Annotated in this window: 51 protein-coding genes, 1 tRNA gene and 2 pseudogenes (1 of these 54 cut by a window edge); 22 read left to right on the top strand and 32 right to left on the bottom strand. The window is 64.8% G+C overall.

Annotated features, from left to right (window positions below; translation table 11 throughout):
- Positions 1–275: 275 nt before the first annotated feature.
- From C463_RS02480 to C463_RS02495, 4 genes are all read right to left on the bottom strand, one after another.
- The gene (locus C463_RS02480) at positions 276–1415 is read right to left on the bottom strand and encodes an aminopeptidase (protein WP_008440800.1); all 1140 of its coding nucleotides are present in this window, start codon (positions 1413–1415) and stop codon (positions 276–278) included.
- Positions 1416–1879: 464 nt separating this feature from the next.
- The gene (gene pepF / locus C463_RS02485; RefSeq protein ID WP_008440802.1) at positions 1880–3679 is read right to left on the bottom strand and encodes an oligoendopeptidase F; all 1800 of its coding nucleotides are present in this window, start codon (positions 3677–3679) and stop codon (positions 1880–1882) included.
- A gap of 73 nt (positions 3680–3752) precedes the next feature.
- On the bottom strand, positions 3753–4277 hold the full coding sequence (gene rimI, locus C463_RS02490) for a ribosomal protein S18-alanine N-acetyltransferase (RefSeq protein WP_008440804.1): 525 nt from the start codon (positions 4275–4277) through the stop codon (positions 3753–3755).
- Between the two features lie 100 nt (positions 4278–4377).
- Positions 4378–6039, bottom strand: a complete 1662-nt coding sequence (locus C463_RS02495; RefSeq protein WP_008440806.1) for a PAS domain-containing protein — start codon at positions 6037–6039, stop codon at positions 4378–4380.
- A 305-nt stretch (positions 6040–6344) separates the two neighbouring features.
- Here C463_RS02495 and C463_RS02500 point away from each other — a divergent pair.
- The 3 genes from C463_RS02500 (at position 6345) to C463_RS02510 (ending at position 8871) form a co-directional block, all read left to right on the top strand.
- Positions 6345–6417: transfer RNA gene (locus C463_RS02500), tRNA-Arg, on the top strand.
- Between the two features lie 322 nt (positions 6418–6739).
- The gene (locus C463_RS02505; RefSeq protein ID WP_008440808.1) at positions 6740–7762 is read left to right on the top strand and encodes a hypothetical protein; all 1023 of its coding nucleotides are present in this window, start codon (positions 6740–6742) and stop codon (positions 7760–7762) included.
- Positions 7763–7833: 71 nt separating this feature from the next.
- The gene (locus tag C463_RS02510; protein ID WP_008440809.1) at positions 7834–8871 is read left to right on the top strand and encodes a restriction endonuclease; all 1038 of its coding nucleotides are present in this window, start codon (positions 7834–7836) and stop codon (positions 8869–8871) included.
- Positions 8872–8886: 15 nt separating this feature from the next.
- Here C463_RS02510 and C463_RS02515 read toward each other — a convergent pair whose 3' ends face one another.
- Together C463_RS02515 and C463_RS02520 are read right to left on the bottom strand one after the other, a co-directional pair.
- On the bottom strand, positions 8887–9756 hold the full coding sequence (locus C463_RS02515; protein WP_008440811.1) for a DNA adenine methylase: 870 nt from the start codon (positions 9754–9756) through the stop codon (positions 8887–8889).
- Between the two features lie 97 nt (positions 9757–9853).
- Positions 9854–11122, bottom strand: coding sequence for a Cdc6/Cdc18 family protein (locus C463_RS02520; protein WP_008440812.1), 1269 nt, complete (start codon positions 11120–11122; stop codon positions 9854–9856).
- Between the two features lie 366 nt (positions 11123–11488).
- Between C463_RS02520 and C463_RS02525 the strand changes: the two genes are divergently transcribed.
- The gene (locus C463_RS02525; protein ID WP_008440813.1) at positions 11489–12442 is read left to right on the top strand and encodes a DUF4268 domain-containing protein; all 954 of its coding nucleotides are present in this window, start codon (positions 11489–11491) and stop codon (positions 12440–12442) included.
- A gap of 319 nt (positions 12443–12761) precedes the next feature.
- Here the strand turns inward: C463_RS02525 and C463_RS02530 are convergent, their stop codons facing one another.
- Positions 12762–13772: a tyrosine-type recombinase/integrase gene (locus C463_RS02530; RefSeq protein ID WP_008440814.1), complete on the bottom strand. Its 1011-nt coding sequence runs from the start codon at positions 13770–13772 to the stop codon at positions 12762–12764.
- 321 nt (positions 13773–14093) lie between these two features.
- Here C463_RS02530 and C463_RS19535 point away from each other — a divergent pair.
- Both C463_RS19535 and tnpC read left to right on the top strand, forming a co-directional pair.
- A pseudogene (locus C463_RS19535) lies at positions 14094–14258 on the top strand (non-histone chromosomal MC1 family protein); the annotation flags it as partial.
- A 35-nt stretch (positions 14259–14293) separates the two neighbouring features.
- Positions 14294–15505, top strand: a complete 1212-nt coding sequence (gene tnpC / locus C463_RS19365) for an IS66 family transposase (protein WP_239638838.1) — start codon at positions 14294–14296, stop codon at positions 15503–15505.
- A gap of 189 nt (positions 15506–15694) precedes the next feature.
- Here the strand turns inward: tnpC and C463_RS02540 are convergent, their stop codons facing one another.
- Positions 15695–16033, bottom strand: a complete 339-nt coding sequence (locus C463_RS02540) for a hypothetical protein (protein ID WP_193365852.1) — start codon at positions 16031–16033, stop codon at positions 15695–15697.
- Between the two features lie 93 nt (positions 16034–16126).
- On the opposite strand from C463_RS02540, the gene C463_RS02545 reads away from it, so the two are divergent.
- From C463_RS02545 to C463_RS17380, 3 genes are all read left to right on the top strand, one after another.
- On the top strand, positions 16127–16441 hold the full coding sequence (locus tag C463_RS02545; RefSeq protein WP_008440824.1) for a hypothetical protein: 315 nt from the start codon (positions 16127–16129) through the stop codon (positions 16439–16441).
- Between the two features lie 421 nt (positions 16442–16862).
- Positions 16863–17813: a MarR family transcriptional regulator gene (locus tag C463_RS02550; RefSeq protein ID WP_239638839.1), complete on the top strand. Its 951-nt coding sequence runs from the start codon at positions 16863–16865 to the stop codon at positions 17811–17813.
- A 163-nt stretch (positions 17814–17976) separates the two neighbouring features.
- Positions 17977–18768, top strand: a complete 792-nt coding sequence (locus C463_RS17380; protein ID WP_321163646.1) for a hypothetical protein — start codon at positions 17977–17979, stop codon at positions 18766–18768.
- A 78-nt stretch (positions 18769–18846) separates the two neighbouring features.
- Here the strand turns inward: C463_RS17380 and C463_RS02560 are convergent, their stop codons facing one another.
- Complete coding sequence (locus tag C463_RS02560; RefSeq protein ID WP_008440827.1) at positions 18847–19857, bottom strand: tyrosine-type recombinase/integrase; 1011 nt, start codon at positions 19855–19857, stop codon at positions 18847–18849.
- 243 nt (positions 19858–20100) lie between these two features.
- Between C463_RS02560 and C463_RS02565 the strand changes: the two genes are divergently transcribed.
- Complete coding sequence (locus tag C463_RS02565; RefSeq protein WP_049905440.1) at positions 20101–20919, top strand: SWIM zinc finger family protein; 819 nt, start codon at positions 20101–20103, stop codon at positions 20917–20919.
- 28 nt (positions 20920–20947) lie between these two features.
- Here the strand turns inward: C463_RS02565 and C463_RS02570 are convergent.
- Together C463_RS02570 and C463_RS02575 are read right to left on the bottom strand one after the other, a co-directional pair.
- A pseudogene (locus C463_RS02570) lies at positions 20948–22344 on the bottom strand (ATP-binding protein).
- Between the two features lie 279 nt (positions 22345–22623).
- Positions 22624–23127, bottom strand: a complete 504-nt coding sequence (locus C463_RS02575) for a winged helix-turn-helix transcriptional regulator (RefSeq protein WP_008440829.1) — start codon at positions 23125–23127, stop codon at positions 22624–22626.
- A 278-nt stretch (positions 23128–23405) separates the two neighbouring features.
- Between C463_RS02575 and C463_RS02580 the strand changes: the two genes are divergently transcribed.
- A complete protein-coding gene (locus C463_RS02580) occupies positions 23406–23759 on the top strand; it encodes a DUF7471 family protein (protein WP_008440830.1) in 354 nt (117 codons plus the stop codon).
- Between the two features lie 47 nt (positions 23760–23806).
- On the opposite strand, the gene C463_RS02585 is transcribed toward C463_RS02580, so the two are convergent.
- Genes C463_RS02585 through C463_RS02595 form a run of 3 tightly spaced genes read right to left on the bottom strand, consistent with a single transcriptional unit; the run spans position 23807 to position 27524 of the window.
- Positions 23807–24670, bottom strand: a complete 864-nt coding sequence (locus C463_RS02585; RefSeq protein WP_008440832.1) for an ABC transporter permease subunit — start codon at positions 24668–24670, stop codon at positions 23807–23809.
- Positions 24667–25470, bottom strand: a complete 804-nt coding sequence (locus C463_RS02590; RefSeq protein ID WP_008440835.1) for an ABC transporter ATP-binding protein — start codon at positions 25468–25470, stop codon at positions 24667–24669. Before C463_RS02590 ends, C463_RS02585 begins: the two co-directional genes overlap by 4 nt.
- Entirely contained in the window at positions 25467–27524 is a 2058-nt protein-coding gene (locus tag C463_RS02595) for a NosD domain-containing protein (protein ID WP_049905441.1), read from the bottom strand. Before C463_RS02595 ends, C463_RS02590 begins: the two co-directional genes overlap by 4 nt.
- 166 nt (positions 27525–27690) lie before the next feature.
- Here C463_RS02595 and C463_RS02600 point away from each other — a divergent pair, with 166 nt between their 5' ends.
- A complete protein-coding gene (locus tag C463_RS02600; RefSeq protein WP_008440837.1) occupies positions 27691–28491 on the top strand; it encodes a sulfite exporter TauE/SafE family protein in 801 nt (266 codons plus the stop codon).
- 93 nt (positions 28492–28584) lie between these two features.
- On the opposite strand, the gene C463_RS02605 is transcribed toward C463_RS02600, so the two are convergent.
- Entirely contained in the window at positions 28585–29271 is a 687-nt protein-coding gene (locus tag C463_RS02605) for an SCO family protein (RefSeq protein WP_049905443.1), read from the bottom strand.
- 135 nt (positions 29272–29406) lie between these two features.
- Between C463_RS02605 and C463_RS02610 the strand changes: the two genes are divergently transcribed.
- The 4 genes from C463_RS02610 to C463_RS20270 all read left to right on the top strand — a co-directional run bounded on the left by C463_RS02610 (position 29407) and on the right by C463_RS20270 (position 33843).
- Entirely contained in the window at positions 29407–30036 is a 630-nt protein-coding gene (locus tag C463_RS02610; RefSeq protein WP_049905445.1) for a nitrous oxide reductase accessory protein NosL, read from the top strand.
- A 91-nt stretch (positions 30037–30127) separates the two neighbouring features.
- Complete coding sequence (locus tag C463_RS17385; protein WP_239638840.1) at positions 30128–30688, top strand: HNH endonuclease family protein; 561 nt, start codon at positions 30128–30130, stop codon at positions 30686–30688.
- 281 nt (positions 30689–30969) lie between these two features.
- Complete coding sequence (locus C463_RS02620; RefSeq protein WP_049905450.1) at positions 30970–33669, top strand: hypothetical protein; 2700 nt, start codon at positions 30970–30972, stop codon at positions 33667–33669.
- A 21-nt stretch (positions 33670–33690) separates the two neighbouring features.
- The gene (locus C463_RS20270) at positions 33691–33843 is read left to right on the top strand and encodes a DUF7386 family protein (RefSeq protein WP_449271957.1); all 153 of its coding nucleotides are present in this window, start codon (positions 33691–33693) and stop codon (positions 33841–33843) included.
- A 21-nt stretch (positions 33844–33864) separates the two neighbouring features.
- Here the strand turns inward: C463_RS20270 and C463_RS02625 are convergent, their stop codons facing one another.
- Entirely contained in the window at positions 33865–34290 is a 426-nt protein-coding gene (locus C463_RS02625) for a type IV pilin (protein WP_008440842.1), read from the bottom strand.
- Positions 34291–34493: 203 nt separating this feature from the next.
- Here C463_RS02625 and C463_RS02630 point away from each other — a divergent pair, with 203 nt between their 5' ends.
- Together C463_RS02630 and C463_RS02635 are read left to right on the top strand one after the other, a co-directional pair.
- Entirely contained in the window at positions 34494–35270 is a 777-nt protein-coding gene (locus C463_RS02630) for a hypothetical protein (protein WP_008440845.1), read from the top strand.
- 74 nt (positions 35271–35344) lie between these two features.
- Positions 35345–36349: a Gfo/Idh/MocA family protein gene (locus C463_RS02635; protein WP_008440847.1), complete on the top strand. Its 1005-nt coding sequence runs from the start codon at positions 35345–35347 to the stop codon at positions 36347–36349.
- A 60-nt stretch (positions 36350–36409) separates the two neighbouring features.
- On the opposite strand, the gene kdgK1 is transcribed toward C463_RS02635, so the two are convergent.
- Together kdgK1 and C463_RS02645 are read right to left on the bottom strand one after the other, a co-directional pair.
- Positions 36410–37366 carry a bifunctional 2-dehydro-3-deoxygluconokinase/2-dehydro-3-deoxygalactonokinase gene (gene kdgK1 / locus C463_RS02640; RefSeq protein ID WP_008440848.1) on the bottom strand — a complete coding sequence of 319 codons (957 nt, stop codon included), beginning with the start codon at positions 37364–37366 and terminating at the stop codon, positions 36410–36412.
- 89 nt (positions 37367–37455) lie between these two features.
- A complete protein-coding gene (locus tag C463_RS02645) occupies positions 37456–39498 on the bottom strand; it encodes a glycoside hydrolase family 36 protein (RefSeq protein ID WP_008440849.1) in 2043 nt (680 codons plus the stop codon).
- Positions 39499–39627: 129 nt separating this feature from the next.
- On the opposite strand from C463_RS02645, the gene bga reads away from it, so the two are divergent.
- On the top strand, positions 39628–41733 hold the full coding sequence (gene bga / locus C463_RS02650; RefSeq protein ID WP_008440850.1) for a beta-galactosidase Bga: 2106 nt from the start codon (positions 39628–39630) through the stop codon (positions 41731–41733).
- A gap of 65 nt (positions 41734–41798) precedes the next feature.
- Here the strand turns inward: bga and C463_RS02655 are convergent, their stop codons facing one another.
- From C463_RS02655 to C463_RS02680, 6 genes are read right to left on the bottom strand one after another with little or no spacing between them, the layout of a single operon-like run.
- A complete protein-coding gene (locus tag C463_RS02655) occupies positions 41799–42653 on the bottom strand; it encodes an SDR family NAD(P)-dependent oxidoreductase (protein ID WP_008440851.1) in 855 nt (284 codons plus the stop codon).
- Between the two features lie 40 nt (positions 42654–42693).
- Positions 42694–43842, bottom strand: coding sequence for a galactonate dehydratase (gene dgoD, locus C463_RS02660; RefSeq protein ID WP_008440852.1), 1149 nt, complete (start codon positions 43840–43842; stop codon positions 42694–42696).
- Positions 43843–43848: 6 nt separating this feature from the next.
- Positions 43849–44970 (bottom strand): ABC transporter ATP-binding protein, encoded by a 1122-nt coding sequence (locus tag C463_RS02665; RefSeq protein ID WP_008440853.1) that lies wholly within the window; start codon positions 44968–44970, stop codon positions 43849–43851.
- 3 nt (positions 44971–44973) lie between these two features.
- Positions 44974–45810, bottom strand: coding sequence for a carbohydrate ABC transporter permease (locus C463_RS02670; RefSeq protein ID WP_008440854.1), 837 nt, complete (start codon positions 45808–45810; stop codon positions 44974–44976).
- The gene (locus C463_RS02675; RefSeq protein ID WP_008440855.1) at positions 45810–46880 is read right to left on the bottom strand and encodes a carbohydrate ABC transporter permease; all 1071 of its coding nucleotides are present in this window, start codon (positions 46878–46880) and stop codon (positions 45810–45812) included. The genes C463_RS02670 and C463_RS02675 overlap by 1 nt, the downstream gene beginning before the upstream one ends.
- A gap of 18 nt (positions 46881–46898) precedes the next feature.
- A complete protein-coding gene (locus tag C463_RS02680; protein ID WP_137695434.1) occupies positions 46899–48305 on the bottom strand; it encodes a sugar ABC transporter substrate-binding protein in 1407 nt (468 codons plus the stop codon).
- 277 nt (positions 48306–48582) lie between these two features.
- Between C463_RS02680 and C463_RS02685 the strand changes: the two genes are divergently transcribed.
- Together C463_RS02685 and C463_RS02690 are read left to right on the top strand one after the other, a co-directional pair.
- Positions 48583–49329: an IclR family transcriptional regulator gene (locus C463_RS02685; protein ID WP_008440863.1), complete on the top strand. Its 747-nt coding sequence runs from the start codon at positions 48583–48585 to the stop codon at positions 49327–49329.
- A gap of 57 nt (positions 49330–49386) precedes the next feature.
- Complete coding sequence (locus C463_RS02690; RefSeq protein ID WP_008440864.1) at positions 49387–50025, top strand: bifunctional 4-hydroxy-2-oxoglutarate aldolase/2-dehydro-3-deoxy-phosphogluconate aldolase; 639 nt, start codon at positions 49387–49389, stop codon at positions 50023–50025.
- A 67-nt stretch (positions 50026–50092) separates the two neighbouring features.
- On the opposite strand, the gene C463_RS18940 is transcribed toward C463_RS02690, so the two are convergent.
- The 3 genes from C463_RS18940 to pheS all read right to left on the bottom strand — a co-directional run bounded on the left by C463_RS18940 (position 50093) and on the right by pheS (position 53639).
- Complete coding sequence (locus tag C463_RS18940) at positions 50093–50248, bottom strand: hypothetical protein (protein WP_158294462.1); 156 nt, start codon at positions 50246–50248, stop codon at positions 50093–50095.
- A gap of 125 nt (positions 50249–50373) precedes the next feature.
- A complete protein-coding gene (pheT, locus tag C463_RS02695; protein WP_008440865.1) occupies positions 50374–52110 on the bottom strand; it encodes a phenylalanine--tRNA ligase subunit beta in 1737 nt (578 codons plus the stop codon).
- The gene (gene pheS, locus C463_RS02700) at positions 52110–53639 is read right to left on the bottom strand and encodes a phenylalanine--tRNA ligase subunit alpha (protein ID WP_008440866.1); all 1530 of its coding nucleotides are present in this window, start codon (positions 53637–53639) and stop codon (positions 52110–52112) included. The genes pheT and pheS overlap by 1 nt, the downstream gene beginning before the upstream one ends.
- A gap of 152 nt (positions 53640–53791) precedes the next feature.
- Here pheS and C463_RS02705 point away from each other — a divergent pair, with 152 nt between their 5' ends.
- Positions 53792–54091 carry a HalOD1 output domain-containing protein gene (locus C463_RS02705; RefSeq protein WP_008440867.1) on the top strand — a complete coding sequence of 100 codons (300 nt, stop codon included), beginning with the start codon at positions 53792–53794 and terminating at the stop codon, positions 54089–54091.
- A 33-nt stretch (positions 54092–54124) separates the two neighbouring features.
- Here the strand turns inward: C463_RS02705 and C463_RS02710 are convergent, their stop codons facing one another.
- From C463_RS02710 to C463_RS02730, 5 genes are all read right to left on the bottom strand, one after another.
- Positions 54125–54817 (bottom strand): peptidase, encoded by a 693-nt coding sequence (locus C463_RS02710; protein ID WP_008440868.1) that lies wholly within the window; start codon positions 54815–54817, stop codon positions 54125–54127.
- A gap of 78 nt (positions 54818–54895) precedes the next feature.
- Positions 54896–55546 (bottom strand): nucleotide-binding protein, encoded by a 651-nt coding sequence (locus tag C463_RS02715; RefSeq protein ID WP_008440869.1) that lies wholly within the window; start codon positions 55544–55546, stop codon positions 54896–54898.
- Positions 55543–56337 carry a DUF7857 domain-containing protein gene (locus C463_RS02720; RefSeq protein WP_008440870.1) on the bottom strand — a complete coding sequence of 265 codons (795 nt, stop codon included), beginning with the start codon at positions 56335–56337 and terminating at the stop codon, positions 55543–55545. The genes C463_RS02715 and C463_RS02720 overlap by 4 nt, the downstream gene beginning before the upstream one ends.
- Before the next feature lie 60 nt (positions 56338–56397).
- Complete coding sequence (locus tag C463_RS02725; RefSeq protein ID WP_008440871.1) at positions 56398–57204, bottom strand: DUF7856 family protein; 807 nt, start codon at positions 57202–57204, stop codon at positions 56398–56400.
- On the bottom strand, positions 57201–57445 hold the 3' portion of the coding sequence (locus tag C463_RS02730; protein ID WP_008440873.1) for a DUF7855 family protein. Its footprint extends 94 nt past the window's final position; the window shows 245 of its 339 coding nt (coding positions 95–339); the start codon falls outside the window, past its right edge; it ends in the stop codon at positions 57201–57203. The genes C463_RS02725 and C463_RS02730 overlap by 4 nt, the downstream gene beginning before the upstream one ends.

Consider the following 57445-nt stretch of genomic DNA (forward strand, 5'->3'; position numbering starts at 1 on the left):
CCTCTTGACTCAGAAAAAATCTCCATCGGCTTGACCTCCATTGTGATATCCGACCCTTACAAGAGATTATATATCTGCCGGTCGTACCTTGTCGTTCTAATCAGAGAATATGTGCTTCACCTATACTGACCGATCACTCCTTCCAGTAGATCGGACTCAGTTTGTACCCCATTCGCGCTCTGTATTCAGCAACATACTGAGAACATATCACCAGTTGAGGATCTCAACAGAGCCGACGGTCTCTCGTTCTCTCGTCGAGCTATCGTCCTCCCGACCTACTCTTCGAACCCGTCCTCCCACCGGAACGTCCCGTTCCGCTGGACGACCTCGCCGTCGACTTCCATCCGCGAGTCGGCGCTCACGTCGGTGATCATGTCGACGTGGACCGCGCTGTCGTTGCCGGACTCGCCCTCGGGCAGGCAGGCGTCGTAGGCACGGCCGACCGCGAGGTGGACGGTGTCGCCCATCTTCTCGTCGAAGAGGATCGAGTCAGTGAACCGGTCGATGCCGCGGTTCATCCCGATGCCGAGTTCCCCCAGCCGCCGGGCGCCCTCGTCGGTGTCGAGGATGTCCGCGAGCGCGTCCTCGCCCGCCTCGGCCGAGAAGTCGACGACCTCGCCGCCCTCGAAGATCAGGTGAACGTTCCGGACGCGCGTCGCGTCGATGGTCATCGGCACGTCGAAGAAGGCCTCGCCCTCCGTGTCGTACGGCGCGGTGAACACCTCGCCCGACGGGAGGTTGTGGGAGTCGTACGCGACGGAGGCCGCGGAGTTCACCGCGGTGCGGCCGGCGATCGACATCGTCACGTCGGTGTCGGGCGCGCCGTCGCGCTCGGTGACGATCCGGACCGCTTTGCCGTCGTCGAGGACGCCTTTCATCCGTGCCATCTCCTCGGCGAGCGCCTCCCAGTCGCGGAGGACCGCGTCGTAGACGAACTCCTGATACTCCTCGTAGGCCATCCCGGCCTGCTGGGCGAGGCTCCGCGTCGGGTGGACCGTCGACACCCAGTCGGTGTCCATCCGCGCCTCGCGGACGCCCTGCCGCGCCTTCGCGTGCGCCTGCCGCGTCGGGCGGTCGACGTCGGCGCTCGCGGTGGTGTTGCGCCCGCCGCCGATCCGGAGGTAGGCGTCGGCGGCCTCGAACATCGCGCGGTCGACCGCGGGGTCGGCGTCGAAGTCGTCCGCGTCGACGTCGCCGTCGACCTCGGCCTCGACGCCTTTTAAATAGGCGCGGGAGAGTTCCGCGGAGCCGTACAGCGTCGTCACGTTCGCGCCCCGCTCACCGAGCGCCTCGGCGACCGCGACCCCCAGTTCGTGGGCGTCTTCCGCGACGCTGACGACCACGTCGTCGCCGGCCTCGACCCGCGCGCTCCAGTCGACGAGCACCTCGGCGTGTTCGCGTACGCGTTCGTCCATTACGCGATGTGTGGCGGGGGAGCGATAAATCGGTGCCGGGACGCTTACTAGCAATCCATCGTCGAGGGCACGACAACCCTCGCCGACGCATCGGCTGCTTGTTTCGTCGACCCTGCGAATACCATCATCAAAGCCCCAGTCGCTCGGCCGTACGTGATTGTTCCCGCCGCTACCTGCTTCAAAGCCCCAGTCGCGAGGGCGGCGCACGCTCGCTGCGCGCCTCGGTCGCTCGCACTGCTCGCTCCCTGCGGTGCTTGCGTCGCCTGCGCCGCCCTCGCGACTGCCCCTTTGAGTCCCACCCGACCGCAGCCTCACACCTCCCCAGCCTCGTCGGTGGTTCTCCGCTTCGCTCCGAACCACCGACTCCCTCGCGCGTGCGACTCGCAGCCTGCCGGCTGCTCGCCGGCACGCGCCACCGCGGTTCCGCTTCTAAAAGAGCGTCCGACAGATCGCAGTCGAGCGATCTACTCCAAGTCGAGCAGCGCCGCGATCTCGTCGAGGTAGTCGTCGTAGACGCCGACCGCGGACTCGATCGGGTCGGGCGAGGCCATGTCGATGCCGGCGAGTTCGACGACGTCGAGCGGGTACTCCGAGCCGCCCGCCTTCAGCATCTCGCGGTAGTCGGCGGCGGCCTCGTCGCCCTCGTCGAGGACGCGCTCGACGATGGCGGCCGCGGCGGAGATGCCGGTCGCGTACTGGTACACGTAGAAGTCGTAGTAGAAGTGCGGGATGCGCTGCCACTCGCGCTCGATGCCGCCCGTGAGCTCGGCGGGCGCGTAGTAGTCGCCCTTCAGGTCGCCGTAGATCTCGTCGAACGCGTCGGGGGTGAGCGCGTCGCCGGCCTCCACGCGCTCGTGGATCGCCTGTTCGAACGTCGCGAACATCGTCTGGCGGAAGAGGGTGGAACGGAAGCGTTCGAGGTACTCGTCGAGGACGTGGGTGCGGAGCTCGTCGTCCTCGACGGTGTCGAGCAGGTGGTGGGTGAGCAGGGTCTCGTTGACCGTCGAGGCGATCTCCGCGACGAAGATCTCGTAGCTCGCGTCGTGCCACGGCTGCGCGTCGCCCGCCAGCTCCGAGTGCATCGAGTGGCCGAGCTCGTGGGCCAGCGTGAACATCGAGGCGATGTCGTCCTGGTAGTTCATCATGATGTACGGTTGGGTGTCGTACGTGCCCGAGGAGAACGCGCCCGAGCGCTTCCCGCGGTTCTCGTACACGTCGACCCAGCGCGAGTCGAGCCCCTCGGCCAGCCGCTCCTGATACGCGTCGCCCAGCGGCGCGACCGCCTCGATCACCCACTCGCGGGCCTGCTCGTACTCCACGTCGGGGCCCTGGTCGCCCGTCAGCGACATGTAGAGGTCGTGGCTCTGTAGCTGGTCGACGCCGAGCGCTTCCTCCTTCAGCTCGGCGTGGCGGTGGAGCACGTCGAGGTTGTCGTCGACCGTGTCGACGAGCGTGTCGTACACCTCGACGGGGACGTTCGAGCCGTCGAGCGCGGCGGCGCGCGCGGAGTCGTAGTCCCGGATCTCGGCGCTCGTGACGTGCTCGCGGACGGCCTTCTCCAGCGACGTGCCGACCGTGTTGCGCACGTCGGCCCACTCGTCGTAGAAGGTCTCGTGGACGCGCTCGCGGAACTCGCGGTCCGGGTTCGTCTGGAGCTTCGTGAAGTTCGCCTGCGTGATCTCGACCTCCTCGCCGTCGGGGTCCTCGACGACGCCGTAGCTCATGTCGGCGTTCGTCAGCATCGAGTAGATCTCGCTCGGCGCGTCGGTGACCTCGGAGAGGTCCGCGAGCACCTCCTCGACCTCGCTCGACCGCGTGTGCGGCTTCTTCCGCAACACGTCGTCGAGGTAGTGCTCGTACTCGGCGAGGGCGGGCTCGTCGTCGACGAAGTCGGCGACGTCCCCCTCGGTCAGCGTCTGTAGCTCCGGTTCGAGGTAGGAGATCGCGCTCGACGCCTCGGAGCCCAGCGACGACGCCTTCGCGGACATCGCTTGGTACTCTTGGTTCCGCGTGTCCTCGGCGCTGCGGAGTCGGGCGTACGTCATCACCTGCTGGAGCTCGCGGAAGATCTCCTCGCGCAGTTCGAGCAGTTCGAGGAGGGTGGCGGCGTCCTCGGTCGCGCGCCCCTCGTAGGCGGTCAGCTCGTCGATCCGGTCGGAAACCGTTTCGTAGGCCGACTCCCACGCCCCGTCGTCGGCGTAGATGCCGTCGAGGTCCCACTTGTACTCGGTGTCGATCTCGGACCGCTCGGGAACCGAACTCATACGGTTTCGGTCGGCCTCCCCGACACTAAGCCTTGGCAAACCCCGCGCGGCGAGCCGATAGGCGTGCGGTGCGTTACCTCGACTTACCGTCGTCGTCGCCGCTCGACCCCGTTCCGCCGCCGGCCCCGTTCCCGTCGGCCCACGCCGCGAGGTCGACGACGAGCACGAGCGCGTCCTCGCCGTCGCGGTAGTAGCCGCCGACCCGCCGGATCGGTTCGAACCCCTCGTCGGCGTACAGCGACCGCGCGGGGTCGTTCCCCTCGCGCACCTCCAGTCGGACGACGGCCACGCCGGTCGCGCGCAGTCGGGCCAGCGCCGAGCGGAGCAGGGTCCGGCCGATCCCCTCGCCGCGGGCGTCGGGGTGGACGGCCAGGTCCTTGACGTGGCCGATGTCGCGGCCGTGGTTCGGCGTCCGGTCGGCGACGACGAACCCGACGACCGCGCCCGCGCGTTCGGCGACGAGGAACGCCGGCTCGTCCAGCAGGCGCTCGAAGGCGTCGTACGGCCACGGGTCCGAGAAGCAGGCGCGCTCGATCCGGACCACCGCGAGGAGGTCGGCGCGGTCGGCCCGTCGGATCGTGACGTCGGCGACGCTCACGGGTCGGCTTGCGGGCCACGGGGAATAAACGCGCCGGGTCGGCGGGTCGACAGCGGCCGCACCGGGTCGGTGGGGCGACGACGCCGACGAACCGCCTCCCTCACCCGTCTATCCAAGGCTCGTCGGGGTCGGCGGCGGACGGGCCGGGGGCGCACACCTCGAAGCAGGCGCCCTCGGGCGGCCGGAGCCGCCGCCCGTCGGCGAGGCTGATGGGACCGTCCGCGGGCCCTCGCAGCTCCACCCGCCACCCGTGTGACTCGACGACCCCGCGGACGATGTCGAGCCCGTACCCCGTTCCGTCCGCTCGGGTGGTGAACCCCGACTCGAACACCGACTCCCGGTCGTCGGGGTCTATCCCCGTCCCGTCGTCCGCGACGAGGAACCCCTCGTCCGTGGCGGTGACGAGGACGGTGAGGTCGTCGGCCGCGTCGCAGGGCTCTTCGCTGTCCGTTTCGGAGGCGGCCGGCGTCGCGTGTTCCGTCGCGTTGCGAAACAGGTTCGCGAGGGCCTGTCGCATCCGTCCCCGGTCGCCGTACACCTGTGCGTCGCCGGTGACGACCAGCTCCGCGTCGGCGTCACCCTCGGCGGCGGTCTCCCAGGCGTCGCGGGCGACGCTCGCGAGCGCGAACTCCGCGGGCTCGTCCATCCCGGTCCCCTGTCGCGCGAGGGTGAGCAGCTCCGAGACGAGCTGGTCGATCCGGTCGACCGCGCGCTCGCCGCGTTCGAGTGGATCCGTCTCCTCGCGCAGCCGCGCCATCTCGATGGAGCCGCGGATCACGGACAGCGGGTTCCGCAGGTCGTGCGAGACGATGCTCGCGAAGCGGTCGAGCCGCTCGTTGCGGTCGGTGAGCCGCCGCTCACGGGCCTTCCGCGCGCTGACGTCGCGGGAGTTGATGAGCAGTTCGCCGACGGGGCTCTCGGCCGGCAGCGACCGCGTGTGCGACTCCAGCCAGACCCAGTCGCCGTCGGCGGTGCGGTAGCGATACTCCAGCGTGGGCGTCGCGTCGGGCTCGTTGAGCGCGCGGTAGAACCGCTCGGTCATGCGTTCGCGGTCGTCCGGATGGACGTACCCGAGCGGCGAGCGCCCGACTGTCGACCCCTGTTCGTAGCCGAGCACCTCCGCGACGGAGGGGCTCTCGTAGACGACGAGGCCGTCGCCGCCGACGACGGTGACGAGGTCGCTGCCGTACTCGAGGAAGGCGCGGTAGCGCTCCGGGAAGGTGCGGTCGACGTCGGCCCGTCGGACCGTGACGATCCGGCCGCCGAACTGCGGGGCGAGCTCCTCGTCGACGACGGACTCGACCCACGCGTACCCCCCGCTCGCGCGGCGGATGCGGTGGGTGACCGTCCGGCTCGTCGCGACCGCGGACAGCGCGTCGGCAACCGGTTCGCTGTCGCTCGGGTGGACGCGGTCGAGGAGGTCGCTCTCGACGAGCGCGTCGCGCGCCACGCCGACGACGTCGGGCGCCGACGGCCCGGCGAACAGCACCTCGCCGTCCACGGAGACGGCGAGCAGGAAGCGGTCGGGTTCGACCGGGCGCGACCACCCCTCCACGGGCGTCGCGTCGAGGTCGCCGGACGCTCGGCCGGCGTCGATGGCCGGAGTCGGGGACCGACCGGCGTCGGCGTGCCCCTCCGATCGAGGCGCGCGCTCCGCGTCGGCGGTCGCGGGGTCGGCCGCGGCTCGGCCGTCGGTCTCGGGAGGGTCGCCCTCGTCGACGCTGCCGCCCGGCGTCGACGTGTCGGATGGCCGGTGGGTCACCGTCGGCTCTACCGACCGTACGGACGCGGGATGATAAAACCGCGCCCCGGCGGAATCACACGTGATAATTCAGGGCGGACGACGGACGGATCCGGGCCCGGCGCGGCCGGCGGGGCCCCGTTTCCATCGCAGTTCGCGAAAAGTCGTCCCGCGAGAGGTTGTCCCCGCGGGCCCGCACCGACGGCGGGACCGACGACTTCGGGGTCGACGCCGACGCCTTCGAGTGGCAGGCCGACCCGCGGTCGCCATCTGACGACGATCCGAGTCAGAAGCGTTAAGCGGTCGCCGCGGATATCCGGTCGTGAGGGCGCGTAGCTCAGCGGACAGAGCACTTGGTTCCGGACCAAGATGCCGCGGGTTCAAATCCCGTCGCGCCCGTCACGTTTTCTGACGGGGCAAATTGACAGGACGGCGGCCGGGTGTATATAAGTCGAACCCCCAGTGACGGTCTTGAGTTCGTCACGCAGCGTGACGGGGGTCGTCGCCTTCGTGCGATTCGTGAAATACATGTGATGGAGCCGTGATAAAGTCCTTTGGGTGGTTGGTGGTTTCGTCGTGCTAGGCCAGTGTAGCTCGAGGTTTCACGATTAATCAGCCGCTCTCGTCGGGGGCCGGAATCGCGACGCTCTTTCGCCCTCTCTTTCTTTGATTTGATAATTAATACTGAAAATATATCTATCCGGTGTCTGATACTCAACTAATGTATCGGTTCTCCCCGGACGAAATCGATCACGAGCGATCCCACCACCAAGCGGTCATTCAGGGAGCCGACGACCTGGACGTCAAGCGCATCGGGAACCTCGGTGAGCTCGCGTTCGAGCAATTCTGTCGCGAGTATCTCCCCGTCGAGATGTGGGAGTGGGAAAACGAAGAGGCGATCCGGCGGTGTAACCCCGAGAGCTTCTCCGGACACGACTTCGAGGTGTTCGGCTACACGGTCGACGTGAAATCCTCACGAGACGTCTCTGCCTTTCTTCCCGAGTCGCTGGTCGAACGGGACCCCGACGACGACATCGTGGTGATGGTCTGGCACCGGGACAACGAGGACAGTCTGATGCTACTCGGGTGGGAGCGCCTCGAGACCCTGAAGTCGAAGGTCGAAACGGAGGCGGCCTTCTCCGGCGACTCCCCGGAGAAACTCGACCATCTCGCGGCTCGACCGATGAACGAGCTGCTTGATCTTGGGCCAAACACCGCCCACATGAATCAGAAGCCGGAGAATCCGTTCTCACCGGGGGATCGAGTGGTGAAAGCCGGCGACTCAGAGCCGTCGGTTGGGATCGTTGTCGAGGTACTGCCCCCGGAGCAGAACACCGGAGCGTTCGGGCACGAAATGGACGGGGAAGCGGTGCGGGTCGCGTTCCCGAGTTCGCTCGATGAAGGACCGGGTACGTGGCGCGACTATCACCCCGCGATCCTCGCGTCGTACTGTGACGACCAAGACATCAAGCTCTGGACGTACAAACACGAGAATCTCGCCTTCGCGGAGAATCCATATGTGATGGGTGACAAGGTAATCAAACCCAGCCACAACGATCCGAACGTAGCCGTCGTGGTCGAAGGCTCCGAAGAGCGCAGCGATAACAACGTGACAGTCGCATTCTTGGGTGACTTCGGGGCAGAGGACATCTCGCCAGGAAAGCTTGCGAAGCATTGTGAGGAGAATGGGGTCAAGTGCTACACGTACGAGTATTCGGAGCTAGATCTCTCAACACAAGACTGATCCAACCACTGTAACGTACTGGTTGCTCTGGCGAGAGGATTTTTATCCAGCCGTGAAAACTTCGATCTTGAATGAAAGTATCGACGGCAAAAGAGGAACTGCTTGATAGGGGGTTACAGATCGATCACGAGCAGTTTGAACAGCTCTGTAAAATGGTGATCGAGCGGGCAGAGCCAACTCGTGAACTCGAGCTAACACCGTTCCGCGGCGATGGTGGTATCGATATTCATGCAGTCATCGATCGAGAACTGTTCCACGCACGGCTCGGCGTACAAGCAAAGCAATACACTACCGGTAACACCGTCGGCGCCCGTACCCTCCGCGGATTTAAAGGTGCACTCTCAGAACAACAGTATCATATCGGAACGGTGATCACAACATCATCGTTCACGTCCGGAGCAGAGACAAGCGCAAACCAAGATTTCATCCGGCTGATCGACGGTGACCGGCTCACGGACATCATGATCGAGAGCAGTATCGGCGTCGTTACAGACGACGAATCATACGAACTGGATCCCACGTTCTGGAGTGCGTTCAAGAAGCCGGAGCGAACCGACTCAATCCCGCCGCTAGAGGTCCCACAAGCGGACAATTTTGACGTAATACGCACTGTCATCCGAGCGGTTGGAACGGGTTCTGATATCAAACCCGATATCGCAGAATACGTTCGGAGACAGACGGATACAGACACGTTCGATCCGCGGCAAGCGGATTATTACGGTATTGCCGCGTGGCTTCTTCAGTTTCTTCACAAAGACCAGGAGATCGAAATCGACAACCATACGATCCGTCATTGGGGACTCACTCGGCTCGGTGAGGAATACCTCACGTACCTCGATCGTGGCAATCGAGAATCCGCGGATAACCTCCTCACACAGCAGATCCGTGATGTCGAGATCATCTCCCGTGTATACACTCAACTAGAAGAAGACGGTACTCTCTCCCGACGTGATATTACGGAGATCCTCGCAGCCGAAACAGATCTCTCGGATTCAACCACTCGTCGACGTGCCCGAACCGTTGGACAGTGGCTTGTCCGCCTCCCTGAAATCACGACGAGCGGTCGAGGATCCGAGCAACAATACGTTCTAGCCTCAACGCCACGTTGAGCGATCTTCGACAGTTCATTCAGTAAAGTCGGAGAGAGTCTTTCGCCGCTGCTCATCTGCCGGAACGTTCGTAATGAGCACTTCCGAGACCTCCCCCCGACTACCGGCATCGCTATTTATCGCGCGAGTGGCGTCTACGTATCTGATCGAGAACACATCGTGGCCTTCGTATAATTCCGTGACCGGGGGCGAATTAGAGAGAATCACGGAAACATCCATTTCCGTGAGTTCTATCACGACATTACGAAGTCGGCGTTGGTCCTCTCGGTCAAATCCACCCGCCTGATATGAATTGAAATCCGCGGTTTTCGACACCGGTTCGTACGGGGGATCAAAGTACACAAGGTCGCCACTAGAAGCCTCATCGACGACGTAGCTGAAATCCGTATTGAACACTGCCGTGTCTTGGAGAACGCGCGATGTCTTTCGAATTCGCTGCTCTTGTATCCAATCTGGATTCGAATATCGTCCGAAAGAGACATTGAATTCGCCATTACTGTTCTCCCGATACAATCCGTTGAAACATGTCCGATTTAAATATAAAAGTAAGCTCGCCTCGCGGACTCGCTCGTCCTGTGTTGGAGTCGACTGTGTAAGGAGAGTATTGAACTCCGAGCGAGCGTTATAGTAGTATTCTTCCGTATGCTCGTGTGTCTTGTTCTCGGCAATAAGGTCGTCCGGTTGGTCTCGAACGATCTCATAAAAAGTAGTTAACTGCGTGTTCAGATCGTTGATCGTTCCATTATCAGGATCCTGATCAAAAAAGACAGCACCACCTCCCACGAACGGTTCGTGATACGCCTCATATGTGGTCGGAAACAGCGCCGTGATTTCTGAGAGAAGCTGGCGCTTCCCACCCGCCCATTTTAAGATCGGCTCCACCATTCAATATAGATCTCCCCGGTATTAGCAAAAAGCTGTCTCGTTAGAGTAGCAGTCTATCTCGGTACTTGATCAACCTTGTTGAGATGGCGCTTGGGAGTTAGTTACCCGCAACACCACCCTGTTCTCGGAGAATCTTTGCAACATCCCCCAGACGCTCCGATTCCTTCGGGAGGTTCTCGAGCGCCGTGTCAAGCTCAACCGCCAGCGAATACTGATTCTCGTCGCCACGACCCCGTCCCTGTCGCTTGTTGAGCACGTTCGTATCGGCGAGATCGTTGAGTCGGTCACGGAATCGCCGATTCGAGAGGGCGTTCACGTCCGCGTACTCACAGAAGGTCTTGTACTGGGTGTAGATCGGCGTCGTCGTCACGGGCGTGTCGCCGTGTATCCCGTGGTACGTAACCGCCATGAGCGCGAGCATTCGTTGATTCGGGAGCGTCTGGATCCCCGACTCGATGGCCTTCGTCTCAAGGAAGTCCCGTGCCTCGCGCACGTGCTCCTCTGTAACGGTTGCCTCACCCCTATCGTCGGCGAACCGGGTCGCACGGAACAGCAGACGGATCGCCTCGCGAGCGTCTCCCGTATCTTGCGCACCTAACGCCGCGGCAAGCGGGATCGTGTCGTCGCTCAGGATCTCGCTTCGGAGATGCTGATAGTCCTCGATATCGTCCTCGAAATGCGTGTCTCGAAGGGCACCGACGGCACGCCGTGCGAGAATGTTACGGAGCTGATCGGCGTCGTACGGCTCGAAGCGGACTTCGTCTTCCCCGAGGCTCGACCGGACGTCGGCGTCAAGGTTCTCGCGGAATTGGAGGTCGTTCGTGATACCGATTAGCGAGAGACGGACTCCGTCCGGATTCGACCGCGGGAGTTCGTAGAGGATGTAGTCGTCGTCGCCGATGGCATCGATCTCGTCGAGGACGACGATGACCGTCCCGCCGACCTGCTCTAGATTCTCGATCACCATGTTGAGGAGCGTCTTCCGCTGGTGTCCGCTCGGGAGTTCCTCACCGGGGCCGAACCGTTTCTCACGGAGTCGCTTTACGAGATGTGTCAGGACGTGGTAGGACCCGTCCATGCCCTTACAGCGAATGTGTACCACGGTGAGGTCCATCTCGGAATCGTCGGCATACTCCTGGAGCTGGTCGGTCTTGAGGCGGATTCCGACGGTCTTCCCCTGCCCGGATTGACCGTATACGATCAGGTTGAGCGGCGTCGAGCCCATCGTCGCCGGACGGAGGGCGGAGTGGATCTGATCGAGTTCGACCTCGCGCTCCGGCAGCGACTCGGGCTGATACGTCTGCTCGTTAGGGTTGAGGACGTCCATATCCTCGAAGATCGTGTCCTCGTCGCCGAACGCCTTCATACGCCCTCGTTTTCAGCTATCACATATAAAACCCCCGTGTCCTACATGTCTTCCTGTCTGAGATACGGGTGTGCGTCCTGAAATTCACAACCAACTCTCTCCCGACTCTATTGTACTTTGGGTGGCAGCGGGGGACGGAGGGGGGGGCGTCCGGCAAACTGCTGAGACGCTCGGCTATCCCTCCAGTGTCCTCACAACGAGCCACGATCCCAGAACCGCTCCGTACACGATACGACACTCGTATTCGTCGGCTTAGGACCGCGCGACCCTGGGAGGGGGGTGCGTCCGGCAACGGACCGCAGCGAACGACGCATCGGGAACAATCGACGCACAACATTTTATCAAAACTCCCGGAGACGAACGTCTATGACCCGAAACGTCTCGCGAATCCGCGAGCACGACCTCCGCTCGGTATGGGAAAACGAGGAGCGAGACTTCACGCAGTGGTTGACGGAGAACATCGACCTGCTCGCGTCGGAGTTGGGGATAGAGATCGAGGACGCACGAGCGGAGGAAGCTGTCGGCGACTTTTCGGCCGATATCGTCGCACGGGAGATGAACACGGGCGAGACCGTGGTCATCGAGAACCAATACAACCGGACGGACCACGACCACTTAGGGAAACTCCTGACGTACTCGTCCGGAAAGAACGCCGGGTTCACGATGTGGCTCGCCGAGGAGTTCCGGCCGGAGCACCGGAGCGTCCTCGAATGGCTGAACGAAACCGGGCCGAAAGGCGCGAAGTTCTTCGCGATCAGACCCCGCATCGTGAGTATCGGGGGATCCGAGGAGCGCGGTTTCGAGTTCGAAATTGTCGTTGAGCCAAACGAATGGGAACGGGAGGTTAGCAACGAGTCGCTTTCCGACTTAGAACAGAGCTACCGTCAGTTCTTCACTGCGATGGTCGAGGCGTACTCGCAGCGACGTCCGAACTGGTACAAGCTCAAACCCGGTCCTCGGAGCTATCTGACGTTCAGCGCTGGTATTTCTGGAGTTCGATTCGGATGGGCGTTCCATCAGGGACCGGAGTTCTCCGTCGAACTGTACATCTCCACGTCAGATAAGGAACGCAGCGAGGAGATATTCGAGGCGCTGAAACGGGAACAGGCCGATATTGAGTCGAGCTTGGGCGTCGAGTTAGCGTGGGAACGGTTGCCCGAGAAACAAGCCTCTCGGATCAAGCAGCCAGAAGATCTTGACGGAACGATCACTGAGCTGACTGCCGACCAACGAGACTACCTGATCGACTGGGGAGTAGATGCGATGGACGACTTTCAGGAGGAGTTCGAGCCACGTCTTTCCGCTCTCGGCTCCGACTGATCGCTGATCCTACTGGTGTAACGAACTCGCTGTGTAGGTCCCTCCCATCCTAAACGGTTTGTCGGACGCACCCCCCTCCCCCGGGTTCTATCTTGAATCACACTGCTCTGTTGAATCCGCAGAAGGCGTCGGTATCGGGTCACTCTGTACTCGGGTCAGGTGCGCTGCCAAGAGAATTCAGAGATGTACTCTTGGTAGAGGGGGAGAAGATCGAGATAGCTGGGNCGATCCACCTCCTTGACGACAAAAAGTGAGATTATCGTGACTTCAGAGATCGCGAACCCCGTGCCGTCATCGGATTCAACAGAGCAGAATGTCCCTATATATCGTCGAGGTATCCCCTCCGTTGTTCCATCTTCTCTTTCTGCGAGCGCTGGTCGTAGTGCTGGTCGATGATGTCGGGCGTCACGTTCGCCCGGTCGCCAACCACCGTTTCGGGAACGTCACTCTGTAGGTAGTACGTGATTGCGCCACGACGGAACGGATGCGGACTAACACTAGACGGGCACTTCGATGCGCCGCCCGTCTCTAGGGCTTCACAATCGGCAGTATCACGATCGTGCGGACACCCTTCGCCGTACTCACACGGACGAGTCATCTGGTAGCAGTACGTTCGGAGGGTAGACTTCGCAACCCGCCCGTTTCTTGTCGTGAGAAGGGGGTTTCGACCGTAGTCGTCCGTAACTTCAGGCCGTTGTTCACGGATCCAGTCGTCGAGAACGAGACAGACCTCGCCTGAGACGGCGATGATTCGCTCGCCTTCTTGTTTGTTCTTGAGTGGCGTGTCAGTACGAGGTCGATGCCGGAGCCGGAGTGACTGCTCCTCTGGATCGTAGTCCTCAACGTCGAGCGCTCGTACAGAGCCCATCCGAAGCATCGTGTGCCACAGGAGCGTCGCAGTCACGTGGTTGATTGAGGCGTACTCATATCGCTCGAGGTACGCGAGCATCGCTTCGGCGTCGTCAGTTTCGAGCATCACATCGCGACTATTCTCTTGGGATGTGATATCCGGCGAGAGGACTTTCTTATGGAGATTCTGCTCAACAGCGTCGATTGACTCTAGCCACTTCACGAAGACGCGTAGCGTGTCCATCTGGGTCTTCTCGCTCACCTTCGTGAGGTCGCCGACGTTGCGCCGCCAGAGTCGGAACTCCTGAAGTCTTCGCCCGGTCAGCTCGTTCAGGTTCTCTATCTCGCGCTCCTCACACCATCTGAGCAGGAAACTCAGACGAGACTTGTGAGAGACGACAGTCGCGTCCGCAACCGAGGTCTCTTTCTCCGCGATATACAGCTTGAGCGCCGTTTCGGGGTCGATTGGTTCGAGTTCCATGGTTCGATCGGTCTCGAACCACACGAGGGCGCGGCCTTCGACACCCGTTCAGCGAATTACCAACTTTCTCATGCTGCGACCGCTATCCCGTCGCGCCTGTATGGTTCTAATCGCATGACTGCGTCGGGGTAAACACTATAATACTGCGAGGCGCGTGCTTTCGTTCGATAGGTGATCGTCCTGTGGTCCATCGGTGGGGTTCGCGTACATCCAAACTGGTGTAGGTTGAGAAAATCAATCGCCGATTGAAATCTCTAAACGAGTTTGGACACGACCTGTGTTTGATTATTTAGTGTATCATTAGTTAACGAGAATCAACTTATGACTGGCAACAAACGGAAATTTGCCCTCAGAGTGGATGCCGAACAAGCCAGTATTTTTAGAGCAAACACTCCGAGACAGGCCGCATTAAAAGCTGCTCGGCGACTTGACCCATCAGAGACTGAGGAGGAGGCTATGACAAGCTCGGAGCGAATACGTCTTCGAGAACATGGGACTATCAAGATCCATGTGTATGAGGCGTGGACTTGGCAGGAGAAAAAACTCAACATGACCCTGAGTGGCTCGGAAATCATGTCACGAGAGCTAATGTGGAAAAAATATGCGTCGAGACAGTTACAAAAGCAGAAGAAGAATTTGATTATGACCGTATATCTCTTCTACTTTCTGACCAGCCAATCAAGATAACACAAAGTAAGTGCGATAATTGTGGTAGTTCATTAGAAGACGGATTCAAGATAGCTGTCGGTGTCAAAGATGTACCTGACCCTCCGATCGTTCGACACAGCCGCTACTACTACGAATGTGAGAACTGCGATGAAGAAGTGATTGCTGAAAAGAAAGGTCTTCCTTCAAAAGGGCGATACGGTGCTAATCTTCTTGCCCAAGCTGTTCTCTTCCGGTACGAGTACCGGATTCCGTATCGAAAGATTTCAAATTTATTTGAACAGTTGTACGGCTGTAGCATCAGCGGAGCAGGCGTCCTACGCCTCTGTGAACGGATGGCAACTACCGCTCGTTCCGAATATGAGGATATACAAAAACAGATACAGGCTGCTGATGTGCTCTTTGCTGATGAGACCCCTCACTTAGTCGATGGGTCGAAAAGTTGGTTGTGGGTATTCACAACCGGTAATAGAACTTTCTATGCATTCAGAGACAGTCGTGGGAGCGAAGTTTTGGAAGAAGTTCTTGGGGACGCTTTCAGTGGCGTGATCGTCTGTGACGGTCACCGCTCATATCCTGCATATCACTCGTGGTTGCAAAGATGCTGGACTCACCTACTGCGTGGGACTGATGATCTGTCTGATGATGACACAGAGGCATGGTCAATATATAATCGTCTCTTTGAGATTTTCGAGGGCCTGAAGTCTTTTTTACGAACAGATCCCACACCAGTTCAGCGTATTGTCGTTCAAACTAATGCACGTGAAGAACTGGAAAGACTAGCGAGGACTGAAGTTCAATCAGGGGACGCCGATGACGTTCTGACGATGCTTGAGAATGGTATCGGACACTGGCTGACGTTCGTTGTTCACCCGGATGTCGAACCCACGAATAATAGAGCGGAGGCTATATTGCGTGAACCAATAGCGATGCGAAGGATAATCCGAACACTCCAAAATCAAAAGGGAATGAGATTACACGAGACTTTCTTTACTCTTTTGAAAACTTGGAAACATCAAGGTAATAACCCCTACACGGAACTCCAACGACTAGCTCGTAATGTGTGACTGGTTAGATATTCAATTAATTTAGTCGTCCTCTTCCGAATTCGGATTTGTCTTTTTGAAGAAGATATTGGGATCAGGTCTCTATAGAATTGGTTCAGTAGCGGTGTCGATAGAATACTTCGTTACCATTTGTAATAGACAGATCAGCAGATTTCTGGTAGTATTCGGCGCGTTCGTCGCGGGCAGTCGCTATTCGCCGACGCTGTTGAGCGCGCTGTTCAGCTTGAAGAGCTCGCGGACGACATCGCTGTCCGCGACCCGGTACCGACGTGGTGACGTGTCCGGAACTTCCTCGATGAGTTCAACCTCAAGAAGGAGGTCGGTGTAGTTTCCGACGGTCTGGCGCGTTACGCCGGTATGTTCCGCGAGCTCGGTCTTGTTGAACTCGCGGTTCGGTGGGAGATCGAGCAACGCGTCTACAAGAATCGGGATCGCATCGTGCTGCGTGAGGTACAGCCACCCGCTCGGGGGCTCCTTCCGGAGCTCCTTCTTTGCCCCGCGGTCGTCCGCGTGTTCCATACTGCTCATACAGAGAAACATCATCTGAGTGTGTATAAGTGTTTCCGCTACTGTTAACGGTCATTAACAGAATTTATATACAAGTGGATTCATCCCGGCGATATGGAGAAGCCGTCGGTGAAGTGTGCCCTCTTGGCTACGATGATAGCGAAGCACAAGTGGGGAACACCGATCAGCGAGGATGCTCTTCTCAACCTCTCAGCGATTGACGGCGACTACCCGTCTGCGCGTGATGTCTACGCAGACCTTCGACGTGAACCTTACATCACCCACCGCGGAAACCGCGGGATCGAACTCAACAAGAGTCGCTTCAACGAACTCGCGGATGTCCTCTACCACGAGTGCGGCTGGGAAGCCTGGGAGATCGATAGTCGCCTGAAACACTACGAGGGTATCGACGAGCACGATTGGAAGTGAGCTCCCGATCCTGAACGATTAGTTCTCACCGTGGCGGGGAGTTCCGTTACGATATCTCTGTCAAGAACACCCGTTTTGGGACAGGTGATTTCGGCCGCCTCACGCCTGAAAGGTCGAGTCGTTCGACGGTCGAAGTAGCGCCCGTCGCGCCCGTAGTGTTCTAATCGCATGACTGCGCCGGGGTGGTGATTGCTTTCAGAGGGAAGTCGTTACGTCCTTGAACGAAAGCGAGATCAACGTACTGACTTTTCCGGTCCACAACGGAACCATACATAGAGATGTCATCGACTGGAACTCTACCAAAACAGAACTAGAATAGGCCCGAGGCCAATCGGATATAGTGGTTATAATATCTGAAATTCTACCTTTCGTCTCAAATAACGAAACTGATTTATAAAATGATTGCGTTATTTGAGACAGCATGATGTCAAAAAGTCATTTTCAGGTACTCTCTCATCTTATAGACGGGGGTGATCCGGAACTGAGTGTCAGTACGCTCGCTGACCAACTCGGCTGGAGCACTAGTCACACCTCACGTATCATCACCGAATTAGAGGCCTACGGTTGCGTCAAAACCAACCAAAGCGGTCGAGAAAAGCTGGTTTCCCTAACGGACATCGAGCCGATAGAGCAACTTGAGGGACTCCTCACAGAACATCGTCATATGGACCTACCAGCCCTCATAGCCGGCTCTGGATTGGAAATTCTCTACTATCTCGATCGGGGGCGGACTGCGACCGAATTAGCCGAGCGAAGTGGGGTGAGTCGGGCAACAGTCTACCGCAGGTTAGACGATCTTCAGCTTGTTGGTGTCATCGGGAAATCGAGGTCTCGGTATCGCCTCAACGAGCCATTTACCGTATTGGTCTCAATCGCACGAGGATTGTTTCATCAGAAACATCGCCGTGAAGCAGGAGAACACGCGGCTGGACTCAATTTTCTCTGGGAAACGCACAACGAGTATCTCTTCGCGTGCGACAGCGACATCAGCGCTGAAGAGTTTTATCAGACCGGACCGGCGCTGTTCGGTGAGTTCGGCGTTCCTCTGCTCACTCGTGACCGTCGACACTACTTCCAAACCGATCGAGTCACCGATATCGACCCTGTTGAGTTAGTTTGCCATACACTCTTGATCGATGACGACTCTCGGTACCGAACGTACTGTCTGTTACTGATACAGAAACAGGATCTCGATCGAACGGCATTACGAGAGCGCGCTCAACACTATCAGCCTGAGGCGGCGATCGATCTATCTGGTATCGTCGACGATCTCATTGAATACTTGGAGACAAACGGAGAAACGACGTCTGAACCCCTCCCCAAATGGGAAGAGTTCAAACAAACAGCGCAGGAGTATGAGGTCACTCTATGAGTTCTCGTGAGCGATTTGGCCGTGACTATATCGAGGCCGAACTTCGGAAGATTGCGGATCAGCTTCAAACGGAGGTCGAGGCGTATCTTATCGGTGGTGGGGCGATGGCACTTCNTCTCGTGAGCGATTTGGCCGTGACTATATCGAGGCCGAACTTCGGAAGATTGCGGATCAGCTTCAAACGGAGGTCGAGGCGTATCTTATCGGTGGTGGGGCGATGGCACTTCACCAGCCGTCTCTCAAGGACACGACCAAGGACATCGATCTCGTTGTTGTGGATGAGACGGCTCTCAGCCGCCTGATGGGCGTGCTTGACGAGCTCGGCTACGAGGAAGTTACCGATCTCGGTGATGAGTACGACCAGTTGGGCGCACGCCACTGCGTACGGAACGATGCGGGGTGCCAGTTCGATGTTTTCTACCGCCAGATAGCCAATAAGCTGTTCTTCAGCGACGGGATGCAGGTACGGAGCCAACGGTTTCTCTCTTCAGAATATTTCTCGATCGGCCTCGTCTCGTTTGAGGATATCTTCCTTTTCAAAGCCGTCGCAGAGCGCCCGGATGACATCGGTGACATGGCTACGCTCGTCCAAACAGGTCTCGACTTCGATGTCATCGAAAACGAACTCGAACGTCAGGTAGAGCTCTTGGGTGGGGAGTTCTTCGTTACGGTTGTCTCTGCGTCCTTGGAGCGACTCGACGAGACCGAAGGTATCCAAACGCCACTCGATACTGTTGTTCGCGAGTACTATCAGCGATATATGGAAGGATACGAGCTCCGAGTACAACTGGACGAGGAAGAGCCAAAATCCGTGGGCGAACTAGCCGCTGAGTTGAGCGTTTCAGACGAAGATATCGGACGTCGATACGAGTATCTTAATCAGTACGGATTCGCTGAGCGGACTTCTGATGGAATTCGGGATACTGGCAAGCACGATGAATTCACGCGATCGTAATGGTTCGACTCCGTTTGTCAAACCCTCGTAGGTCGGATCGCCATGTCGAAATTATATGATAATAATCGACACCAGAAATCAGATATTGTCGAGATATCTCCGACGTTGCTCCATCTTTTCGTGCTGACTTCGCCGATCGTAGTGTTCGTCGAGAACCCCTCCTGTCACGTTTGCGCGGTCACTGACAACCTCTTTCGGAACATCGCTGTTTAAGTGGTGAGTGATCCCACCACGTCGAAGCGCATGCGGGCTCACGCTTGAGGGACAGTCGAATGCGGCAGTATACTTCATCGCGTCACAGTCGTCTGGGTCGCGGTCGTGTGGACATTCTCCAGTGGAAACGCAAGGCCTTGTGTATCTGTAACAGTCTCCCCTGAGCGTCGATCGGTGTGCTCGCCCGTCTGATGTGGAAATAAGTGGCTGTCTGCCGACCTCATCATCTACATCCGGCCGTCGGTTTGCGATCCAATCATCGAGCAGCTGGCACACCTCGTTCGATAACGCGATCAGTCGTTCCCCACCTGTTCCATTCTTGATCGTCGTCTCGGCCTCTGGTCGGTGAACGACAGCGATGTACTGTCCATCTGGATCGTAGTCGTCGACGTCAAGCGAGTGGACCGCACCGGTCCGCATCATCGTGTGCCACATCAGTGTAACCACAACGTGAGGCCGTGAGACGTACTCGTACTTCGAGAGATAGCCCAGAACTTCCTCGGCACGTTCGGAGTCAAGCATCACGTCGCGGACGTTCTGCCCGTCTCGCAACACGGGCGACCGCACCTTCGTGTGGAGGTCGTCGACGACGGCGTCAACGCTCTCCAGCCATTTCACGAAGACGCGGAGAGTGTCCATCTGTGTCTTCTCGGTAGCGGGTGCGAGATCACCGTCACGGCGTCGCCACAGGCGGTACTCGTGAAGTGTCCGTCCGCTCAACTTATTTAGGTTGTCTATGTCTTCTTCGTCACACCAGCGAACGAAGTGACCGAGGCGAGAGCTGTGCGAGTACAGCGTTGCCTTGGCCACCTCGGCTTCGCGGTCAGCGAGATACAGTTCTACGGCTGTTTCCGGGTCGATTGGTTCGAGGCTCATCGCTCTTTGTGACGCAAAACGCAGTCACGACCCCGATCTGATGTCCCTGATTTCGGGCAGTACAGCCCCGAAAAGACGATTCGTTCCCAACGTGAACGCGCGCCCGTCGCGCCCGTAGTCTTCTAATCGCATGACTGCGGCGGGGTGGTGGCTTCTTTCAGAAGGAGAGCGTTACGATTTTGAACGAAAGCGAGATTCATGTGTCGAATTTTTCCGGACAGCGACGGAACACTGGTCACACTCATGGACGTGACGGAGGGAACAGTTCGAGAGATATGTACTGACGCGGTCTTCGAACGCGGCGAGAGATACCTTTCTGAGGATCGCATCCTCGATATTCATCGCATAGACACTACTGTGGCTGCCGTCGTGAGTGGCAGTCGTCAGTACGACGTGCGTGTTGACCTCTCAGCCGGGGGGTTCGATCCGTGGTGTAACTGCCCGTACGACGGACCGGAGGCGTGTAAGCACATCGTCGCCGTGTTGCTTCGGTGTATCGACGACTGTCCTCCGGACGAGGGCGATGAACTCGACGCCGCACTCGAGGCGGCCGACGCCGACGACCTCCGAGAGTTCCTCCGTGAGACGCTGGTGACCGACGCTTCCGCCCGTGAACGCTTCTTCGCCCGTTTCGGTGAGTCGTCGACGCGGTCGGTCGCCGACCTGCGCGCTGCGATCGACCGGCAGTTCGAGGAGACGAATCCCGACTACTTCGTCGTCTTCGAACCGATCGACTTCTCGGAATGGTTCGACCTCGCGAGCGAGTATCGCGATCAGGGGCGGTACGCGTCGGCAGCGGTAGTGTATCGTGCCCTCGTCGAATCGCTCGACGAGAATATGGAGCGCGTTGATGGGGCGTACGATCACTTCTCGCAGGGGTTCACGCGAGCACTCGACGGGTACGTCGACTGCGTGGCGGCAGGGGATGTCGACGCTGACGGGATCGCCGACGCCGTCGCGTTCCTCGAAGACCGGGCTGTATCCGGAACGTCGTTTCTCGCCGAGCACTTCGAGCGCGCAGCGACGGAGTTGGAGGAAACGCTCACTGAGCGCCGAGAGTAATTCTCTACTATCTCGCGTTTCCCACGGTTCAGTCGCTCATTTTTTTAAGTGCGGCGACGGCGTCGTCGATCGTATAAATGCGTACATCGTCACGCTCGACGGCGGCTTCGTGGACGCTATCCGTAAATCCGCTCCGGGAGAACAGCGCGTATTCGACGGTCCGCGTGCCGCCGCCCGACGGCTGCCAGCGGAGTTCCTCGACGTGCGTCTCCAGTGACGCCAGCGCGCCGTAGTCGAGAGGCGATTCCTGATACTTACACTCGCCGACGACGAGCGTCTCCTCGTCGGTGAGCCCGACGACGTCGATCTCGTGGTCCTGATACCACCACTGTCCGACGTCGACGATCGGTGTCTCATCGTACAGCGTCCACAGGGCCTCACAACACAGCTGCTCGAAGGCCGGGGGGACGAAGTCGGCCATTTCCGGTTCGACGAGTCGTTCGTAGGCCTCCTCACCGAACTGGTCATAGCGATCCGAGGTCCCGTACAGGAACCGGAACCAGAACCGGAAGAGCGGGTCACGAAGCCGATACTGGCTTCGCTTAGATCGTTCGGGCTCCTCAGTCACCGGCAGGTGTCGTTCGATGAGCCGAAGTCGGGAGAGCCGGTCCAGATACGTCGATAGTTGGTTGTAATCGATACCCGTCACGCCGGCGATACCGTTGCGGCCGGTTGCCCCGCCGGCGATCGCTTCGAGGATCGAGAAGTAGCGCGTCGGCTCCGTCAGCTCCATGCGGAGGACGTGCTCCGGTTCGTTGCGGAGCGAGCCGTGACGAGTCAGCACCGTTTGCTGGATGTTCTCACCGAGCGATCGGCGTCGAGTTCCTCGAGGTAATAGGGAACGCCTCCGAACCCACTCCACGCACGCACGGCCTCGTCCGCCGTCGCATCGTCCGGGAGAAACACCGTCGCGGCGTCGAACGAGAGTTCACAGATGTCGAGCGTGAGGGAGGTTCGCCCGTATAGCGGGCTGTCTCTGAGCAGCGTCGCTTCCTCCATCACGCTGATCGACGACCCGACGAGAACGAACGTCGTCTCCGACTCATCGAACTCGTGATCGAACAGCGCCTGTAACACGGACGGGAGGCTCTCGTCCTGCTCGATCAGGTACGGAAACTCGTCAAGGACGACGATCGCATTCTGGTCGGCCAGATACCCGAACAGCCGCTCCCAATCGGGACGAATGTCTTCGATACCGGGAAACGTGTCAGCCGCAGCCTCGACGAACTGTTCCAGTTGGAGTTCCCGCGTCTTCTGTCGTGCCTGGTAGAAGACTGTGTTCTCTCGTCCCTCAAGTGCCTTCTTGACGAGTCTCGTCTTTCCCAGTCGTCGCCGCCCGTATACGACGGCGAGATCCGCGTTCTCCGAGTCGAAACGGCCGTGAAGCCGCTCTAACTCTTCCGAGCGGTTCACGAAGTCTGTCATGGCGCTGAATTAGTGTGTGTTGAATAAAATATTCTGAATAATCATATTCTGGAATATCATCTCCAGAGCTATCATCTATCGAGGCTTCAACCAAAGCAAAATTAGAATAGATCCGGGTCGTGGTAACTTAGGCATGATTCCACCGGACCGCGTGGGCCTGTAATTATCTCTGTTCAGTTTTCGGATTCAACAGAGCGCTTCCGTTGAACGTCTTTGCTGGCCCTGTTGAACGCCTTAGAGACGGATAGGGGGTTGCGGATTCGACACGCTACAACGATCTCAGTCCAAGACGCTGTCGACCGTTCGGATGAACCGATCGACGAGTCGGTCTGGAAGCGACGGGGATGCCGTCTCGAGCAGTTCGGCTGTACGGTCTGGACGGCTCAGATCGAGCGTCATCGGTCGGTCGGTGGATTTCTCGACAATCCCATTCTCGACGAGTGTCGAGACGTGCCACGAGACGGTGCTTCGCGCGAGGTCGAGGTCGTCCGCGAGCGTCTTCGGCCGTTTCGGGCCATCGGCGTGGAGCCGCACGAGAATACCGCGGGCGGTCTCGCGTCTGAGGAACGCGAGCGCCCGCCGTTCCCACGGGTCGAACGATCGATCGAAGTAATGTGCGCGCCCGCCAATCCGCTCGACGGCGAGTTCGTCGTCGCGAACAAGACGACGTAGGTGGTATTGGACCTGTCCGGTCGCGATATCGAGGTCGCGACCGACTTGATTGAAGTGGACACCAGGGGTGTCGCGAACGTGTTGTCGGATTCGTGTCCGGGTGTCCGCCATCTGTACTAATTCAGCGTAACCTGTTCTGAGGTAAAACGTGTCCGTATAGTATCNGTCGCGAACGTGTTGTCGGATTCGTGTCCGGGTGTCCGCCATCTGTACTAATTCAGCGTAACCTGTTCTGAGGTAAAACGTGTCCGTATAGTATCGCTGCTTGGGAACGGACGAAACCACGGTTCCGCATCGGTTGGGAATCCTCTGTCAGGCGCCGCGGATTCCCACCTACGAGATTCCGCCGAAGGGAGTGATTTCTTATTCGTTCCCGACGAACGACGGTTGTGACGCAGCCAATCGGCCCTCTACAGTCCGCGGTTGACGGGTGGTCCGTAGAGGGGTCACTGTTGCTGCTTGCGGTCGCGCTTGTCGCTGGTCTCGGAACGGGAGTTCTCTTTGTCATCAGCGTCGTCGCGTACCGTCGACGGCGAGGGGCACAGTACGGACTGATTGCCGCCGCGGTCGGGGTGCTGTTGTTCCGATCAGTTGTGGGCGCGGGAACGATTCTCGGTGTCGTTCCGATGCCGATTCACCATTTCCTCGAACACAGCCTCGACTTCCTGATCGCGGCGATCGTCCTCTACGCCGTGTACGCACATGCGCCGGGAACGGTCGGAAACGATGCCACCTCGGACTGAACACCGGCGGTGACTGACGTGCGGCGGCTCCGTTCCCGTCGCGACGCTCAGTACCCGCCACGCCTGCGAATCCGTTCGTTGACGACATCGAGCCGTCCGCGGTACGCGAGCGTCACAACTGCGACTGCGGTTCCGGCGAGAGTCCAGCCGACGAGTGAGCCGACCGCACGGCCGGTGTGGACGAACTCGCCGTCAGACGCAAAAGCGACGCCGACAACGTGTTCGAAGACCAGCCCGCGGAACGCCCCGTTCGGCGTTAGTGCGAGCGTTTCGGCGATCCCGGTGGCCGAAGCGCCACCCGCGAGCGACCGGAGGATCGCGAGGTCGCCGCCGAGGACGCCGCCGAGCAATACGAGCAGTCCGAGCGCGATCGCGCTCCGTCGGCTCGATGCGACCGTCGAGACCGCCGCCGCCAGCGACAGGTACGCAGCCCCGAACAGCAGGACGAACGCGATGAACCGCACGAACAACAGCGGCGAGTCCACTCCGCTGTGCGTCGCGAAGATCCCCGTGTCCGGTGCCGCAGTTACCCAGACGTACACGCCCACGAGCGCAAATGGAATCCCGACGACCGCGAGGAGCGCGACCAGCCGCGCAAACAACACGCCGACAACGTAGCCGACGGTACTCACGGGATAGGTCCGGATCACGGTGAGTTCACCGCTCGTGGCGTCGGTGAGCAGCGCACGGTACCCGAGTACCACGCCGAGAAGCGGGACGAGCACCTCTGTCGGGAGGAGCAGGTCGACCACAGCCGGGACAAACCCGGTCCCCCCGCCGCCGCCGACTGTGACGAGTCCGCCGAGGACGAGCAGCAACCCGGCTGCGAGGGCAGGGTAGCCGGGGGTCCGTTGAACGGTCAGTAGTTCCCGACGGAACACGATCGAAACGCTTCCGAGGAACCGACTCATCGGTCCGACACCCCCGCGACGTGGACCGACTCCGGCGCGGTCGCGTCACCGTTCTCGGGGCCGTCATCGCTATCGCCATCTCCAGCGTCGGTCACCGCGCTCGCACCGTCGCCGACAACAGCTCGGAACAGGGATGTCACGTTCTCGACCCCGTGATCCGTGAGCAGTCGTTCGACGGATCCCGCCGCGGCCACGCGACCCCGATCGAGAACGACTATCTCGTCGGCGTAGCTGTCGACGAGGTCGAGGTCGTGTGAGCTGACGACGACGGCGGTGTCGTCGTTCGCACGCGCGGCGGCGGCTCGGAAGGCTCGCTCGCGCATCGCTGGGTCGAGTCCGCTCGTCGGTTCGTCGAGCACAGCGATCGCCGGATTCCCGAGCGTCGCCTGCGCGATGCCGAGCAGGCGTCGCATCCCGCCCGACAGCGCCGCGACACGTTTGTCACCCGCGTCGGCCAATCCGACGTCCGCCAGCGCTGCGTCGGGATCGCCGTCGGCCAGCGCCGCGTAGAAGCCGAGCGTCTCGCGGGCCGTGAACGCGTCTCGGAACGGGACCCGCTGCGGGAGGTACCCGATCCGCTTGCCAGCATCGGCTCCGTTCTCGTGCGCGTACCGTACCTCCCCGTCGACCGGCTCGACCGCTCCCGCGAGGATCCCGAGCAGCGTCGATTTCCCGGAGCCGTTCGGACCGACGACGACCGTGACACCGGAGGTGATCGAAACGGAGACCTCGTCGAGAACCGGAACCCCGCCGTAGGTCCGTGTCACGTCGACGAGTTCAGCGAGCGTGTGTTCACTCATCTGTCGTTCCCCACGTTTCGAGTGCCGATCTGACCAGTCGTACTCTGGGTAGTCGTGTTTCCATCAGGTGCTTCTCGAACTGCCGTCGGTGAACCGAGGACAGATCGCCAGTCCGCGTGGATCGGCCCTCTCTGTCCGACGTCAGAGTCCGTCACCGCATCGATTCGGTCGGGATGGAAGGGCGTGGACACCGGTGCCGGATCGATGATGCTTCCGGTGCGAGCACCGGGTACGGTGCCGCGCAGTCGGTCCAGCAGTACGGCCGCGGGCGACTCCCGCACGGCGACGGCCGCGGCCTCCCGATGAAGTGCGGCGTCGACCGGCGATGTCGGGCGATACGCCCGTTCGCCAGACGGTCGCGGCCCGAGGTTCGCCCCCTCCCAGTAGTTGCCGCGGTCGCCGTCCGCCCACACGCGGAGGGCGCCCGCGCCGGCGGCCGCGTGGTCGTCGTTTCCGACGAAGTCGTTCGCGACGACACGGCTCGACGGGACGACCGTCGTCGCGCGAGCGCCGAGTTCGTTGTCGACGACGACGTTGTGTTCGTACAGCGACCCGCGAGCGCTCGTCGAGAACCCGAGTTCGTTGCCGACGAGCGTGTTGTAGCCGATGTACGTTTGCGTCCCCGACGATTGGATCCCTGCCCCGGAGTTCCGAACGTCGTTGCCGACGATCGCGTTCCCCGCGGGACGAGTCATCACGGTGATGCCGGCGAACAGCTCGTTGCGGGCCGTGTTATCCGCGACCAGCGCGTCGCCGGTGTACATGAGATGGATACCGTACCGGTTATCCGTGAACGTCGAGTTCCGGATGACCGACCCGTCCGCGCGGTGGAGATAGATCCCGTCACGACCGCCCTCGAACCGGCTGTCGGTGACGGCCACCCGTGACTCCATCCCCGCGATTCCCATGAAACCGTTCTGCCACGTCTCAGAGCCGTCGACGCGGAGGTTGCGGACGACGGCGTGTGAGCCCTCGCGCAACAGGAGCCCGCTCGCGTTTGTCTCGACGGCGACGTTCTCGACGACGAGCCCGGGCGCGTCGATCGCCCGGAGCCCCGCGTCGCCGTGGCCGTACCCGTTCTGAATGTTCGCGTCCCACGCCTCGGTCTCTTCATCCCTATCGGCGCGCGCCGCTTCCGGATCTCGCGTCTGGTTCCCAGCACCGTCGATCCGGAGCCCCCGAATCGCGACGTCGGCCGCGCGAACGGTGACGACAGAGCCGTTGCCGTCACCGCTGATCCGTGCGCCGTCGCCGACGATGCTCACGGATTCGTTGACAGTCACTGTCTCGTGATAGACTCCTTCTGGAACGACGACCGTCGTGTTCGGCGGCGCCGCCTCGACCGCCGCACCGATCGTCGTCGCGTCTTCACCGACTACCACCGAGACGGGACGGTCCGCGGCTCGTTCCGCCTCGGCGATCCGGTCGTCTGCCGCCTCCCACCGATTCGGTGCCAGCGACCGCACCGTCGCCGCGGAGTCGGTGTCGAACGAGCGGTCTCGGACCGATTCCCAGCCGACGACCGTCCCGTCGTGATCGGTCGCGAACGACACGGCAGCCTCGCGGCTGCTGAAGGGTACCACGGCCTCGCCGGCCGGCGTGCGGACGCTACTGTCGACGACGTACTGAGCGTCCTCGGCAGGGGTCCATCCGCCGGCCCCGCTCGCCGACAACAGCCCGTTATCGGTCGTCCCAGGGTCGCGGTGATCGAAGGTTTCGACGTACGCGACGAGCGGGTAACCGAACTGCTGTTCGGTTCGACCGTCCGACAGCGACGTGACGAACGAACCGACTCCGTTGTACCCGACGACGTACTGTAACTGTGAGTAGAACACCTGTGCCCGCGGCACCGTCGCGTTGCCGCCCATCATCTCGTCGGTCTCCGACGACAGCCCGAGTTCGGTCGTGTCTTCGTACGCCACCGGCTCGGGGACCGACTCGGCCGGGTCGACGACGAACGCGCCCGCAGTCCCGACCACAGCGAGGAGCGTCCCCACGGCGACAACCAAGCGAACGTACCTCGACCGGCTGTCATCGGGAGTGAACACTGCCACACTGAACGTTCTGTTTGCGGCGACTTATCCCGTCTGGTGTATCTCTCGAACGCGTTCCGTCGCGGGTCCGTGAGAGACGCCACACGCCGGACGACGACATCTCTGTGAACCGGGCTGTCGACAATCGCACCAGACGGTACAAGCCGTCCGGCAACGAATCTCGCGTATGATCGAGCCACTCCTCCGGATCGACGTCGCGCTGTTCGTCCTTATCGGCGTGTTCGGCGGCGCACACTGCATCGGGATGTGCGGGCCACTCGTGACGATGTACTCGGAGCAGATGACACCGCGTCCGGACGGTGGAACGGCGGCCGTTCACGACGGGCGAGCCGGGCACCTCACGACCTACGAGGTCCGACAACACTTCCTGTTCAACGTCGGCCGGGCGACGACGTACGCCGTCTTCGGGGCCCTCTTCGGTGCGCTCGGCAGCGTCGTGTTCGTAACCGCCGACCAGCTCACCCCGGTCGCTGACCTCTTGCGAGGCACCGTCGGCCTCGCGGTCGGCGGCTTCATCGTACTGACCGGGGTTCGGTACGTGATCGGCGGCAGCGGCGGCGACATTCGTATTCCCGGTGTCCAGCGCGTCACGTCGTGGCTCGCGGCGAGAGTCCACCGGCACGTGAACAGCCCGAGTATCGTCGGCCTCGGGGCCGTTCATGCGTTACTTCCATGCCCGATGCTGTACCCCGCGTACTTGTTCGCCTTCGCGAGCGGCTCTCCGACGACTGGCGGGATCGCCCTCGGTGCTCTGGGTCTCGGTACGATCCCGGCCGTGTTCCTCTACGGAACGGTCATCCAGTCGATCGACGTCACACACCGACGTCGCGTCCATCGGTTACTCGGCGTGGTGTTCGTCGCGCTGGGGTACGTACTCGTCGCGCACGGGCTGATGGCGCTTGGCGTTCATATCCCCCACCCGATGTTCCCGCATTATCAGCCGCTCGGGGGTGGAATGGGACACTAACGGAGCTGGATACCCTCATACAATCGATAGAGCGTAGCTCTCCCCGAGTGCGTCGAGAGAAACACAGTCCGACTTCCCACACCTCACGGGCGCTCACGCGGTCGCGACTCGTTCGAGGTCGTCGACGAGCCGTTCGATGTCGGTCTTGGGGCCCCGTGGGTACGCACGCTCGATGACCCCTCGCTCGTTGGCGAGAATGATGAGCCCGTAGTGCGGGAAGCGGTACTCAAGATTCTCGATATCGTCGGCCGGTGCCTTCTCGATCTTCAGACCGAAGTGCTCGTCGTGGATCTCTTGGGCCCGCTCGTAGGTCTCCGGGCGGAGGAAGTGCCAGTTCCCGGCGTCGAGGTCGACACTCTGCTGGCCGGCATACTCGCGGAGCGTTTCGGCGGTGTCGCGCTCGGGATCGAACGTGGTGGGGAGAAACGCGACTTGATCGCCGTACCCCGCCTCGGCGGCGGCTTCCTGCCCGCGACGGAGTCGGAGAATGAGGGCGGGACAGACCCCGTCCGGACAGTTTGTGTAAAACGAGGTCCACAGCACCGCGCGCTCGCCCTCGAGCTGTGCGGTCGAGATCGCCTCGTCGCGGATCGGATCGGGGACGGTGAAATCGGGCATCTCGTCGCCGTAACTCGGGAACGACGCCTCGCTGAGATCTTGATCTGGGGGGCCGAGAATAGCTCCCTCGGCGCCGGGGTCACCGAGTACACCGAGACAGCCGGCAGTGCCGGCGACGACTCCCAAAGCACTGGCCGTCTTACAGAAACTCCGTCTATCCATAGATCACTGTATCGCTCCCGTCGTTTTGAGGTATCTGGTGTATCTCTCGAACGCGGCGCCTATTCGGCTCCTGAAACGAACCGCGTTCGACAGTTACACCAGAATCTTATTCGATATCTGCGAGGAAATACGTGTGTGAGATCGAACGCAAACCATCGCTCAGCATCGCGTCGGCGGGCGGTTCACGCGATCGCTACAGGAGTCGCAATCGGGGTGGCTGGGTGCCTCGGGGGATCCGCCGAGCAAACCCCTGACCCGGTAGATCTGTCAGGGCAGAAAACCGATTACCAAGGCGGAATGGTGATCGGGGACCACGGGGGTCCAAACGGGCAGGTGTTCTATGCCAATATGGAACCGGAGCCTCGACAAGGGCCCGTCCAAGGTCCAGACGGAACGGAGAATCTCGCTTGGTTCCACACGCTCGCACACGGTCTCTTCCCCTACCACTTCGACATGGTCGATACCGGTGCGGAGGCGACCGCGATGTACGTCACGGACTACTCTCGCGTCGACTGGGAACTCGCTGAGGAAGCCGAGCGCAAAACGATGCCGGCGCCGACCGCACCCGAGACGTTTTCGGATGCGACTCGGCTCACCTACGTCGTCGGGTCCTCGGTGATGGGAGGCATGGGTCCGGACCTCATCCCGTTCTCTGAAACCGATGCGGCCGAACGGCTCGCGGAGACTCACGGCGGTCAAACCATCGAGTACGACGATATTGACAGAACGCTCATCGAAGGGATCCGGATGACCGGCATGGGATAATTCAATCTCTTTCTTCTTCTATTCCATTGGAGGTCGAGATCCCGAGGGCTTCGCCGCCGTCGTCGACGCGTGTGAAACGCTCGTCTTCCGGATGTACGCAATTGACTCACGACGTGCGGACACGGGTCGAGGACGACTCGTTCGACTCGCTCACGACGTTCACACGACACCGTCGATCGATCCCGAGACCGTCGTCGAACGACTCGATGCGATCACGAAGCGATACACGGATGACAATCGGTTCGAACGGCAACTCCGCGACCCGGATTTCTACCAAAGCACGTCGAGGCGGGATACGAAGTACCTCCTCTATCACTACGGCCAAGCGGTTGAATCCGAAGCGGGCGAAGAGGTCCTGACCAGTCCGGGCCACATCATCTCGACTGAATTCCAAGTCGAACACGTCCTTGCGCGAAAACTTCCCGCTGATGCGATTCCCGAGAGCCTCGTCGGTGAGTTCGATGACCACGTCCACCGTCTCGGAAACCTCACACTCTCCCGCCCCGTACTCAGTCCAGAAAGTCGGACGACACCGTCGTCGAACACGACTATCTCACCACCGATGTGGACTCCCGGACCCTGCGTAACGTCCTGTCACCGGCTTCGTTATCGTGGGTCCCGTGGATTTCACCACACCAGTTGCTACTCATAAGACAATACGAGCGACCGCTATATGATGGCTACAGTAACGATTTGACTCATCGGCACTTTATATACGCCGTGTCAGTATTGTTGCGTATGGTACGGCCCTCCCGTCGCCGCTTCCTCGGAGGAAGCGCCCTGACGCTCGCGACGCTGACAGGTGTTCTCTCTCCCGAAACCACCGTGAACGGTGCTGATCGACCGAGCGATCTCGATGTCGATATCTCGTCCCCGTTCGCCGACGTATTCCTCCCGCTCCCGACGGGCGATGCCCTCTCAACGACGTACGCGATGATTATCGCGGAGCGCGTCGACGCCGACACGGAAGCGGACCTGAGTTATCGCGCTCGGTCCGTGGCCGACCGGCTCGACATCGACGTCGACGAGCTGGCGGCGACCGCGTCGATCACTCCCTCCGAACGTGGAATCCAACTGGTGACGGCGGCCGGCGGGTTCGACCGTCCCGACCGCGGTGAGACGATCGCGGTCGGAGCGGGAGACGGGGTGTCCAGCGACGATGTCCCCGCGGCGGCCGAAACGACTGACGAACTCCCTGCCGGGTGGCGACTTACCGAGACCGACGAGGCAGCGTTCGTCGCCGGTGAGGGCGTGGCGGCTGCCGCGACTGGCGGGGATTCGTCGAGTCCCCGCGGTCGGTCGGACTCGTCGGCAGACGACATGAGCGAGCGACGGGTCGAAGCCGCTCGCGTTGCCGGCCGCGCGGCCGTCGATGAGGTCGACCGCTTTGCGGAGTCATCGCTGGGCACGGCTGCCCTCCCTCGGCTCGGTGGATTCGGAACAGTGCTTTTGGCCCCGGACGCCGCCGGCGGCCCGTTCCCGCTCTCGGTCCCCGACGACGTCGACGCGTTCGCCGCCGGCTTCGAGGCCGACCCGAACGACCTCAGAGATATCGACGGAACGGCGGAGAACGCATACGTGGTCCGTCCGGCTGGTGACCTCCACGGGGTCGACGACGAGACTGTCAGGCGACTCGTGCGTACCATCGATCCCGCCGACCCCGTCGAGATGGACATCACGCGAACCGACGGCGTCGTGCTCGTCGACGCCGTCGTCGAGGCCCCGCCGGAACTCGACCGCGAGGCGTCGCCGGACGCCCACGTCCGGGCGCAGTTCGACCGCGACGCGGGCACCGTGACGTTCGAGCACGCCGAAGGCGAGGCGGTGCCGGTCGACGAACTGGAGGTGTGGCACGACGGCGAGGAGGTGAGCGACGCGGTCTTCGACGGCGAGGAGTTCACGGCAGGTGATACGATCGCCGTCGACACCGGACTGATCGCGACCGTCATGCTGCGGTGGTTCGACCCGGACGCGAACGTCTACGACACGTACGCTCGCGAACAGGTCGATCGCGAAGCGTTCGCTCTCGACTACGACATGCGCGCCGAGACGCTGGAACTCAGCTACGAGGCCGAGCGCCCCGCCGACGCGAGCAGCCTTCGGCTGGTCCACCGCGACGAGGGGGGCGTCGAAACAGTCGGCGAGGAATTCACCGGCGGAACGCTCGACCCGGGCGACGAAGTCACCGTCGCGGACGTGTCGATCGGCGATAGTGTACAGCTATCGTTCGACGTCGAGCGACCGATGGGCGGCGGCTCGCTCGTTCATTACCGCGCCCGCCCCCCGCGCGTTTGGATCCACTCGCACGCCGAGGAGGGGACCACGGTCAGGTACGACGACGAGGAGTCTCGTCCCGCCGACGCGTTCGTGACCCTCGTCGACGGAGAGCCGACCGACGCGCAGTTCGCCGACGAGTACGACACGCTCTCGGGCGACGAGGAGCTGGTTCTCGGCGAGCTTCCGCTGGGGAGTACGGTCGCAGTCGAGTGGCGGAAGCCGGACGAGCCGGTGGTTGTCGCCGAACACGAGGTCGTTCCGAACACGCGCGCATCGATCGAGTACGACCCGGACGCCGGCGAGATTACGGTCCAGCACGCGCGCGGACGGACGCTTCCCGCGTCGGCGTTGGAGCTTCAGGTCGGCCGTTCCCCGGCCGACGTTCAGCCCGAAGACGAACTCGACGAGTTTGGGCCGGACGCCTCGTTCACCGCTCCGGTGCGGCCGCTCTCACGGGTTCGACTCGTGTGGACCGGCGGCGACCGCGAACACCATCTCGGTGGCACAACCACGGCACGCGACGCGGTCGCGGCGGCCTACGACGACGACGCCGAGGCGATGACGATCGAGTACGTCGGTGAGCAGCCCGCCGATCCCGACCGACTGCGCGTGTCGGTGAACGGTGCCGGTGACTTCCGGGGAGAAGACGATCAGGAGTCGGCATTCGCGGCCGAGCACGACGAACTAACCACGGGGGACACGATCACGGTCGACGACGTCGGGCTCGACGACACCGTGGTCGTCAGCGTTCACACAGAGTTCGAGAACGGCTCGGCGACCAGCTCCGTCGCCCACTTCTCGGGGGCACCGCGCCACGGATTCATGGTCGACCGGGGTGGTAGGGGCGGCGATGAATCGGAGACGACGCTCCGCTACGTCGGCGACGTCCGCCGCGACGCCGACGCCTTCCGGGTGCTGATCGACGGCGAGCCCGCACCGACCCAGCCCGCCGACGAGACGGACCGACTGACCGACGGGGAGACGCTGTCGCTCGGCGATCCGGCCGCCGGCGCGACGATAACCGTCGAGTGGACCGCCGGCGACGAGACGCGAACCGTGCTGGAACACGTGATCCCGCCGGAGGCGACCTTCGAGGTCGCGTACGAGTCGGCCGACGACGGCGAGGGCGGCCTCGTGACGTTCACCCACGCCGGCGGCGACGCGCTCGACGCCGACCGCGTCGACGTGGTCGTCGAACCCGCGACCGACGGACTGCGCCCGTGGGACGACGACGCCGACGAGGTGACCGCCGGCGACGAGACGAGCGTCACGATCGACTCGGAGCCCGAGATGGCCGTCGTCGTCTTCAACGAGAGCGAGGTCCTCCACCGCGAACGGCTCGATCAGGACGAGTAGGAGAGTATTCCACCGAGGTGCGTGGTAATCGATGCTGCGCTCGCGCACCCGTTTTACTCAGAAGAGAACATCTGCGAGGCTCGCGATGAATTGGACCCAGCAATGATTCAAAAATTCAATACTGCTGTCCTTGGACTACGATACCGAAGACAAATAGAATCTAAGTGGAGGTGACTCTATCAGCAGCCTACCGATTTAGCTGCCGAAGTCGACATCTTCCTCGAAGATGGCGTTCCCACTCGGATCGTGGATTATTCTGACCGTTTGTGTACCGCTATACAGACCACTGCCGGAGTAGTTTCCTACTTTTTCCGACCCACTTTGCCAGTCTTCATCTGGGAACGCATCGGGGTAGCGCTCTCCGTCAATCGAGAGGACGAGATCACCAGCGGCAACCGTCTGCCCACCGGTTTTGGCGAATGTAATATTGCCATTCGAATCGCTCACATTTGTAACGTCGAAACTTGCCTGCGGCGCGGTGTCACCTAACTGATCGCCGAGTCCGAGAACGAACGTCCCGATAACGGCCGCCAGGATGACGGTAATCGCGACCATGAGGATGACGCCGATGACGGGACTCACTGCCCTGTCGTCCGCGTTGGATTGGTTGCGTGGTTTCATAGTTTGAACCCAGCGGCCACCGCCGAACGAGGTCTCGGGGACTCGGGTGCCGTCGTCGACCCCGCGGACAATCCCGAACCCGTTCAGATCGGTTGCTGGTTGAGTATAACGAGGCGTATCGCCCTTATGTACTTATTGCCGCGAATATCAGCGGTGAAAATTTGACGGGCAGAGTCAAATTCGTTGACGTGTGTGGTGTGGCTATGGAACCCACGGCGCCCTCCCTCTCCCGGACCTACAGCGACCGCGTGTACCCGGACCCGTGGGAGAAGGTCCTCGACTACCGCCGCGTCCGCGAGTACGCGGCCGACCACCCGACCGCCGGCCGGGTCCGCGTCGGGCGAGCGCTCGACCTCCCCGCCGAGCGCGTCCGCGGGTGGCTCGACGACGCCGTCCCCGACCCCGTCCGGGGGATCGACACCGCGGCCGACCGCGGCTGGCTCGACCCCGGCCCGGAGGGCGAGGCGGCCGCCGCGCTCGTCGAACTGCTCGCGCACGTCCTCGCCGGCGGGAGCATCCCGGCCGGGAACTACGTCCCGGCCGTGACGCCGGGCGAGCGCGTGCGCGCCGCGGAGATCCGCGCCGCGTTCGAGCGCGTCGGTGCCGAGACGCGCACCCGCAACGCCGACGCCCCCGGCCGCGCGGTCGAAGTCGTCCCCACCTGCGACGGGACGGTCCTCGGTCGGTGTCTCGTCGCGATGGGCGCGCCGACCGGCCCGAAGACGTCGCTCGACCATCTCCCCGCGGTCGTGTGGGACGTGCCGCGGGCGATCCGGCGGTCGTTCGCACGGACCTACGTCCGACACCGCGGACTGAACTACGCCGACAAGTCGACGACGCGCGTACAGGTCGAACGCCCCCGTTCGTTCATCGCGGAGCTCCGCGACGTGCTCGACGACGTCCTCGACGAGGGCGTCAGCACGGCCGACGCCGGGCTCACCATCTCGGCGGACGCCGCCCGCGAACTCGGCGTCGAGTAGCGCCGATCCCCCGGAACAGAGCGCCCTCGCCCGGTGACCCAAACCACTTGCCCGGGGGGGCCGTCGCTCCGCACATGAGCACTCCGGCACCTGAGCCGCCCAGCCTCGAATTCGGCGTCCTCGGCACCGCCGGGATCGCGCGCAAAGCGGTGATCCCGGCGATCGCCGCCAGCGACCACGCGGTCGGCGCGGTGGCGTCCCGCGACGCCGACCGCGCCGAGCGGTTCGCGGCCGAGAACGCGATCCCCCGCAGCTACGGCTCCTACGAGGCGCTCCTCGACGACGACGGGCTCGACGCGGTGTACGTCCCGCTCCCGAACGGCCGCCACGCCGAGTGGACGAAACGCGCCGCGGACGCGGGCCTACACGTCCTCTGCGAGAAGCCGCTGGCCGCCGACGCCGACGAGGCGCGGGCGGTCGTCGACCACTGCGACGAGCGCGGCGTCACGCTGATGGAGGCGTTCATGTACCGGTACCACCCGCGCACCGAGCGCGCCGTCGCGCTCGCGGCGACCGAACTCGACGACGTCCGCACGGTGACGGGCACCTTCCGCTTCCCGCTGTACAACCGCCCGAACGACGTGCGGCTCGACCCCGACCTCGCGGGCGGGTCGCTGATGGACGTCGGCTGCTACCCCGTCTCGCTCGCCCGGACGGTGCTCGGGGAGCCCGACCGCGCGCACGCCCACGCCGGCGACACCCGCGACGCCGGGGTCGACACGGAGCTCGCGGGCGTGCTGGCGTACGACGACGGCCGCTCGGCGCGGGTCGCCGCCGGCTTCGACACGCAGCTGGTCCAGCGGTACCGGATCGACGCGACGAACGGCTGGGTCGAGGTCGAGCGCGCGTTCGACGCCCCGACCGACGAGGCGGTCGAACTGGCGTACGAGATCGACGGCCGACACGGCGTCGAGACGTTCCCCGCGGTCGACCAGTACCGGCTTCAGGTCGACCACTTCGCCGAGCGCGTCGCCGACGGGACCGCCCCCCTGACCGACGGAGCGGAGGCGATCGCGAACATGAATATCATCGACGCGCTCGCAGAAAGCGCCGCCGACGGCGGTCCCGTCGACCTCTGAGCCCGGGAGCCAGATCGGACTCGGTGCCCTGTCAGTTCGCCGCGGGCCCCGCCCCCTTGCTCACCGGTCGATCCCGCCCTCGCCGTCGATGACGTTACGGACCTCCGCCCGGGTCGTCACCGCGAGGTCGCCGTCGGTGGTGCGTTTCAGCGCCGCCGTCGCCGACCCCCACCGGAGCGCCGCGGGGAGGTCCCCGCCGCGCAGCCGCTCCGCGACGAAGCCGGCGACGAACGCGTCGCCGGTGCCGATCGCGTCGAACGTCTCCGCCTCGTACACGTCCTGTTCGTACACCGAGCCCTCGTGGAGGGCGACCGCCCCCTCCAGCCCGCGGGTGACGACGACCGTGTCGAGTCCGAACTCCGTGGCGAGGCCGTGCGCGATCTCGACGGCGCCGCCCTCGCGGTCGAGCACCGCCCGGGCGTCCCGCCGCGGGACGAACAGGGTGTCGACGTGTTCGAACAGGTCCTCGTAGGCCGCTCGCGCCGTCTCCGGGTCCCAGAGCTTCGCCCGGTAGTTCAGGTCGAACGAGCGCGTGGTCCCCGCCTCGCCCGCGGTCCGTAACAGTGCGGTCGTCGTCTCCGCGGTCGTCTCCGAGAGGGCGGGCGTGATCCCCGTCGTGTGGAACCACTCGGACTCTGCGACCGCGTCCGTCGGCAGCTCGTCGGGCTCGACGGTCGTGATCGCCGCGTCGGCGCGGTCGTAGATCACGTTCGTCCCCCGCGGCTCGCCGCCGTGTTCGAGGTAGTAGGTCCCCACCCGGCTCTCGTCCGCGTCGGCCCACGCCACTCCCGGGCTGACGCCGTGGCTCCGCAGTTCGGTCACGATTCGCCGTCCGAGCGGCGAGTCGGGCAGCTTCGAGAGCCAGCGGGCGTCGGCGCCGAGCCGCGCGGCCCCGACCGCGACGTTGCTCTCCGCGCCGCCGGCCTGGACGGTCAGGTCGCGCGTCGTCTCCAGCCGCTCGCCGCGCGGCGGCGACAGCCGGAGCATCGTCTCGCCGAACGTGACGAGGTCGGTCATCGGCGCCACCCCGCGTCGCAGGTCTCGAACGGACTCATACTCGGCCCTACGCTCGGTCGATTAAAAGAGGGGGTGATCGCCGCCGACCGTCACTCGCGGTCGAGAGCGAACGTCACGTCCTCTCCGTCGACCGCCGCCGCGAGCGTCCCGTCTCGGAGGGTCGCCGTCGACGCGCGGGCGGACCCGCCCGTAAGCGTCGCGGCGTCGCCGAGCAGGTCGCCCCCCTCGGCCGATACGACGGAAAACACGGCCGCGCCGTGCGGCGGCAGTTCCCGCTCGACGACGGGGCCGTCGACGACCTCGCCCGACAGTCCGTCCCAGACGACCCGGTCCGCCCCCGCTCCGTCCGTTCGCCCGTACTCACGCGCGTCGAACCGAACGGTCGACGGCTCGTCCGCCCAGTTGAACAGCGCGACGGTCGCGGCCCCGTCGCCCGGCCGGTCGCAGACGACCCGCGACGGGAACCGCTCCTCGTCGAGTCCGATGACCTCGCCGCCGGTCGCGGGCGGGATGGACCGTTCGAGGAGTCGCCGGCCGCTCGCGTCGATCTCCGCGAGACGGTCCGAGAACACGTTCACGCCGCCGGTCGCGGCGACGAGCGCCGCGAACGCCTCCCGCTCGGCCCCGCTGAGGTCGCTCGTGCCCCGAACGAGCTGGCAGTCGGGGTCGTTGAGCCACCACCGCCGGTGGAGGACGTTCCGGGTGAGCGTGTTGCGGACGGCGTTTTTCAACGCCGGTTGGCTCCCCGACTCTCCCGGCGTCTCCCACGTCGGGTCGGTGTCCGGGCCGACCCGCATGGCGTCGAAGAGCCCGACGCTCGGGGCCATCGGCGCGCCGCAGCCGAGGAGGAACGCCTCGTCGCCGGCCGCCTCGGCGATCGCCTCGACGCCGCGGCGGTACGCCTCGATGCGCGTCGCCTCGGCGTCGTGCCGCTCGCCGGGGAGCGCCGCCGCGAAGAGGAAATCGAGCTTCAGATAGGTGAATCCCCAGTCGTCGACGACCGTCGAAACGGTCTCGCGGAGCCAGTCGAGGACCTCCGGGTGCGTGGTGTCGAGGCCGTACAGCGCCGACCCGGCGCGGAAGCCGCCGTCGACGGGCGTCCCCGGCCCCTCGCGGGTCCCGTCTGTGGGCTCCGTGACGAACCACTCCGGGTGGTCGTCGTACAGGTCGGCGCCGGACTCCACGTAGAACGGCGCGAGCCACAACCCCGGGCGGTATCCCGCGGTCTCGATGTCGTCCGCGACGGCGCTCATGTCCTCGAACCCGTCGGCGATCGACCGCCAGTCGCCGAACGCCTCCATGTAGCCGTCGTCGATCTGAACCACGTCGACCGGGATCCCCCACTCGCGGAGTTCGGCGAGGTTCTCCCGGACGTCCGCCTCGGTGACGTCGGTGAAGTAGTGGTACCACGAACACCACCCGGTCGGCGCGGTCTCGGGCACGCGGGCGTCCATCCGCTCGCCGACGCGGTCGGCCAGCGCGGCCAGCCCCTCCCGGAGGCCGCGGTCGGCGTCGAGCCACAGCGGCGGGAGTTCCACCCGCTCGCCGGGCGTCAGGAGCGTCCCCTCCAGCGGACACACCGCGCGGAGCGTCGCGACCCCGTCGTCGTCGTCGTCGACCTCGAACCGGGTACAGAACCGGTCGTGTTCGAGGAACCCCGCCGTGACGCCCCGGTCCCCCTCGACGAGTCCGGTCAGGTAGCTGCTGACCCGGTCGTCCGTCGACGCCGCGAGGTCGTTCATCATCGGGGCGTTGTCCGGGTCCTCTGTCGGGAACTGCTCTCCGACGGGAAGCGTCCCCGTCGGCGTCCACGACTGGTACCCGTGTCGGTACACGCGCGCGTCAGCGCCGAACGCGGTGTCGAACGCGAACGTCACGTCGCTGACCCGGACCGGCTCCTCGCCGGCGTTCTCGACGGTGGTGGTCGCGGTCACGCCGCCGCCCTCGGTCGACAGCGACACCTCGGCGACCCGTATCCGCCCGTCGTCCCCGTCGGCCGCTCCCGCGTCCGCCCCGCCGGCTTCCGTCGCGCGGACCGTCCCGACGAGGAGGTCACCGGCGTCGTCCGCGACCGTGACCTCGTGGCCCGTCGGGTCGTACGTGACTGCGGTGTCCGCCCTGCGCTCGTTCATATCACTCCATCTCCGTGCCCCCACAAATACTCTACCACGAGGGCGGCGTGACGCGGACCGACCGCCGCCGTCGGCGGCGCCCCCCTGCCTATCCGAACTCCTTAGGTGACGCGGTCGAGACGGTGAGCCATGCGAACCGGAGTCTGTTACTTCCCCGAACACTGGCCGAGCGAGGACTGGGAACGCGACGTCGCCGCGATGGCCGACGCCGGTCTGGAGTACGTGCGAATGGCGGAGTTCTCGTGGGGGGTCCTCGAACCGGAGCGCGGCGAGTTCGACTTCGAGTGGCTCGACGAGGCGGTCGAACTCGTCGGCGACCACGGGATGCAGGTCGTGTTGTGTACGCCGACGGCGACCCCGCCGAAGTGGCTGGTCGACGAGCGCCCGTCCATCCGGCAGGAAGCGCCGGACGGCACCGTCCGCGAACACGGCAGCCGCCGGCACTACTGTTTCAACTCCGACGCCTACCGCGAGGAGACGGAACGGATCGTCGAGCGGGTCACCGAGCGGTACGCCGACTCGCCGCACGTCGCCGGCTGGCAGACGGACAACGAGTTCGGCTGTCACCGGACCGTCCGCTGTTACTGCGACGACTGCGCGGACGCGTTCCGGACGTGGCTCGCGGACCGGTACGGCGACGTCGACACCCTCAACGAGGCGTGGGGGAACGCGTTCTGGAGCCAGGGGTACGGCTCCTTCGAGGAGGTCGACCCGCCGGGACCGACGCCCGCGGAACACCACCCCTCGCGGCTGCTGGCGTACGCGCGCTTCGCCAGCGACTCGGTCGTCGACTACAACCGCCTCCACGCCGACCTGATACGCGAGGCGGACCCCGACTGGTTCGTCACCCACAACTTCATGGGCCGGTTCCCGACGCTGAACGCCTACGACGTGAGTGCGGACCTCGACCGCGTCGCGTGGGACTCGTACCCGACGGGGTTCGTCCAGGACCGCTACGACGGGGAGGCGTCGCCGGACCAGCTGCGCGCCGGCGACCCCGACCAGGTCGGGATGGACCACGACCTCTATCGGAGCGCGCTCGACCGGCCCTTCTGGGTGATGGAACAGCAGCCGGGCGACGTCAACTGGCCGCCGCACTGCCCGCAGCCGGGCGAGGGCGCGATGCGGCTGTGGGCCCACCACGCCGCCGCCCACGGGGCCGACGCCGTCCTCTACTTCCGGTGGCGGCGCTGTCTCGAAGGGCAAGAGCAGTACCACGCCGGGCTCCGGAAGGCCGACGGGTCGCCCGACCGCGGGTACGCAGACGCCGCCCGCGCGGCCGAGGAGTTCGCGGCGCTCGACGGCGCGGGCCACGTCGACGCCCCCGTCGCGGTCCTGTTCGACTACGACTCACTGTGGGCGCTCGACGCCCAGCCGCACGCGCCCGACTTCGACTACTGGGCGCTCCAAGAGGCGTTCTACGGCGCCGTGCGGAGCCGCGGCGTTCAGGTCGACGTGGTCCCGCCGAGCGCCGATCTCTCCGAGTACGCGGCCGTCGTGGCGCCCGCGCTCCACCTCGTCAGCGAGCGCCTCGCCGACCGACTGACCGACTACGTCGCCGGCGGCGGAGAGGTCCTCTTCGGGCCGCGGACCGGCGTGAAGGACACGGAGAACAAGCTTCGACCGGCGGCCCAGCCCGGGCCGCTGGCCGGCCTCGTCGGCGCGACGGTTGCGCAGCACGAGTCTCTGCCGCGGCGCCTCGAAACCGCGGTCCGCCCGGTCGACGACTCCGCCGCGGCGGGCGACGACGGCGGCGCGAGTCCGTCACTCCCCTTCCGGACGTGGGCCGAGTGGCTCGCCCCAGGGGCCGCAGAACCGCTGTACGCGTACGACATCGACGGCCCGGCGGACGGCCGGCCGGCGGTCGTCGCCAACGCGGTCGGCGACGGAAGCGTCACCTACTGCGGCGTGTGGCCCGGCCCCGACCTCGCCGACACGCTCGCGTCGGAACTGCTCGACCGCGCGGACGTCCGGCGCACCGACCCGCTTCCGGACGGAGTTCGAGTCGGCTACCGCGTCGGCCACACGTGGGTGACGAACTTCACGAGCGACCGGCTCCGCCTCCCCGAAATCGACTCGGAATCGCTCGCGGTCGACGACGCGGACCGCGACGTCGTCGACGCGGCGGGAGACTCCGGTCCGGGGCAGTCGGCGGACGGCGTCGTCGTGGGCCCGTACGGCGTCGCCGTCGTCGAAGGCGACCGCGTCGACGGGCTGCGAGTCGCCCGGCCGTAGTCGGCGGCGGTCGTCGAAAATAGGACCTCCCCCTCGGCGAGCGCCGAGAATCCCGCGGTCGTCGGCTACTCTGAGCGCTCTTTCTCCCGGTAGTTCGGAAGCACGTCGTCTTGCATCACCGCGCCGCGGCCGCCGTCGACGAGCAGCGCGGCGCCGGTGACGAAGGCGGCGTCCTCGCTCGCGAGGAAGGAGACGGCGCCGGCGACGTCGGCGGGCGTGCCGATCCGCCCGGTCGGGTGGATCGACTCGACCTCTTCCAGTCGCCCCTCCGGTAGCTCCTCGCGGGTCCGCTCGATCTCGACCCAGCCGGGGACGACCGTGTTCACCCGGACCCGCGGGCCGAAGTCGACCGCGAGCGACCGGGTCATGCCGTTGATCCCCGCCTTGACGGCGTTGTACGGGAAGTGCGCCGGCATCGTCGCGTACGCGTGGTTCGACGAGACGTTCACGATCGCCCCGCGGTCCATGTGTTCGAGGGCGGCCCGCGCGGCGAGCCAGTACGCCCGGAAGTCCGTCTCGACGACGAACGCCCAGTCGTCGAGCGTCGCCTCCTCGGCGGTCGTCTCCGTCTGGACGCCGGCATTGTTCACGAGGACGTCGACCGAGCCGTAGCGCTCGGCGGCCGCCTCCGCCAGCGCGGCCACGTCGTCCGGGTCGCGCATGTCGGCGCGGACGAACGTCGCGTCGCCGGGCGGCGAACCGTCGGCCGACGCCGCCCCGCTCCGCTCCGAGATCCGGTCGGCGACGGCCTCGCCGGCGTCCTCGGAGCGCCCGCTGACGACGACGTTCGCCCCTTCGGCCGCGAACCGCTCCGCGATTCCGGCGCCGATCCCGCGGGTCGACCCCGTGACGATGACCGTCTCGCCGGCGAACCGTCCGGGGACCGCGCCCTCGGTGGGCGACTCGCGTCGGCGGGTCATCGGTCGCCCCCCGGCCGTCGAGATTCGGTCGCCATCGGAATCACCACTCCGCGACCGAGCCGTCGTCGTGGCGCCAGACCGGGTTGTGCCAGTCGACGTTGCCGCGCTGCTCCCGGACGTGTTCCTCGTCGATCTCGATCCCCAGTCCGTCGCCGTCGGGGATGTCGACGAACCCGTCGTGATACTCGAACACCGACGGGTCGGCGAGGTAGTCCAACACGTCGCTCGTCTCGTTGTAGTGGATGTCGAGCGACTGCTCTTGGATGAGCGCGTTCGGCGTACAGGCGTCGACCTGGATACAGGACGCGAGCGCGATCGGCCCGAGCGGGCAGTGTGGCGCGACCGACACGTCGTACGCCTCGGCCATCGACGCGATCTTCTTCATCTCGGTGATCCCGCCCGCGTGCGAGACGTCCGGCTGGATCAGGTCGACGGCGTCCGTCTCGAACACCTCCTTGAAGTCCCACCGCGAGTACATCCGCTCGCCGGTCGCGATCGGGATCGTCGTCGACTCCCGGATCGCCGCGAGCGAGTCGTTGTGCTCCGGCAACACCGGCTCTTCGATGAACATCGGGTCGTACGGCTCCAGCGCCGCCGCGAGCCGCCGGACCATCGGCTTCGACACGCGCCCGTGGAAGTCGACGCCGATGTCGACCTCCTCGCCGACCGCCTCCCGCACGGCCGCGATCCGGTCGGCCGCGTCGGACACCGCGGACGGGTTATCGATCGGCCGTAGCTCCGCGGTGGCGTTCATCTTCAGCGCCGTGAACCCCGCGTCGACCTTCTCGCGTGCGGCATCGCCGACGTCCGCCGGCCGGTCGCCGCCGATCCACTGGTACACGCGAATCCGATTGCGCGCGCGGCCGCCGAGCAGCTCGTGGACGGGCGCGCCGAACTGCTTCCCCTTGAGGTCCCACAGCGCCTGGTCGACGCCGGCGATGGCGCTCATCAGCACGGGGCCGCCGCGGTAGAAGCCGCCGCGATACATCGCCTGCCAGTGGTCTTCGATCCGCGTCGGGTCCTCGCCGAGCAGGTAGTTGTCGAGGAGCTCCTCGACGGCGGCGACCACCGTGTGAGAGCGTCCCTCCACGATCGGCTCTCCCCATCCGACGGTGCCGTCGCTCGTCGTCAGCTTCAAGAACAGCCAGCGGGGCGGTACTTCGAACAGCTCGTAATCTGTGATATACATGCTATCTCAGTTTTCGGCGGTCCCGACGACCGCCGTGTCGACTGCGTCCGTCTTCGTCTTGAGCGCGTCACCGGTCTCGGCGTCGAACAGGTACAGGGCCGCCTCGTCGAAATCGAACGACACTTCGGTCTCCTCCGCCGGCCGGACCGCCGGTCTGACGCGCGCCGTGAGTTCGTGGTCGCCCATCTCCATGTAGAGGAAGTTTTCGTTCCCCATCGGTTCCACGACCGTCACGTCGGCGGCGTTCCGCCCCGCGTCGACGACCGTGATGTCCTCGGGTCGGATGCCGACGCGGACGCGACTCCGCTCGCCGACCGGCTCCGGATCGTCGAGTTCGTACGCGAACCCGCCGGGGCCCCGGAGGGTATCCCCCTCGACGTCGGCCGTGAAGAGGTTGATGCTCGGCGACCCGATGAAGTCGGCGACGAACTGGTTCACCGGCGACCGGTACACCTCCTCGGGAGATCCGACCTGTTGAAGCACGCCCCCGTCCATCACGGCGATCCGGTCGCCCATCGCCATCGCCTCGGTCTGGTCGTGCGTGACGTAGACCGTGGTGACGTCGAGGTCGGCCTGGAGCTCCTGTAGCTCGGTCCGCATGTCCGACCGGAGCTTCGCGTCGAGGTTACTGAGCGGCTCGTCCATCAGGAACACGGACGGTTCGCGGACGATCGCCCGTCCGAGCGCGACGCGCTGCTGTTGCCCGCCCGAGAGCGCCTTCGGTTTCTCGTCGAGCAGCTCGCTGATGCCGAGCATCTCGGCGACGCTCTCGACCTTTTCTTCGATCTCGTCGCCGGTCAGCTTCGTCGAGAGCTTCAGCCCGAAGCCGATGTTCCCGCGAACGGTCATGTGCGGGTACAACGCGTAGTTCTGGAACACCATCGCCACGTCTCGCTCGCTGGCCCGCCGATCCGTGACGTCCGTGTCGCCGAACCGGATCGAGCCGTCCGTCACGTCTTCCAGCCCGGCGAGACAGCGGAGCGTCGTCGACTTCCCGCAGCCGGACGGCCCGACCAACACGAGGAACTCCCCGTGGTCGATCTCGACGGAGAGGTCTTCGACGGCGACCACGTTCTCGGTTCCGGAGTCGTACACCTTGTCCAGTTGAGTGATGTTGATCCCTGTCATTGGTTACTCCTTGAGCGACCCCGCGAGGATGCCGCTGACGAACTGCTTCTGTAGCACTAAGAACAACACGACCATCGGCACGATGGCGAGCGTCGCCGCCACCATGATCTGGTCGTAGTAGATCCGCTGGAACCCGGTCAGCTGCGCCAGCCCGATGGGGATCGTGTACATGTCCGCCGACTCGAGAATCACGAGCGGGTATAAGAACAGGTCCCACTGGAACAGGAACAGGATGATGGCCAACGCGGCCAGCGACGAGCGCATCGTCGGTAAGGCGATCCGGTAGAAGATCTGGAACTCCGTCGCCCCGTCCATCCGGGCAGATTCCAGCAGTGCGTCCGGGATCGATTTCATGTTCTGCCGCATGAGGAAGATGCCGATTGGGTTCGCCGCCCACGGCAGGATGATCGCCCGGAAGGTGTTCGTCCAGTCCAACTGCGCCATCAGCAGGAACAGCGGGATGACGAGCAGCTGGATCGGCAACACGAGCGTCGCCAAGATCGTGTAGAAGATCGGCTCCTTGTACTTGAACTCGTATTTCGCGAACGCGAAGCCGGCCATCGAACACAGCACCAGCGAGAGCAGCGTGTAGACGACGGCGATGAGGACGCTGTTCCGGATCGTCCGGACGAAATCGAGCCGCTCCTGTAGCGCCGCGAAGTTGTCGAGGAATGCGGTCCCGGGGATCAGCCGCGGCGGGAACTGGAGGAACTGCTCTTGGGGCAGCGTCGCCGCCACCAGCATCCAGTACAGGGGAACCATCATCACGACGACCATCGTGACGACGAAGGCGTACGTGAGGAACCGCCAGACGGCGTCCTTCCGTCGCTGCTCGCGCATCAGTCCTCACCCCCGATCTTGATCTGAACGATGGAAAAGACGCTGACGATCGCCACGAACACGACCGTGAGCGCGCTCGCGTAGCCGAGGTTGAAGTTGACGAACGCCTGCCGGTAGATGTACTGGACGATCGTAATCGTCGAGTTCGTCGGTCCGCCGCCGGTGATGACGTACGGCTCGGCGAACAGCTTGAACGTCCCGATCGTCGACAGCACGACGACGAACAGCAACACCGGCTTGAGCTGCGGGAGCGTGACGTATCGGAACTTCTCCCACCGGCTCGCGCCGTCGATTTCGGCCGCTTCGTACAACTGTTGCGGGATCGTCTGAAGGCCGGCGAGCAGAATGATCATGTTGTATCCCGTCCACCGCCACGTCACCGCGGCGATGATCGTGTTTCGCGCCCAGAAGGCGTCAGTCAGCCACGGAACCGGACCGACCCCGACGCCGGCGAGGACGTAGTTGAGGAACCCTAACTGCTCGTTGAACAGCAGCAGGAACACCGTCGAGTACGCCACGAGATTCGCCGACACGGGCAGCGCGATCGCGGTGCGGAACACGCCTTTGAGCCGCATGAACGAGGCGTTCAGTGCGAGCGCGAGGGCGAGCGCCAACCCGATCATGAGCGGGACCTGGATGGCGAGAATGTACGAGGTGTTGAACATCGACTGCCAGAACAGGTCGTTGCCGAGTAGGCGCGCGTAGTTCCCGAGCCCGATGAAACTCAGCTGTGCGATCTGCGGGATCTCGACGTACAGCGGACCGAGGTCCACCCAGAACAGCGATCCTTCGCCGACGCCCTGATACTCGAAGAACGAGAGATACACCGTGTAAAACACCGGGAACGCGAGGAACAACCCGAACAGGATGAAGAAGGGCGCGATGAACAGGTACGCGACCCGCGGCAGCGTCGGGGTCGCCGCGGTCACGTCCTGTCTGGCGAAGCGCACTCGGTCCCAGACCGGTCGCGCCGCTCGCTTGACCTGTCTCGTGGCGTTCCGTACCCTCGCGCCGGCGCGGCGGCGATACGTCTCTCCGACGCGGTCGTCCGTTTCGTCAGAAGTTGCCATGCGATCGGTACCCCCGGGTTACGCGAGGTCCCGATCGGTGTTCTCGGCGACGGTCTCCGCGGCGGCCTGAACGGCTTCTTCAGGAGACTGTTCGCCGTTGATCATCCGCTGAAGCTCCGTCTCGATGGCCTGCGACACCTCCGGCGTGTCCGCGGTGAACCGGTATCCGGGGGCGTTCTGTGCGACCTCGGCGAAGAGCGCGCGAGCGGCCTGCCCGTCGTAGAAGTCGAGTTCCTCGTCGAACACCGGATCCTCGTACGTCGTCTCCAGCGCCGGGAAGAGGCCGTATTCGTCGTACATCGCCAGTTGCATCTCCTCGGCCGCGAGCGAGTACTCCATGTAGTCCCAGCCCCGCGCTTTCTTCTCGTCGGACACCTGGTCGGCGATCATGAGGTTGGACCCGCCCCAGTTCGACGCGCGCGGTCCGCCCGACTCCAGCGCGGGGATCTTGAAGACGCCCCAGTCGCCCGCGGTGTCGGGGAGTTCGGCGCGCAGGGTCCCCTCCATCCACGCCGCCGAAGGGAGCGACGCGATCGTCGCGTCGCCGTAGGCGCTGAACCACGCGGACGTCCACCCCTCGATGTTGGCCGCGATGTCGGCGTCGTAGATCGCTTTGATGTTCTGTGCCACTTTGAGCGACTTCTCGTTGTGGATGTTCACCTCGCCGCTCTCGAGGAAGGGCTCGCCGGAGAGCTGACGGAACTGGTACCGCCAGACGCCGGAGAGGTCTCCCTCGGGGAGGTTGAGCATGTACTGGTCGTCCGGTAGCTTCTGGCCCTCCTCGATGAAGTCGTCCCACGTCTCGATGCTGTCCGGGTCGATGTCGTGTTCGTCGTACACGGACCGCCGATAGTACACCGCCGTCGGACCCGTGTCCCACGGGAGCGCGTAGATGTCACCGTCGATGGTAAGCGCCTCCCACTTCCCGGAGACGAAGTCGTCCTGGATGCCCGCCTCCTCGATTTCGTCAGTGAGCGGCGCGATGGACCCCGTGTCGATGAACGACGGACCGTCAACCGACTCCAGCATGGAGACCGCCGGCGCGCCGGAGCCCGAGAGCAGGTTCGTCTGGAGCCGGTCTTTCATCGCCGACCGACCGAACTCCTCGACCGAGACCGTCGCGTCGTTGTCGGACTGGTACTCCTCGGCGGTGATCATCAGCGCCCGCGCGGCGACGTCCCACCCCCACACGTTGATCTCCGACGCCATACCGTTACCGTCGCCGCCGTCGTCACCGTCGCTGCCGTCCCCACCATCGCCGCCGTCGCCGCCGTCACCGCCATCGCCGCCGTCGCCGCCGCCGCTGCCGTCACCGCCGGGATCGCCCGTCCCGATACACCCTGCGAGCCCCGCGACCCCCGCGATCCCTGCGCCTTTCATCAGTCGCCGCCGTCCGTATTGTGCGTAGTCTGGTTTGTTAGTCATGATCGTACCTGACTATCTGCTCCTTGTATCATAAGTATATAAATCTACTGTACAGTCGTCCTAAAATCGGCTTAGAAATCCATTATTCGTGTTTTCTTGGAGTGAACAGAGCGCTATTATATACTCATATCAGATATACGGTTCCTCATTGATAAATTACTCTTTATAATTTACTAATTTATATGTGTTTTATGTGTTTTATACTTCATCTCGCGGCCCCGTTCAGTTGTGCTAAACAAACGTTATACGGGTGTCGCACGTATTACTCTACGAAACGATGGGGAACACGGACACCATTGCCGTTCAGGCGACCGCGACGTCCTTCCGGATCGTCGAAGAGTTGTACGACCGTGACGGCAGCGGAGTCACCGAATTAGCCGACACGCTCGACGTCTCGAAAAGCGCGGTCCACAACCACCTTTCGACGCTCTGTGCCCTCGGATACGTAACAAACGCGGGCGGTACCTACGAACTCACCCACCAGTTCCTCCGAATCGGGTTCGGGACGAGAGAACGAAATCCCGTCTACCACGCTGCGCGGAGCGAGGTCCGAATGCTCGCGCGGAACACGGGGGCCGTCGCGAACCTCGTGGTACCCGAAGACGCCGAGGCCGTCTACCTCCACCGGATCGGCGCCCGAGACCATCCCGTTCCGGTGGGCGACAGCGTTCGGCTCCACGCCGCCGCCGCCGGCAAGGCAATCTTAGCGTTCCGGTCGCGCGAGCGGATCGACGAGTACGTCTCCCGTTACGGACTCGACCGAAAGACCGACCGAACCGCGACGGACCCGGCGACGCTCCGTTCGGAGCTCCGGTCGATCAGGGACCGAAACATCGCGTTCGATCGCGGCGAACTCGACGAGAACTGGCAGTGCGTCGCCTCTCCGATCGTCGTCGACGGCGACCCCGTCGGCGCGGTCAGCGTCTCCGGGCCGTCCGACGAGATGCAGGGGAAACGGCTGGAGGAGGACACGGCCGGACTCGTCTCCAGCGCCGCGAAGACGATCGAACTCGAACTGCTGTGACGCGCCGCCCTCCTCGACACGGTCTGATTTAATACCCCTCCGGGGGAGGTACCCACCATGCGAACTGATCGACTCGACCGGATCACGGACGGCGGAGTGATCGCGATCCTCCGCGGCGTGGCGCGGGACGACGCCGTGGCGGTCGCGGACGCCGTCGTCGACGCCGGCGTGACGGCGTTAGAGGTGACGGCGGACACGCCGGACGCGACGGCGTCGATCGCGGCGATAGCCGAGCGCGTCGACGACGCGCTGGTCGGCGCGGGGACCGTCCTCGACGCGGAGACCGCGCGCGCTGCGCAGCTCGCCGGCGCGGAGTTCCTCGTGACGCCGACCGTGAACCGCGACGTGATCCGAACGGCGAACCGCTACGGAACGCCGGTCGTCGTCGGCGCGTACACGCCGACCGAGGCGATCGAGGCCTTCGAGGCCGGCGCCGACGCGGTGAAGGTGTTCCCCGCGAAGACCGGCGGCCCCGACCACGTCGCGGCGATCGGCGGCCCGCTCCCGCAGGTCCCGCTGGTCCCGACCGGCGGCGTGGGTCCCGACAACGCGGCCGACTACGTCGACGCCGGCGCGGTCGCGGTCGGCGTCGGCAGTTCGATCGTCGACGACGAGGCGATCGCCGACGGCGACTTCGACGCGATCCGGGCGAACGCGCGCGCGGTCGTCGAGGCTGTCGCCGCCGCGCGAGAGTGACCGCTCCGCGCTCCGCCTCGGCGTGGCTGGTGCCGTGCCCGACGCCCGCTACCGCGCCCGACGCCCGCTACCGCGCGGGGGATCGACTCTCGTCGGGGGTGTCGGCGGAGGGGGACCGAACCGCGTCCCAGCCGCGGATACAGGCCTCACACAGGTAGTACGCGAAGCCGTCGATGTCCCGATGCGCGAGCGGAGCGTCGACGCCGCACTTCTCGCAGTTCATACTCGGCGGGTGCGCTATGGCGAATATATGTCTTCTGTTCGCCGTCGCGTCCGTGATGATTCGTTACGGAACCGACCGATCTGAAACTCCGCCGGCCGTCCGCGGTCGATCGCCCACCTCGGCGCCTACCGCAGCGCGTCGAGGTCGAACTCGAAGGCGGCGACCGGCACCTCCAGGTCGTGTTCGACGAGCACCGCGGGGTGGAGTTCGCCGATCACGCCGACGCGCTCGCCGTCGACCTCGACGGCTGCGGCGCGCCCCTCGATGAACGAGGGGTGTTCGGTCCGGGGAGTCGACAGCTCGGCGCCGAAGTCGTCGCACAGCGCTTGGAGGCGCCCCTTCGCGGCCTCGTAGGAGGCGTCGCGGCGGGCGACCGCGCCGGCGACGTGACGGGACTCGGCGACGTTCGTGTCCTCGGCGTCGTCGCGCTCGGCGACGAAGCCGACCTCGGCGACGTCCTGCGGGTAAGCGTTGTGGGTGTTCCGCTCCAACAGCATGACGAGCGACGGGAGCGCCCAGGTTCGCAGCTGCGTGTACTCCTCGCTGTACGGCTCGGTGATCTCGACGGGGTCGCCGCCGCCGAAGGCGTCGCTTCCAGGCTCCACGCGCATCCGGTCGTAGTTCTCGGTCCCGCTCGTCATGTGGAAGTTCAGCAGGTCCTCGAAGCCGAGGCCGACGAGGCTCGTCCGGACCGCGTCCTCCAGCCGCGAGCGCTCGTGGCGGCCCCCGACCGTCCCGACGTCGGGGTAGCGCGGCTCCAGGTTGTCGAAGCCGTACGCCCGCCCCACGTCGTCGACGAGGTCGAGCGGGTGGAGCACGTCGACGCGGTACGGCGGAATCTCGACCTCGTAGCGCACGTCCTCGCCGAGGGTGTAGTCGGCGTCGAGGCCGGCGCGCTCGAAGCAGTCGACGACCTCCTCGGGCTCGAAGTCGACGCCGAGCAGCGTCTCGATCCGGTCGTGCGACACCGCCTTCTCGTCGACGTCGAGGTTCGGGCGGACCAGCTCCGCGCCGTACTCGCTCGGGTGCGTCGCGCCGTCGGCGTAGTTCACCTCGACCTCCTCGATCGTCGCGCCGCGGGCCGACAGCGCGTAACAGATAATCGTACACATCCGGTCGATCGTCCACTGGTCGGTGCCGGTGAGCTCGACGAACAGCTCGCGAGAGCCGGTCGTCACCTCGGTGCGTTTCCCGTTGATGACGGGCGGGAACGAGAAGAGGCCGAGCTCGTCGTAGATCGCGGGGTAGCGGTCCAGATCCTCGACGAGGTCGGCGTAGGTCGTCCCCGTGTCGTGTTCCGCCAAGACCTCGGTGGGGGTCAGCTCGTCGTTCGCGTCGAGCGGGACGAACGCATCCCCGTCGGGGTCGACGCCGCGGTAGGTGATCGACGGCTCCGCGCCCTCTTGGAGCGGCGCCCCCTTCACCATCGCGAGGTCGTGGATGCCGATCGCGCCCTTCGCGCGGCCCCGCCCCATCGTCGCGTGGAGCTTCTCTTGGAGCTGGATCAGCGACTCCAGCGCGGCTTCGTCGAGGTCGAGGCCGCGGACCACGGCGCCGGTGACGAACGGGCGCTCGTCGGGGACCGACTCGTCGACCTCGATGGTCCACTCGGGGTCGTTCGTGTTCGGGACGTAGACGCCGCGCGCGTCGCCGTAGTGGTAGCGCAGCGAGCGCGCGACCCCCTCGACGGAGAGCCGGTCGAGCCGGTCGGGCGCGAACTCGAACTGGTACATGCCGTCGTCGGTCTCGCCTTCGAACTCCAGCCCGAGGCCGAACAGGTCGTCCTTCAGCTCTGCGTCGTCCTTCTCCTCGTGGCCGGTGAGCTCGCGGAGCTCGTCGGGGTCGACGTCGACGACGGGCATCAGTAGCTCACCTCCGCGTTCCGCAGGAAGTCAATGTCGGCGAGGGTCCCGTGGAGGTCACGGATGTCCTCGGCGCCCGTGGTGAGCATCGCGAGCCGTTCGAGGGCGAGCCCCCACGCCATCACGTCGCAGTCGACGCCGAGCGGCCCGGTGACCTCCTCGCGGAAGACGCCGGAGTTGCCGATCTCGATCTCCTCGCCCGTCTCCGGGTGTTCGCCGAACAGCTCGAAGGAGGGTTCGGTGTAGGGATTGTAGTGCGGCTTGAACCGGATGTCCGTGATGCCGAACTGCCGGTAGAACTCCTCGAAGGTGCCCATCAGGTCGCGCACGGAGAGGTCCTCGGCCATCACCCACCCCTCGATCTGGAAGAACTCGAGGAGGTGCGTCGGGTCGAGGGTGTCGTTGCGGTACACCTTCTCGACGGAGAAGTAGCGCTGGGGCGGCTCCAGTTCGGCGCCTTCGACCCCGGAGAGGTAGCGCATCGACAGCGAGGTGGTGTGGCCGCGAAGCGCGACCTCGCGGGCGAAGTCGGCAGACCACGGCGAGTGGTAGCCGTCGCCGTCGAGCCCCCAGCCGTCGCGGTGGGCGGCCTCGACGCGGGCCATCAGCTCGTCGGGGATCCCGTCCATCCGGTCCACGTCGAGTGCGAACCGGTCCCAGTGGGTCCGCGCCGGGTGGTCCTGCGGCATGAACAGGCAGTCGTTGATCCAGAAGTCTGCGTCGGCGTGGGGGCCCTCCATCTCTTGGAACCCCATCCCCACCAGCACGTCTTTCACGCGGTCGGCGGTCCGCCGGAGGACGTGTTTCCGACCCCCGCGGGCCGTCTCCGCGTCGGCCTCGACGTTGTACTCGGCGAAGTCGGCGTCGCGCCACTCGCCGCTGGCGAGGAGTTCCGGCGTGAGCGCCCCGACCCTCTCGGTCGCCTCGACGCCGGTCATCAGCGCGTCGACGCCGTCGTCGGTGAGCCGAACCGTCCGCGTGACCGACTCGCCGACCGCCACCAGCCCGCGCGAGTCGAGCTGATCGATCACCGCCTCGTCGACGTCGAGGGCGTCCGCGTCGAGGCCCTCACCGTCGGCGTCCGCGAGCGCATCGAGCGCCGTCGCCTCGGGGTCGGCGTCGGGGTCGACGTCGAGGTCGACCGAGAGTTCGCCGCCGTCGACGCTCCCGAACCCCTTGCGCGCGAAGTTCGCGAGCGCGATGTCGACCTCGGGGCCGTCCAGCCCGGCCTCGCCGATGACCGCACCCATCGAGACCGGCTCGGCGTCGGCGCCCGCGTCGAGCCCCGCCCGGTAGAGCCGTGTCTCGGGGAGCCCCGCGTCGACGTAGCGCCGCCCCTCGTCGGTGAGCGCGAGCGTCTCGTCGGTCTCAGACCCGACCTCGACGAGCCCCTCGTCGGCCAGGTCGAACGCCGCGCCGGCGACCGTCTCCGGCTTCAGGTCGGTCTCCGCGGCTATCTCCGCCACCGTTCGTTCGTCCGTCGCGCTCGCGGCCTCGAGGACCGCGAGCTGTCGTTCCGGGAGTCGCATTCGAGTTGTCTCTACACGCGTGCGGCTGGTTGGTAACGGTTCCGGGACCGAGACGCGACCGCGGTCGCGGTTCCGTGCCGGCGCCACACACAAATATCACATGTAATAAATTGGGTGGTTTGTTTATACATTGTGTCGAAAACAGTACGGGTATGAGCAGCGCAACGTCCGAATCGATCGACTCCGGATCGGTACCGGAGACGGCCCGCGTCCCGCACGGCGGTGACGGCCTCGCACCGAGCCTCGCCGTCGTCGAGGCGATCGCCGAACTCGCCGGCGTCGAGCCCGCGGAACTGTCCGCAGAGGGCATCGTGCTGTACGACCACGTCGACCCCGACGCGCTGAACGCGCTCGTTTCCGGCCGGTCCGACGCCGACGTCTCCCTCACGGTCGCGGGCTACGACATCCGCGTCGGTCCCGACTCCGCGGTCGCCCGGCGGTCGGGGAACTGAGCCGACCGCCCGAATCGCGTATTCTCCCGACTATCAGTCCTCGTCCGCCCGCTCGCGGAGCCGCGCGATCCGGTCGCCGAGCGGCGGCTGGACCTCGAACCACGTCGACCAGTCCCCCATCTCCGGCTCCACCCCGCGCCGCTCCGCGACGCGCTCGAACGCGTCGACCACGCGGTCGGCGCCGACCGCGTCGGCGGCGTGGGTGTCCGCCGCGTACTGAACCCGCCGCCCCGCCCAGAAGGAGACGAGACCCACAGCGATGACGGCGGCGAAGCCGGACTCGAACGGGACGAGCACCGTGACGACCGCCGCCAGCGTCGCCAACACGACGCCGACGGCGACGGCGCGAAACTCGGCGTAGTACGTCTTCACCCGTCCCGCCTCGGCCGCGAGCAGCCCGACCGCGACGTCCTCATCGAGGTCGGTCAACACGTCCTCCGTGAGGAACAGCACCCGCCGGCCGGGCGGCCCCCGGACCGAAACCTCGGCGGGGCCACTCGTTCCGGGATTCCCCCCGCCGCCGTCGTCACCCACCCGGCCGACCGACTCGATCGCGATCCGGTCGACGCCGAGTCCGCCGGGGTCGGCCAGCGCCGCTATCTGCGCGCGCTCCGCGTCCGTCGGCTCCCGGAGGTCGCGGAAGCGGTCGGCCGCGTACAGCGGTCCCACCGAGACCGCGAGCGCGGCGACGACGGCGACACCGGTGACGAACGCGACCCTGATCATCGCTCTCGCCGACGGGACGACCGGAGTAAAAAGGCGCGGTGTCGCGACGGCGTCCCCGTTTCTCTCGCCTCGCTCACCTCACTTCGGGACCCGCCGCGCGAGCGCTCGAACCGCCGCCGCGGCCTCGCTGTCGGGCGCGGCGTCGACGACCGGCCGCTCCGCCGCCACGGACCGCCCGACGCGGGGATCGGCCGGGACCACCTCGACCGGCGCGCCGAGCGCGTCGCCGATCGGTTCGACGGGCGGCCGCTCGGTCACGCGGTTGACCGCGCAGCCGGTCACGCCGGCGTCGAGTTCGCGGGCGAGTTCACGGGTGCGGATCGCGTCGGCCAGCGCGAACGCCCGGGGCGAGACGACCAGGAGGCAGGCGTCCGCGACCGCCAGCGGTACGCCGGCGTCGGCGCGGCGTCCCGCGGGGCAGTCGAGGACGACGGTCCCGAACTCTCGCTCGGCCGCGGCGACCGCTCCCTCCAACCGCGTCAGGTCGGCCGCCCGCGCACCGGCCAGCGTCCGCCCGCATGGGACGATGTCGACCGGACCGGGACGGACCGTCTCTATCGGATCCGCCGCGCCGGCGAGCACGTCGTGGAGATCGGGGCCGCGGCCGTCCGGGAGGTCCGCCATCCCGAGGTCCGCGTCGACGACGACGGCGTCGAGTTCGGCGGCGACGTTGTACGCGAGCGTCGTCTTCCCGACCCCGCCCTTCCCGCCCGCGACCGCGAGGATCACGCCAGCGCCTCCAGCGCCTCGGTCGGGACCTCGCGCTCCTCGGCGCGGTCTGCGAGCTCCGCGGCGCGGTCGCGGATCGCCCGCAGGCGCTCGGCGTCGGCCGCGACGCGCTCGTCGAGTTCGCCGACCCCGTCGAGGCCGCCGGCCTCGTCGACGACCGCCGTCGCCGTCGCGAGGTCGGCGTCGGTCAGCCGCTCCGTCCGCTCGATCCGCGCCTCGACGGCCGCGAACCACGCGTCGATCTCGTCGGGACTCGCCGCGCTCGGCGACGGATCGGTGAGCGCGGACCGGTCCGTGTCGCCGCCGTCCTCCTCGCCGTCGACCGCGCTCCCGTTCACGTCGTCATCCTCGCCGTCGACCGTTTCCGAGTCACCGCTCCCCTCGTTGACGGCGTCGACCGCGTCCCCTCCGGCGACCGCGCGCCGCGGGGGGCGATGCGATTCGAGGTCTCGCACCGCCGCCCGCGCGAGGTCGGAGCCGTCCTCGGTCGCCGCCCGGCCGTCGTCTCCGTCCCCGGTCGCGGGCTCGACGCTCGCGATTTCGACCGGCGGGTCGACGGGGCCGGCGAGCGCCGCGAATCCGAACGCCGCGCGTTCGCCCGGGTCGATCACCGCGGTCACGCCCTCGTCGTCCCATCCGGACTCGGGGACGCCGCCGCGCCGCGGCGGGAGGACGGGGCCGTCCAGCCGGCTTTCGATCCGGACGCGCCGCGGGACCGATCCGTCGTTGCGCACTCGGACGCCGACGAGCGACGCGTCCCCCTCGCGGTCGACGGACCAGTCGAGTTCCATGGGCCGGGTGCCGCGGAATCGTATTTAAACCTCGGGGCGAACTCGCCGCCGCCGTCGGCGTCACCCCCCATCGGACGCGCCACGGAGGCGAACGCGCTCCGCTCGGAGCAGCGACCGCGCGCTCCGCTCGGACGCCGTGACCCTCCGCGCCGCGTCGCCGCGCAGGTCGACCGTCGCGTCGAGCGCCGCGACCCTGACCGCCGCGAGCGACGCCGCGACCGGATCCCCGTCGTACGCGTCCGGCCCCGCGCCGGCTTCGCTCGCGTCGCCACCCGGGATGACCGCGAGCGCGCGCCGAAACGCCGGATAGACCGCCTCGGAGAGTTCGCGGCGGGCGGTTCGCCGCCGATTTCGGAGCCGGTCGCGGAGCCGCAGCCGTCGCTGGCGCTCGTCTCGGTTCCGGGCCGCCTCGGCCCGCGCGCGTTCGAGCGCCTGCTCGGCGGCGATCGCCTCCGTCTGCGCGGCCGACAGCTCCGCGGCCGCCGCCTCCAGGTCGTCGAGCGCCTCGTCCGCTTCGGCGTCGACCGCGCGGCGCGCCCGGGCGTCGCCGCGCAGCGCCGCGACCCGCTCTTTCAGCCGCTCGGTCTCGCCGGTCGTCTCGGCGACCCGCCGCCGCGCAGCCGTCAGGTCGACCGGTTCGATTTCGATCGCCGCGAGCTCCGACTCGATCTCGTCGATCTCGGCCGCGACCGAGGCGGTCCGCCCCCGCGACCGCGCTGCCGCCGCGAGCTGCCGTCGGAGCCCGGCGTCGGTGGGGAGTCGCCCGAGTACCGCGCCCGGCTCCGGAGCCCCATCGACGGCGGCAGTCTCGTCGTCTTCGCCGCCCTCGCGCTCCGGTCTCGGTGCCGTCGACTCCGCCCCGGTCACAGCTCTCGGCCGCGCATGGCGTCCGGATCCGGATGTTCCGTCCCCGCCGCGAAGGCCGCGTACGGCGTCGACTTCGCGGACCGGTCCGCGTAGGCCGCGGCAGCACCTCGAACCTCGTCGTCGACGGCGACGAACTCGTTGAACGGCTCGGTGCGCTCTATCTGGACGTCGCCGCCGTGCGACTCCCGCAGCCGCAGCGCGAGGAAGGCGGCGTACACCGTCTCGTCGAACAGCGCGGCGC

The sequence above is a fragment of the Halorubrum californiense DSM 19288 genome, assembly GCF_000336875.1.
GTDB lineage: Archaea > Halobacteriota > Halobacteria > Halobacteriales > Haloferacaceae > Halorubrum > Halorubrum californiense.

Bases quoted from the DNA above. Each gene is read 5' to 3' on its own strand.
- C463_RS02480 (WP_008440800.1), bottom strand. From the start codon at position 1,415: ATGGACGAACGCGTACGCGAACACGCCGAGGTGCTCGTCGACTGGAGC.
- pepF (WP_008440802.1), bottom strand. From the start codon at position 3,679: ATGAGTTCGGTTCCCGAGCGGTCCGAGATCGACACCGAGTACAAGTGG.
- C463_RS02505 (WP_008440808.1), top strand. From the start codon at position 6,740: ATGTATCGGTTCTCCCCGGACGAAATCGATCACGAGCGATCCCACCAC.
- C463_RS02510 (WP_008440809.1), top strand. From the start codon at position 7,834: ATGAAAGTATCGACGGCAAAAGAGGAACTGCTTGATAGGGGGTTACAG.
- C463_RS02515 (WP_008440811.1), bottom strand. From the start codon at position 9,756: ATGGTGGAGCCGATCTTAAAATGGGCGGGTGGGAAGCGCCAGCTTCTC.
- C463_RS02520 (WP_008440812.1), bottom strand. From the start codon at position 11,122: ATGAAGGCGTTCGGCGACGAGGACACGATCTTCGAGGATATGGACGTC.
- C463_RS02525 (WP_008440813.1), top strand. From the start codon at position 11,489: ATGACCCGAAACGTCTCGCGAATCCGCGAGCACGACCTCCGCTCGGTA.
- C463_RS02530 (WP_008440814.1), bottom strand. From the start codon at position 13,772: ATGGAACTCGAACCAATCGACCCCGAAACGGCGCTCAAGCTGTATATC.
- C463_RS02540 (WP_193365852.1), bottom strand. From the start codon at position 16,033: ATGAGCAGTATGGAACACGCGGACGACCGCGGGGCAAAGAAGGAGCTC.
- C463_RS02545 (WP_008440824.1), top strand. From the start codon at position 16,127: ATGGAGAAGCCGTCGGTGAAGTGTGCCCTCTTGGCTACGATGATAGCG.
- C463_RS02550 (WP_239638839.1), top strand. From the start codon at position 16,863: ATGATGTCAAAAAGTCATTTTCAGGTACTCTCTCATCTTATAGACGGG.
- C463_RS02560 (WP_008440827.1), bottom strand. From the start codon at position 19,857: ATGAGCCTCGAACCAATCGACCCGGAAACAGCCGTAGAACTGTATCTC.
- C463_RS02565 (WP_049905440.1), top strand. From the start codon at position 20,101: ATGGACGTGACGGAGGGAACAGTTCGAGAGATATGTACTGACGCGGTC.
- C463_RS02575 (WP_008440829.1), bottom strand. From the start codon at position 23,127: ATGGCGGACACCCGGACACGAATCCGACAACACGTTCGCGACACCCCT.
- C463_RS02585 (WP_008440832.1), bottom strand. From the start codon at position 24,670: ATGAGTCGGTTCCTCGGAAGCGTTTCGATCGTGTTCCGTCGGGAACTA.
- C463_RS02590 (WP_008440835.1), bottom strand. From the start codon at position 25,470: ATGAGTGAACACACGCTCGCTGAACTCGTCGACGTGACACGGACCTAC.
- C463_RS02600 (WP_008440837.1), top strand. From the start codon at position 27,691: ATGATCGAGCCACTCCTCCGGATCGACGTCGCGCTGTTCGTCCTTATC.
- C463_RS02605 (WP_049905443.1), bottom strand. From the start codon at position 29,271: ATGGATAGACGGAGTTTCTGTAAGACGGCCAGTGCTTTGGGAGTCGTC.
- C463_RS17385 (WP_239638840.1), top strand. From the start codon at position 30,128: ATGTACGCAATTGACTCACGACGTGCGGACACGGGTCGAGGACGACTC.
- C463_RS02620 (WP_049905450.1), top strand. From the start codon at position 30,970: ATGATTATCGCGGAGCGCGTCGACGCCGACACGGAAGCGGACCTGAGT.
- C463_RS02625 (WP_008440842.1), bottom strand. From the start codon at position 34,290: ATGAAACCACGCAACCAATCCAACGCGGACGACAGGGCAGTGAGTCCC.
- C463_RS02630 (WP_008440845.1), top strand. From the start codon at position 34,494: ATGGAACCCACGGCGCCCTCCCTCTCCCGGACCTACAGCGACCGCGTG.
- C463_RS02635 (WP_008440847.1), top strand. From the start codon at position 35,345: ATGAGCACTCCGGCACCTGAGCCGCCCAGCCTCGAATTCGGCGTCCTC.
- kdgK1 (WP_008440848.1), bottom strand. From the start codon at position 37,366: ATGACCGACCTCGTCACGTTCGGCGAGACGATGCTCCGGCTGTCGCCG.
- C463_RS02645 (WP_008440849.1), bottom strand. From the start codon at position 39,498: ATGAACGAGCGCAGGGCGGACACCGCAGTCACGTACGACCCGACGGGC.
- bga (WP_008440850.1), top strand. From the start codon at position 39,628: ATGCGAACCGGAGTCTGTTACTTCCCCGAACACTGGCCGAGCGAGGAC.
- C463_RS02655 (WP_008440851.1), bottom strand. From the start codon at position 42,653: ATGACCCGCCGACGCGAGTCGCCCACCGAGGGCGCGGTCCCCGGACGG.
- dgoD (WP_008440852.1), bottom strand. From the start codon at position 43,842: ATGTATATCACAGATTACGAGCTGTTCGAAGTACCGCCCCGCTGGCTG.
- C463_RS02665 (WP_008440853.1), bottom strand. From the start codon at position 44,970: ATGACAGGGATCAACATCACTCAACTGGACAAGGTGTACGACTCCGGA.
- C463_RS02670 (WP_008440854.1), bottom strand. From the start codon at position 45,810: ATGCGCGAGCAGCGACGGAAGGACGCCGTCTGGCGGTTCCTCACGTAC.
- C463_RS02675 (WP_008440855.1), bottom strand. From the start codon at position 46,880: ATGGCAACTTCTGACGAAACGGACGACCGCGTCGGAGAGACGTATCGC.
- C463_RS02680 (WP_137695434.1), bottom strand. From the start codon at position 48,305: ATGACTAACAAACCAGACTACGCACAATACGGACGGCGGCGACTGATG.
- C463_RS02685 (WP_008440863.1), top strand. From the start codon at position 48,583: ATGGGGAACACGGACACCATTGCCGTTCAGGCGACCGCGACGTCCTTC.
- C463_RS02690 (WP_008440864.1), top strand. From the start codon at position 49,387: ATGCGAACTGATCGACTCGACCGGATCACGGACGGCGGAGTGATCGCG.
- C463_RS18940 (WP_158294462.1), bottom strand. From the start codon at position 50,248: ATGAACTGCGAGAAGTGCGGCGTCGACGCTCCGCTCGCGCATCGGGAC.
- pheT (WP_008440865.1), bottom strand. From the start codon at position 52,110: ATGCCCGTCGTCGACGTCGACCCCGACGAGCTCCGCGAGCTCACCGGC.
- pheS (WP_008440866.1), bottom strand. From the start codon at position 53,639: ATGCGACTCCCGGAACGACAGCTCGCGGTCCTCGAGGCCGCGAGCGCG.
- C463_RS02705 (WP_008440867.1), top strand. From the start codon at position 53,792: ATGAGCAGCGCAACGTCCGAATCGATCGACTCCGGATCGGTACCGGAG.
- C463_RS02710 (WP_008440868.1), bottom strand. From the start codon at position 54,817: ATGATCAGGGTCGCGTTCGTCACCGGTGTCGCCGTCGTCGCCGCGCTC.
- C463_RS02720 (WP_008440870.1), bottom strand. From the start codon at position 56,337: ATGGAACTCGACTGGTCCGTCGACCGCGAGGGGGACGCGTCGCTCGTC.